This window comes from Puia sp. P3 (assembly GCF_050632245.1).
Taxonomy (GTDB): Bacteria; Bacteroidota; Bacteroidia; order Chitinophagales; family Chitinophagaceae; genus Puia.
On sequence record NZ_CP192583.1, the window covers coordinates 6,511,320 to 6,568,203 of the forward strand.

General features: G+C 53.6%; 58 protein-coding genes and 5 pseudogenes (2 of these 63 only partly in view). 11 read left to right on the forward strand and 52 right to left on the reverse strand.

What is annotated here, in order from left to right:
• Positions 1-2,305: pseudogene (locus tag ACQ86N_RS41090) on the reverse strand (leucine--tRNA ligase) (it extends 265 nt beyond the left edge of the window).
• A gap of 172 nt (positions 2,306-2,477) precedes the next feature.
• On the opposite strand from ACQ86N_RS41090, the gene ACQ86N_RS41095 reads away from it, so the two are divergent.
• The 5 genes and pseudogenes from ACQ86N_RS41095 (at position 2,478) to ACQ86N_RS41115 (ending at position 6,830) form a co-directional block, all read left to right on the forward strand.
• The gene (locus ACQ86N_RS41095; RefSeq protein WP_431212092.1) at positions 2,478-3,350 is read left to right on the forward strand and encodes a cell division protein FtsX; all 873 of its coding nucleotides are present in this window, start codon (positions 2,478-2,480) and stop codon (positions 3,348-3,350) included.
• A 43-nt stretch (positions 3,351-3,393) separates the two neighbouring features.
• Positions 3,394-3,675, forward strand: a complete 282-nt coding sequence (locus ACQ86N_RS41100) for a DUF3098 domain-containing protein (RefSeq protein ID WP_431212093.1) — start codon at positions 3,394-3,396, stop codon at positions 3,673-3,675.
• 8 nt (positions 3,676-3,683) lie between these two features.
• Positions 3,684-4,477 (forward strand): annotated as a pseudogene (locus ACQ86N_RS41105) (undecaprenyl-diphosphate phosphatase).
• Positions 4,474-5,934: an MFS transporter gene (locus ACQ86N_RS41110; protein WP_431212094.1), complete on the forward strand. Its 1,461-nt coding sequence runs from the start codon at positions 4,474-4,476 to the stop codon at positions 5,932-5,934. The pseudogene ACQ86N_RS41105 and the gene ACQ86N_RS41110 overlap by 4 nt, the downstream one beginning before the upstream one ends.
• Positions 5,931-6,830 (forward strand): MBL fold metallo-hydrolase, encoded by a 900-nt coding sequence (locus tag ACQ86N_RS41115; protein WP_431212095.1) that lies wholly within the window; start codon positions 5,931-5,933, stop codon positions 6,828-6,830. Before ACQ86N_RS41110 ends, ACQ86N_RS41115 begins: the two co-directional genes overlap by 4 nt.
• Positions 6,831-8,191: 1,361 nt before the next feature.
• Here the strand turns inward: ACQ86N_RS41115 and ACQ86N_RS41120 are convergent.
• The 35 genes from ACQ86N_RS41120 to ACQ86N_RS41290 all read right to left on the reverse strand — a co-directional run bounded on the left by ACQ86N_RS41120 (position 8,192) and on the right by ACQ86N_RS41290 (position 41,860).
• Positions 8,192-8,461, reverse strand: a complete 270-nt coding sequence (locus ACQ86N_RS41120; protein ID WP_431212096.1) for a hypothetical protein — start codon at positions 8,459-8,461, stop codon at positions 8,192-8,194.
• On the reverse strand, positions 8,458-9,075 hold the full coding sequence (locus ACQ86N_RS41125) for a hypothetical protein (protein ID WP_431212097.1): 618 nt from the start codon (positions 9,073-9,075) through the stop codon (positions 8,458-8,460). Before ACQ86N_RS41125 ends, ACQ86N_RS41120 begins: the two co-directional genes overlap by 4 nt.
• Before the next feature lie 8 nt (positions 9,076-9,083).
• On the reverse strand, positions 9,084-9,941 hold the full coding sequence (locus ACQ86N_RS41130) for a hypothetical protein (protein ID WP_431212098.1): 858 nt from the start codon (positions 9,939-9,941) through the stop codon (positions 9,084-9,086).
• Positions 9,938-10,642, reverse strand: coding sequence for a glycosyltransferase family 2 protein (locus ACQ86N_RS41135; RefSeq protein WP_431212099.1), 705 nt, complete (start codon positions 10,640-10,642; stop codon positions 9,938-9,940). The genes ACQ86N_RS41130 and ACQ86N_RS41135 overlap by 4 nt, the downstream gene beginning before the upstream one ends.
• A complete protein-coding gene (gene glf, locus ACQ86N_RS41140) occupies positions 10,632-11,786 on the reverse strand; it encodes a UDP-galactopyranose mutase (protein WP_431212100.1) in 1,155 nt (384 codons plus the stop codon). The genes ACQ86N_RS41135 and glf overlap by 11 nt, the downstream gene beginning before the upstream one ends.
• A gap of 96 nt (positions 11,787-11,882) precedes the next feature.
• On the reverse strand, positions 11,883-12,536 hold the full coding sequence (locus tag ACQ86N_RS41145) for a hypothetical protein (protein WP_431212101.1): 654 nt from the start codon (positions 12,534-12,536) through the stop codon (positions 11,883-11,885).
• A complete protein-coding gene (locus ACQ86N_RS41150; RefSeq protein WP_431212102.1) occupies positions 12,490-13,194 on the reverse strand; it encodes a hypothetical protein in 705 nt (234 codons plus the stop codon). Before ACQ86N_RS41150 ends, ACQ86N_RS41145 begins: the two co-directional genes overlap by 47 nt.
• A gap of 354 nt (positions 13,195-13,548) precedes the next feature.
• Positions 13,549-14,280 carry a hypothetical protein gene (locus ACQ86N_RS41155; RefSeq protein WP_431212103.1) on the reverse strand — a complete coding sequence of 244 codons (732 nt, stop codon included), beginning with the start codon at positions 14,278-14,280 and terminating at the stop codon, positions 13,549-13,551.
• A 77-nt stretch (positions 14,281-14,357) separates the two neighbouring features.
• Positions 14,358-17,144, reverse strand: a complete 2,787-nt coding sequence (locus ACQ86N_RS41160; protein WP_431212104.1) for an RHS repeat domain-containing protein — start codon at positions 17,142-17,144, stop codon at positions 14,358-14,360.
• A gap of 14 nt (positions 17,145-17,158) precedes the next feature.
• Positions 17,159-17,353, reverse strand: a complete 195-nt coding sequence (locus tag ACQ86N_RS41165) for a hypothetical protein (protein ID WP_431212105.1) — start codon at positions 17,351-17,353, stop codon at positions 17,159-17,161.
• 53 nt (positions 17,354-17,406) lie between these two features.
• Positions 17,407-18,033 (reverse strand): hypothetical protein, encoded by a 627-nt coding sequence (locus ACQ86N_RS41170; protein WP_431212106.1) that lies wholly within the window; start codon positions 18,031-18,033, stop codon positions 17,407-17,409.
• Positions 18,034-18,472: 439 nt separating this feature from the next.
• Positions 18,473-23,053 carry a hypothetical protein gene (locus ACQ86N_RS41175; protein ID WP_431212107.1) on the reverse strand — a complete coding sequence of 1,527 codons (4,581 nt, stop codon included), beginning with the start codon at positions 23,051-23,053 and terminating at the stop codon, positions 18,473-18,475.
• 45 nt (positions 23,054-23,098) lie between these two features.
• Complete coding sequence (locus tag ACQ86N_RS41180; protein WP_431212108.1) at positions 23,099-23,455, reverse strand: hypothetical protein; 357 nt, start codon at positions 23,453-23,455, stop codon at positions 23,099-23,101.
• A complete protein-coding gene (locus tag ACQ86N_RS41185) occupies positions 23,422-23,769 on the reverse strand; it encodes a hypothetical protein (RefSeq protein ID WP_431212109.1) in 348 nt (115 codons plus the stop codon). The genes ACQ86N_RS41180 and ACQ86N_RS41185 overlap by 34 nt, the downstream gene beginning before the upstream one ends.
• A 105-nt stretch (positions 23,770-23,874) precedes the next feature.
• Positions 23,875-24,099, reverse strand: a complete 225-nt coding sequence (locus tag ACQ86N_RS41190) for a hypothetical protein (RefSeq protein WP_431212110.1) — start codon at positions 24,097-24,099, stop codon at positions 23,875-23,877.
• A complete protein-coding gene (locus ACQ86N_RS41195) occupies positions 24,086-24,382 on the reverse strand; it encodes a hypothetical protein (protein ID WP_431212111.1) in 297 nt (98 codons plus the stop codon). The genes ACQ86N_RS41190 and ACQ86N_RS41195 overlap by 14 nt, the downstream gene beginning before the upstream one ends.
• Before the next feature lie 50 nt (positions 24,383-24,432).
• On the reverse strand, positions 24,433-24,681 hold the full coding sequence (locus ACQ86N_RS41200; RefSeq protein ID WP_431212112.1) for a hypothetical protein: 249 nt from the start codon (positions 24,679-24,681) through the stop codon (positions 24,433-24,435).
• Positions 24,678-27,215: a hypothetical protein gene (locus ACQ86N_RS41205; RefSeq protein ID WP_431212113.1), complete on the reverse strand. Its 2,538-nt coding sequence runs from the start codon at positions 27,213-27,215 to the stop codon at positions 24,678-24,680. Before ACQ86N_RS41205 ends, ACQ86N_RS41200 begins: the two co-directional genes overlap by 4 nt.
• Positions 27,216-27,253: 38 nt before the next feature.
• Positions 27,254-28,438, reverse strand: a complete 1,185-nt coding sequence (locus tag ACQ86N_RS41210) for a hypothetical protein (protein WP_431212114.1) — start codon at positions 28,436-28,438, stop codon at positions 27,254-27,256.
• 94 nt (positions 28,439-28,532) lie between these two features.
• On the reverse strand, positions 28,533-29,219 hold the full coding sequence (locus tag ACQ86N_RS41215; RefSeq protein WP_431212115.1) for a hypothetical protein: 687 nt from the start codon (positions 29,217-29,219) through the stop codon (positions 28,533-28,535).
• Positions 29,216-29,995 (reverse strand): PA14 domain-containing protein, encoded by a 780-nt coding sequence (locus ACQ86N_RS41220; protein ID WP_431212116.1) that lies wholly within the window; start codon positions 29,993-29,995, stop codon positions 29,216-29,218. Before ACQ86N_RS41220 ends, ACQ86N_RS41215 begins: the two co-directional genes overlap by 4 nt.
• 176 nt (positions 29,996-30,171) lie before the next feature.
• The gene (locus ACQ86N_RS41225) at positions 30,172-30,975 is read right to left on the reverse strand and encodes a hypothetical protein (protein ID WP_431212117.1); all 804 of its coding nucleotides are present in this window, start codon (positions 30,973-30,975) and stop codon (positions 30,172-30,174) included.
• Positions 30,976-31,061: 86 nt separating this feature from the next.
• Positions 31,062-31,250, reverse strand: coding sequence for a hypothetical protein (locus tag ACQ86N_RS41230; RefSeq protein WP_431212118.1), 189 nt, complete (start codon positions 31,248-31,250; stop codon positions 31,062-31,064).
• Positions 31,214-31,756: a hypothetical protein gene (locus ACQ86N_RS41235; RefSeq protein WP_431212119.1), complete on the reverse strand. Its 543-nt coding sequence runs from the start codon at positions 31,754-31,756 to the stop codon at positions 31,214-31,216. The genes ACQ86N_RS41230 and ACQ86N_RS41235 overlap by 37 nt, the downstream gene beginning before the upstream one ends.
• A 40-nt stretch (positions 31,757-31,796) precedes the next feature.
• The gene (locus ACQ86N_RS41240; protein ID WP_431212120.1) at positions 31,797-32,894 is read right to left on the reverse strand and encodes a hypothetical protein; all 1,098 of its coding nucleotides are present in this window, start codon (positions 32,892-32,894) and stop codon (positions 31,797-31,799) included.
• 10 nt (positions 32,895-32,904) lie between these two features.
• Complete coding sequence (locus tag ACQ86N_RS41245) at positions 32,905-33,048, reverse strand: hypothetical protein (protein WP_431212121.1); 144 nt, start codon at positions 33,046-33,048, stop codon at positions 32,905-32,907.
• A 10-nt stretch (positions 33,049-33,058) separates the two neighbouring features.
• On the reverse strand, positions 33,059-33,343 hold the full coding sequence (locus tag ACQ86N_RS41250; RefSeq protein ID WP_431212122.1) for a hypothetical protein: 285 nt from the start codon (positions 33,341-33,343) through the stop codon (positions 33,059-33,061).
• Positions 33,340-36,660: a hypothetical protein gene (locus tag ACQ86N_RS41255; protein WP_431212123.1), complete on the reverse strand. Its 3,321-nt coding sequence runs from the start codon at positions 36,658-36,660 to the stop codon at positions 33,340-33,342. The genes ACQ86N_RS41250 and ACQ86N_RS41255 overlap by 4 nt, the downstream gene beginning before the upstream one ends.
• Positions 36,660-36,845: a hypothetical protein gene (locus ACQ86N_RS41260; protein WP_431212124.1), complete on the reverse strand. Its 186-nt coding sequence runs from the start codon at positions 36,843-36,845 to the stop codon at positions 36,660-36,662. The genes ACQ86N_RS41255 and ACQ86N_RS41260 overlap by 1 nt, the downstream gene beginning before the upstream one ends.
• Positions 36,846-36,901: 56 nt before the next feature.
• Positions 36,902-38,032 carry a hypothetical protein gene (locus tag ACQ86N_RS41265; RefSeq protein ID WP_431212125.1) on the reverse strand — a complete coding sequence of 377 codons (1,131 nt, stop codon included), beginning with the start codon at positions 38,030-38,032 and terminating at the stop codon, positions 36,902-36,904.
• 14 nt (positions 38,033-38,046) lie between these two features.
• On the reverse strand, positions 38,047-38,214 hold the full coding sequence (locus tag ACQ86N_RS41270; protein ID WP_431212126.1) for a hypothetical protein: 168 nt from the start codon (positions 38,212-38,214) through the stop codon (positions 38,047-38,049).
• Between the two features lie 55 nt (positions 38,215-38,269).
• Positions 38,270-38,680 (reverse strand): hypothetical protein, encoded by a 411-nt coding sequence (locus ACQ86N_RS41275; RefSeq protein ID WP_431212127.1) that lies wholly within the window; start codon positions 38,678-38,680, stop codon positions 38,270-38,272.
• A gap of 116 nt (positions 38,681-38,796) precedes the next feature.
• Positions 38,797-39,423, reverse strand: a complete 627-nt coding sequence (locus ACQ86N_RS41280) for a hypothetical protein (RefSeq protein ID WP_431212128.1) — start codon at positions 39,421-39,423, stop codon at positions 38,797-38,799.
• A 609-nt stretch (positions 39,424-40,032) separates the two neighbouring features.
• Positions 40,033-40,872 (reverse strand): DUF3108 domain-containing protein, encoded by an 840-nt coding sequence (locus tag ACQ86N_RS41285; protein WP_431212129.1) that lies wholly within the window; start codon positions 40,870-40,872, stop codon positions 40,033-40,035.
• A 133-nt stretch (positions 40,873-41,005) separates the two neighbouring features.
• On the reverse strand, positions 41,006-41,860 hold the full coding sequence (locus ACQ86N_RS41290) for a lysylphosphatidylglycerol synthase domain-containing protein (RefSeq protein WP_431212130.1): 855 nt from the start codon (positions 41,858-41,860) through the stop codon (positions 41,006-41,008).
• A gap of 56 nt (positions 41,861-41,916) precedes the next feature.
• On the opposite strand from ACQ86N_RS41290, the gene ruvC reads away from it, so the two are divergent.
• Complete coding sequence (gene ruvC, locus ACQ86N_RS41295; RefSeq protein ID WP_431212131.1) at positions 41,917-42,510, forward strand: crossover junction endodeoxyribonuclease RuvC; 594 nt, start codon at positions 41,917-41,919, stop codon at positions 42,508-42,510.
• A 112-nt stretch (positions 42,511-42,622) separates the two neighbouring features.
• Here ruvC and ACQ86N_RS41300 read toward each other — a convergent pair whose 3' ends face one another.
• From ACQ86N_RS41300 to ACQ86N_RS41325, 6 genes and pseudogenes are all read right to left on the reverse strand, one after another.
• Positions 42,623-42,838, reverse strand: coding sequence for an HIT family protein (locus tag ACQ86N_RS41300; protein WP_431212132.1), 216 nt, complete (start codon positions 42,836-42,838; stop codon positions 42,623-42,625).
• A 25-nt stretch (positions 42,839-42,863) separates the two neighbouring features.
• The gene (locus ACQ86N_RS41305) at positions 42,864-43,013 is read right to left on the reverse strand and encodes an HIT domain-containing protein (RefSeq protein ID WP_431212133.1); all 150 of its coding nucleotides are present in this window, start codon (positions 43,011-43,013) and stop codon (positions 42,864-42,866) included.
• Entirely contained in the window at positions 43,010-43,483 is a 474-nt protein-coding gene (gene greA, locus ACQ86N_RS41310; RefSeq protein WP_431212134.1) for a transcription elongation factor GreA, read from the reverse strand. Before greA ends, ACQ86N_RS41305 begins: the two co-directional genes overlap by 4 nt.
• Positions 43,484-43,600: 117 nt before the next feature.
• A pseudogene (locus ACQ86N_RS41315) lies at positions 43,601-44,522 on the reverse strand (NAD(P)-dependent oxidoreductase).
• A 37-nt stretch (positions 44,523-44,559) separates the two neighbouring features.
• A complete protein-coding gene (locus ACQ86N_RS41320) occupies positions 44,560-44,952 on the reverse strand; it encodes a ribosomal RNA small subunit methyltransferase A (protein ID WP_431212135.1) in 393 nt (130 codons plus the stop codon).
• A gap of 1 nt (position 44,953) precedes the next feature.
• Positions 44,954-45,430 carry a hypothetical protein gene (locus tag ACQ86N_RS41325; RefSeq protein ID WP_431212136.1) on the reverse strand — a complete coding sequence of 159 codons (477 nt, stop codon included), beginning with the start codon at positions 45,428-45,430 and terminating at the stop codon, positions 44,954-44,956.
• Between the two features lie 183 nt (positions 45,431-45,613).
• Here ACQ86N_RS41325 and pdxA point away from each other — a divergent pair.
• A pseudogene (pdxA, locus tag ACQ86N_RS41330) lies at positions 45,614-46,623 on the forward strand (4-hydroxythreonine-4-phosphate dehydrogenase PdxA).
• A 61-nt stretch (positions 46,624-46,684) separates the two neighbouring features.
• Here pdxA and ACQ86N_RS41335 read toward each other — a convergent pair.
• From ACQ86N_RS41335 to ACQ86N_RS41350, 4 genes and pseudogenes are all read right to left on the reverse strand, one after another.
• A pseudogene (locus ACQ86N_RS41335) lies at positions 46,685-47,643 on the reverse strand (DUF2278 family protein).
• Positions 47,644-47,882: 239 nt separating this feature from the next.
• Entirely contained in the window at positions 47,883-48,578 is a 696-nt protein-coding gene (locus ACQ86N_RS41340) for a LolA family protein (protein WP_431212137.1), read from the reverse strand.
• Complete coding sequence (locus ACQ86N_RS41345) at positions 48,575-49,456, reverse strand: ABC transporter permease (RefSeq protein ID WP_431212138.1); 882 nt, start codon at positions 49,454-49,456, stop codon at positions 48,575-48,577. Before ACQ86N_RS41345 ends, ACQ86N_RS41340 begins: the two co-directional genes overlap by 4 nt.
• Positions 49,434-50,372 carry an ABC transporter ATP-binding protein gene (locus tag ACQ86N_RS41350; protein WP_431212139.1) on the reverse strand — a complete coding sequence of 313 codons (939 nt, stop codon included), beginning with the start codon at positions 50,370-50,372 and terminating at the stop codon, positions 49,434-49,436. The genes ACQ86N_RS41345 and ACQ86N_RS41350 overlap by 23 nt, the downstream gene beginning before the upstream one ends.
• A 270-nt stretch (positions 50,373-50,642) precedes the next feature.
• Here ACQ86N_RS41350 and ACQ86N_RS41355 point away from each other — a divergent pair, with 270 nt between their 5' ends.
• Genes ACQ86N_RS41355 through ACQ86N_RS41365 form a run of 3 tightly spaced genes read left to right on the forward strand, consistent with a single transcriptional unit; the run spans position 50,643 to position 52,072 of the window.
• Entirely contained in the window at positions 50,643-50,858 is a 216-nt protein-coding gene (locus tag ACQ86N_RS41355; RefSeq protein WP_431212140.1) for a hypothetical protein, read from the forward strand.
• 13 nt (positions 50,859-50,871) lie between these two features.
• Entirely contained in the window at positions 50,872-51,456 is a 585-nt protein-coding gene (locus ACQ86N_RS41360; RefSeq protein ID WP_431212141.1) for an Ig-like domain-containing protein, read from the forward strand.
• Complete coding sequence (locus tag ACQ86N_RS41365) at positions 51,365-52,072, forward strand: hypothetical protein (protein WP_431212142.1); 708 nt, start codon at positions 51,365-51,367, stop codon at positions 52,070-52,072. The genes ACQ86N_RS41360 and ACQ86N_RS41365 overlap by 92 nt, the downstream gene beginning before the upstream one ends.
• An 81-nt stretch (positions 52,073-52,153) precedes the next feature.
• On the opposite strand, the gene ACQ86N_RS41370 is transcribed toward ACQ86N_RS41365, so the two are convergent.
• From ACQ86N_RS41370 to ACQ86N_RS41395, 6 genes are all read right to left on the reverse strand, one after another.
• Positions 52,154-52,981 carry a winged helix-turn-helix domain-containing protein gene (locus tag ACQ86N_RS41370; protein WP_431212143.1) on the reverse strand — a complete coding sequence of 276 codons (828 nt, stop codon included), beginning with the start codon at positions 52,979-52,981 and terminating at the stop codon, positions 52,154-52,156.
• Positions 52,982-52,999: 18 nt separating this feature from the next.
• Entirely contained in the window at positions 53,000-53,602 is a 603-nt protein-coding gene (locus ACQ86N_RS41375; protein WP_431212144.1) for a hypothetical protein, read from the reverse strand.
• Between the two features lie 101 nt (positions 53,603-53,703).
• On the reverse strand, positions 53,704-54,264 hold the full coding sequence (locus ACQ86N_RS41380) for a hypothetical protein (RefSeq protein ID WP_431212145.1): 561 nt from the start codon (positions 54,262-54,264) through the stop codon (positions 53,704-53,706).
• Between the two features lie 96 nt (positions 54,265-54,360).
• Positions 54,361-55,395 carry a TonB-dependent receptor plug domain-containing protein gene (locus ACQ86N_RS41385; RefSeq protein ID WP_431212146.1) on the reverse strand — a complete coding sequence of 345 codons (1,035 nt, stop codon included), beginning with the start codon at positions 55,393-55,395 and terminating at the stop codon, positions 54,361-54,363.
• Complete coding sequence (locus tag ACQ86N_RS41390; RefSeq protein ID WP_431212147.1) at positions 55,326-55,982, reverse strand: hypothetical protein; 657 nt, start codon at positions 55,980-55,982, stop codon at positions 55,326-55,328. The genes ACQ86N_RS41385 and ACQ86N_RS41390 overlap by 70 nt, the downstream gene beginning before the upstream one ends.
• Before the next feature lie 254 nt (positions 55,983-56,236).
• The gene (locus tag ACQ86N_RS41395; RefSeq protein ID WP_431212148.1) at positions 56,237-56,578 is read right to left on the reverse strand and encodes a carboxypeptidase-like regulatory domain-containing protein; all 342 of its coding nucleotides are present in this window, start codon (positions 56,576-56,578) and stop codon (positions 56,237-56,239) included.
• Positions 56,579-56,726: 148 nt separating this feature from the next.
• Here ACQ86N_RS41395 and ACQ86N_RS41400 point away from each other — a divergent pair, with 148 nt between their 5' ends.
• Positions 56,727-56,884: the beginning of a hypothetical protein gene (locus ACQ86N_RS41400; protein ID WP_431212149.1), read on the forward strand. The gene runs 202 nt beyond the window's last position; only the first 158 of its 360 coding nucleotides appear in the window; the start codon lies at positions 56,727-56,729; its stop codon lies beyond the right edge, outside the window.

The window sequence follows — 56,884 nt, forward strand, 5'->3', positions numbered from 1 at the left end:
TCCCAGGGCTTGCTCTGTTCGACCGGGCCTAAGAACATTTCGTACATGCGGAAAGCGTCTGCTCCGTATTTGGACACCAGGTCATTCGGGTTGACGGTGTTATAAAGACGCTTGCTCATCTTCTCGACCTCGGTACCGCAGAGGTATTTGCCTTCCTCCAGAATGAATTCGGCGCCGGCGTACTCGGTTCGCCATTTCCTGAAGGCGGTCATGTCCAGCTCGACCCCTTCCACGATATTGACGTCGACGTGTATCGCGGAAAGAGCGATGGAGCTCAGTTCAATATCATTGTTCCCATAGATATCGCGAACGGCCAAAGACACGAGTTCGTGAAACTCCGGCGTCCCTTCGATAGCCCGCAGGCCGAAGGAAATGAATAAGGGCTTCTCCCTCGACAGTTCTTCTATACTATGCGAGCCTTTGAGTTCGGCCCGGTAGACAAAGCGGCTGCTGCCCTGGATCATGCCCTGGTTGATCAGCCGCTTGTAGGGCTCGTCGTGGCCAATATGTCCGCGGTCGAAAAGGAATTTGGTCCACATGCGGCTGTAGAGCAGATGACCCACGGCGTGTTCGGAGCCGCCGACATAAAGGTCGACCTGCCCCCAATAGTCTGACGCCTTCCGGCTGCAGAATTCTTCGGTGTTGTGCGGGTCCATATAGCGGAGGAAATACCAGCTGCTACCCGCATAGCCAGGCATGGTGTTGGTCTCCAGATGGCGGCTTGTCCATTCGGGCACGTTGGCCAGCGGGCCCTCGCCTTCGGGACCCGGTCCGTATTTTTCGATATGGGGGAGTTCCAGCGGAAGTGCACTCTCGGGAAGAGGGGTGACAATACCGTTGTCCCATTTCATCGGGAAAGGTTCGCCCCAGTAGCGCTGACGGCTGAAGGCCGCGTCCCGCATCCTGAAATTGACCTTGCGTACGCCGATGCCTTTTTCCTCCAGGTGACGGATGGCGATGACGATCGCATCCTTCATGACCAGGCCGTCGAGGAAATCGCTGTTCTGCAATATGGCGTCCTTGGTAGGGTTGGCCTCTTCGCCGTTGAAGGCGTCGCCTATGATATTGGTCACCGGCAGGTCGAAATGCCGGGCAAATTTGAAGTCCCGCTCGTCGCCGCAGGGCACGGCCATAATGGCGCCGGTGCCGTAGCCCGCCAGCACGTATTCCGAAGTCCATATCGGGATCCGCAGCCCGCTGAAGGGGTGGATCGCATAGGCGCCGGTAAAGCAGCCGGTGATCTTTTTTCCGCCATCCGTTCGCGCTCACTGCGACTCTTTACATAGGTAATATACTCGTCTACCGCGGCGCGCTGGTCGGTAGGGACAATGGCCGGGATCAGTGCGTGCTCAGGGGCAATAACCATAAAATCCACTCCGAACAGGGTGTCGGGACGGGTGGTGTAGACGCGCAGTTTCTCCTGGGAGTTCGCGATTTCGAAGTCGACTTCCGCACCAAAGCTTTTTCCGATCCAGTTGGTTTGCATCTCTTTCATCGCCTCGCTGAACTCGACTCTCTCGAGTCCTTCCAGGAGCCGGTCCGCATAGTCCGTAATACGCAGGTACCACTGACGCAGCTTTTTCTTAACGACGGGATGTCCACCGCGCTCGCTGACGCCGTTGATGACTTCGTCGTTGGCCAGGACGGTACCCAGCGCCTCGCACCAGTTGACCTCGCCGTAGCCGCAATAGCCCAGGCGATAGTTCATCAGGACCTCCTCGCGGCGCCGGCGGTCAAAGCCCTTCCATTCTTCCGCGGTAAAACGGATGCTGCCGTCGCCCGGACAGGGATGCCCCGCATTACCCTGTTTGTCGAACAGGGCAACCAGGTCCGCTATGGGCTTGGCTTTATTATTCTTTTTGTCATACCAGGAGCCGTACAGCTGAAGAAAGATCCATTGCGTCCATTTATAGTAGCCGGGATCCGAGGTCCGGACTTCCCTGTTCCAGTCGAAACAAAATCCGATATTATCCATCTGACGACGGAAATTGTCGATATTATTCCCCGTCGACACGGCCGGGTGGATGCCGTGGTCGATGGCGTACTGCTCGGCGGGCAGGCCGAAAGCGTCATACCCCATCGGATGGAGTACGTTAAATCCTTTTAGTCTTTTATAGCGGGAATAGATGTCGGTGGCTATATAACCCAGCGGATGCCCCACGTGAAGACCTGCCCCGCTGGGATAGGGGAACATGTCCAGGACATAGAATTTGGGCTTCGTGCTTTCGTTGCTGACCTTGTAGCTGCCTTTCTCTGTCCAGAAATTCTGCCATTTTTGCTCTATTTCACTGAAATTATACTCCATACTGCCAAAACGTTGGGAAAAAGTTAAAAGGTTTTTTCTATCGAAATAATGAGGCAATCAAATCGTTAGAAGGTATCAAAAATACAAAATTGGGCCCGATTTTGCCCCTAAAAAGGCCTCGAACCGTTAATTTTGTGGTAGGACACTAACCCAATAAATTAAATAATACTCAATGGCGCAGTTCGGAAAAGGCTACGCGAAGCGTAGCACCCCTTCCTATTTCATGTCCATCGTAGGCGTTTCCCTCGTGTTGTTCCTGCTGGGAATGCTGGGCTGGATAGTGATCAACGCCAACAAGCTGGGCGAAAACTTCCGGGAGAATGTGGAAGTGCAGGTATATGTCCGGGAAAACGTTTCCGAAAAGGACAGTGCGGCCCTCGTACAGTATATCGCAGCACAGCACTATACCAAGACCTATACTTACCTGACCAAGGAGCTCGCCAAACAGCGGTTCATGTCCGACGGCAATTCCGACTGGGGGGCCGTTCTGGATAAAAACCCCCTCCCTGCCAGTGTCAACTTCACGATCCGCAGCGAATATGCCAATCCGGACTCCCTGAACAAGATCAAGGCCGACCTCAGCCAGAATATCGCGGTCAGCGAAGTCCAGTATAACCAAAAGCTGGTTTCCAACCTGAACGATATGATCCGCCGCATCAGCTTTATTCTGCTGGGGGTGGCCGTCATAATATCCATACTCGTCATTATCCTGATCGACAATACGATACGTCTTGCCATGTTCAGCAACCGCTTCCTGATCAAGACCATGCAGATGGTGGGGGCGACGCGCTGGTTTATCGCCAAGCCGATGGACGTCCGGGCCCTTATCAACGGCGCCGTCAGCGGCATCATCGCCATTGCGGGCATCCTCGGGGTCATTTTCGGCGCCGAGCGGTGGCTGCCGGAGATCAGGGCGCTTCGCGACTATACACTGCTGGCGTCTCTCTTTACCATCATCGTCCTGCTGGGTATCAGCATCTCCTTCATCAGTACCCACCGTTCTGTAGTTAAGTACTTGAAAATGAAGCTGGACGATTTGTATTGAGACTTTCCTTATATTGCAGGCCCAATCATTAATCTATTCATTCATGGCAACGACCAAAAAAGCAGCATCTACCGCCAGGGCTACACCGGCCCATTCCAATCTACCTCTGTTTGGAAAAGAAAACTACAAGTGGATGCTGATAGGGATCGTCCTGATCGCCCTGGGCCTCTTCCTGATGGGCGGAGGAAAGAGCAAAGACCCGAACGTTTTCAACCCCAAAGAAGTATATTCATTTACCCGGATAACGCTCGCCCCCATCCTCATCCTCGGCGGGTTTGTGATAGAGATATTTGCCATTTTCCGTAAAGACAAGAGCAGTCAATAATCCCTGTCATGAATATTATTCAGGCTATTATCCTCTCGATCGTCGAAGGACTGACGGAGTTTCTTCCTATTTCGTCCACGGCGCACATGAAATTTACCAACCCCATCATCGGCGTGGCGTCGACACCATTCTCGGATATGTTCGAGATCGTGATCCAGCTGGCGGCCATTCTCGCCGTTGTTGTGGTTTACTACAAGAAGTTTTTTGATTTCTCGAGGATCAATTTCTACGTGAAGCTGGTCATAGCGGTTATTCCCGCATTAGTGTTCGGTGCGCTCCTGAAAAAATATATCGACAGGGTCCTGAGTGATATTTACGTGATTGCCGTCGTGATGATCGCCGGTGGGGTCCTTTTCCTCTTTATCGATCGCGCTTTTAAGAATCAGACGATCGACGATGAAAAGCAGGTTTCCAACGGAGCTGCCTTCCGGATCGGTTGTTTTCAGGTCCTGTCCATCCTGCTGCCCGGCCTTAGCCGCAGCGCCGCAACGATCATTGGCGGAATGACGCAAAAGCTGACGCGCAAGGCGGCGGCCGAGTTTTCCTTTTTCTCGCCGTGCCCACCATGCTGGCCGCTTCGGTCAAAAGTTTTTGGGACGTACATAAGGAGCATCCCGATGTGCTGACGTCTAATAATTTCTCGATACTGGGTATCAGCAGCATTATTACGTTCTTTGTCGCCATCATCGTCATTCGGTTCTTTATCGGATTCCTGCAGAAGCACGGTTTCAGGGTTTGGGGTTATTACCGGATCATCGTAGGATCGGTTATGTTATTCTTAATCTGGAGGCATATCGTATGATCCGTACAGCGCCCAAAAAAGTCATCAATGGCTGGGCGATGTACGACTGGGCAAACTCAGTTTATAATCTGGTCATCACGACTACTTTCTTTCCGATCTATTTTACTGCGGCCACCAAGCATTTTTTCAAAAGCGAAACGATCCCTTTTCTCGGGCATAATTTCGTCAACTCTTCCCTGTACAGCTATTCGCTGGCCGCGGCCTACCTGATCATTTCGATTTGCTACCCTGTCCTTACGTCCATCGCCGACACGAGGGGGAACAAGAAGAACTTCATGCGTTTCTTTTGTTATATGGGGGCGCTTGGCTGCAGCTCGTTGTTCTTCTTCGACGGCTCGAACCTGTGGCTTGGGGTCGGCGGCTGTATTTTGGCCTCGATGGGCTGGGCGGGCAGCCTCGTCTTTTACAACGCTTACCTGCCGGAGATAGCCGCGCCGGAAGACCGAGGACCGGGTCAGTGCAAAAGGATTCACCTATGGCTATATCGGCAGTGTGATCCTGCAGATCATCGGCTTTGTCCTTGTGCTGACGCTTACAAAAGATCCTTTTCTTGGCCCGAGGCTCACGTTTTTGCTGGTGGGGATCTGGTGGGCGGGATTCGCGCAAATGACTTTTGCGGTGTTGCCGGGGGTAGTTCTTCGGATACCCGGAGGACCAATGTTTTTGTCGCCGGTTTTGCCGAGGTCCGGAAAGTATTTAAAGAAATAAGAAAGCTCGCCGTGCTCAAGCGGTATCTGCGCGCCTTTTTCTTCTACAGCATGGGGGTGCAGACGGTGATGATGGCGGCTACCCTATTTGGCAGCAAGCTGCTGGGGCTTGACGACACGAAGCTGATCGTCACCGTCGTCCTGATCCAGCTGGTCGCTATCGTGGGGGCCATGTGGATGAGCAAGCTCTCGGCGCGCTATGGCAATATCCGGGTGCTGATGGGCGTCGTCCTGATCTGGATCCTCATCTGCGTGTCGGCCTGGTTTACCGCGGGGCAGGCGGAGCACCTGAAATTTTTTCACGATAAGATCACCGAACTTCGCCAGCAGCGGGACGATCTGGTCGCCAAAAAAGCGACGATGGATGCCGCGGCCTACGACCTCGCGGATGCCCGCGTCGAGGGCGAGCTGTCGCGCTGGGAAAACGATCTGGCGCCCCATCAGGAGCCCATCGAATATTCATTCTACGCTCTCGCGCTCGGCGTGGGGCTGGTTATGGGCGGCATACAGTCGCTGAGCCGGTCTACCTATTCGAAGCTGATGCCCGAGACAAAGGATACGGCTTCTTATTTCAGCTATTATGACCTGACGGAAAAAATTGCGATCGTGATCGGCATGTTTAGTTTTGGCTTCATCGACGATATGACGGGCAGCATGAAGAATGCCGTGCTGTTCCTCATCTGCTTCTTTGTGGTCGGGCTGATCTGGCTGTATTCGGCGCTGGTTCGACAAAAGAAATTGGCCATATGAGAGTACATACCGTAAACACGGGTTTCTTCAAGCTCGACGGAGGCGCCATGTTTGGCGTCGTCCCGAAGTCCATCTGGAACAAGAGCAATCCCGCCGACTCCGACAATCTTTGCACCTGGGCGATGCGCTGTCTGCTGATCGAGGGCGGTGGCAGGCTGATCCTCGTCGACAACGGGATCGGTAACAAACAGGATGCGAAGTTCTTTGGGCATTATCACCTGCATGGTTCCGACTCGCTGGAAGGGTCGCTGGCGGCCCTGGGATTTCACCGGGACGATATTACCGATGTTTTGTTGACGCATTTGCATTTTGACCATTGCGGTGGCAGTATTGTTAGAGAGGGAGACCGGCTGGTGCCGGCGTTTAAGAATGCGGTTTATTGGAGTAATGGGAGGCATTGGAAATGGGCGACGGAGCCGAACGACCGGGAGAAGGCGTCTTTTTTGAAGGAGAATATATTGCCGATACAGGAGAGTGGGCAACTTAGATTTGTTGAGGGGGATGTTGCGGGGGCCATGGCGGGGGTCGCGCCGGTCGGTGGGTTTACGGCCGGGTTGGCGACGGTTCACGACGCGATCATTCCGGGGCTTTCGCTGCGCCTAGTCAACGGCCATACCGATGCGATGATGCTCCCCCAGTTGAATTATAAAGGAAGAACGCTGATATTCATGGCCGACCTGCTGCCGTCGATAGGCCATATCCCCCTGCCTTATGTCATGGCCTATGATATGTTTCCGCTGACGACGCTACAGGAGAAGAAGTCCTTCTTTGAAGAGGCAATTGCGGGGGATTATGTGTTGTTTTTTGAGCATGATCCTGTCAATGAATGCTGTGTGCTGGAGAGGACGGAGAAGGGTGTTCGTGGTGGGAGGACTTTTCGGTTGGAGGATTTGTAGGTGGCTGGTTGCCGCGGCGGCGGGTTTTAGCTGCCACAAGAAACTATGGCCCGGCGCCCGGCCGGGCAGGGGCACCTGCTCATAATTAGTATACATAAAATTCCGGAGCCACTCCCTGTTGAAGGGCCTCAGGATCTGATGAAATGTTGCGGTGTCGAGGATCACATAGGTCGTGTGATGCCGTAGAAGGTCGCTGGTAATCGACCGCATTTGCTCTCCTGTCGTGTCCCAGTTGGCGTACCACATCCAGAAATGCTGATAGATCCAGCGCGAAGGGGCGAGGATCCTGAACTCGTCATAAGCCGCGATATAGTCCTCGGTATCGATAACAAACAGTTGGTAGTCCCCGGGCCGGTGGGCTCTCAGGTAGTTCATTTCGGGCGAGGCGATGACGCGGTCCTGGTCGCGGCGGCCGAGATGGGTAGCGTGCTGAATTGCGGTATAGCTCAGGCTGCAGCACAACAGAATGGCAAGCGGCAGCCAGACTGCCCGTCTTCGTGGGGTTATATCCTCCGAAAAAGCCGCGACGGTAAACAGCAGTACCACTACGCTGGCCGAAAGCGGCAGAAAATAATAGAGATAGTCGATTGCCGTTGCTTCGCCGTTGAACCGGCCGCCCATGAATTCGGGGCTGAGGGTGAGCAGGAGCCCGGTAAATGCGGCCGCGATCAGTCCTTTCTTCCGGCTTTTTCCCGCCAGTGACAATCCGCCCAGACATAGAGCGATCATAAAAGGTATTTCGTAGTTCCCCTGGTCCAGGACCCGCTTGATCGTGCGGAAATGGTCTCCGATGGATTTCTTTTCCGTGGTGTAGGTATGGAGGTTGAATAAGAAGGCCTGGTCCCAGAATGCGGTTAGTGAGTGGTGGAGGCCGAAGTAGAGTAGGATTGGTAGGGTAACCGTTAGGGCGCCCGATGCCATGAAGATTAGTTTTTTCGGCCATTTTGCCTTGTCTTCGGAGAGAAAAAGGTAAATGATAAATGGAAGGAGCGGGAGGATCTGGTCCTGCTGGGTGAAGAAGATGAGGGCGGAGAAAAGACCGAGGAGGAAATCGCGGGTGCGGCGTGGTTCACGGCGGGTTGAGCGCGGTTCGCCGCCGCCGGGCGAGCCGGACAGGAGCGTACAAAAGAACAGAACATAAAATAATGCCGTGTACTCCCTCGTCATATTGTTGCCCTCGTTGAGGATAAAGTCCCGGAGCATTAAATTGAACAGTATCGGCAGCAGCCAGGGGAAGGGGAGTTTGTATCTCCGCGCGCAGAGGTAGAGCCAGCCAGTTGTGAATAAGGCGAGCATCGTATTGAGTATCCAGAGTCCCCAGGTCCCTCCGAGGCTGAGCCCCGCGGCATAGATAAAAAAGATCAACGGCGGCTTGTGGTCAAAAAATCCCTGTAGGGAACTAGTCCGCGGGTGATGGCCCAGCCGCAGTACTTGAAGATCTCTTTATCGGATATGCCCAGGTCGTAGATGGGGCAGAATAGCCAGCTGAGGAATATGCTGACCGCCAGAACGAGCAATAATCCGGGGAGTATGGTTCCGGTAGACGGCCCGAGGGACACAAGCCAGGTCGACGAGCCCCGGGGCGTTGGCTCATTCGACGGTCGGGAATCGTATGGTAGACGACGGTTCACGGCGTGTTTTTCAGTTGCCAGAGTGTGGTGTAGGTTTTTCCGGGCACGGGTACCGGTTCATAGTGTTCGTGGACAAAGGACAGCCACCAGGCGGCGCTTGTGCGGTTGCGCATGAGTCCGAGGTCGGCGGGATTCATCAGCAGGTATTTGGTCCGGTGCCGCTGGAGGTCCTGTGCGATACCCTGTAGTTTCCGCTGGTCGGGATCCCAGTTGTCGTACCATACCCAGAATTGCTGGTAGAGCCAGGGCGTCGGAGAAAGAACCTTTAGTTCGTTGTAGTAATATCCATAGGCGTCGTCGAGCATGATGAACAACTGATAGTCGCCGACATGCTGGTTGCGCAGGTATGCGAGCTCGGCGTAGCGGACTTCCTGCAGGTCGTTGCGTCTCGGCAGGTGGGTGCCGTGTTGCAGGTTGGTATAAACAAGGCTTGTGCAAAGCAGGAGGGTGTAGGAAAGCTGCGCCTTTTTGTCGGTGATCAGCCGGTCTTCGGTGAAGGCAAACACCACGAACAGGACCATGCAGACGGCGGCAGTAACCGGCAGGAAATATCCGGTAAGGTCCTGGGGGATCTCGCCGCCTTTTCGCCTGCCGCCCATTAGTTCGGAGCTCATCGAGAGGACTATGGAAAGCAGGGTGAGGGCGACGAGGGTCTTTTTTTGTTTTGGACGAAGAGGGAGGTGATCCCGAGTGATATGGCGACCATGACGGGTAGTTCGTAGTTACCCTTGTCGAGGACTCTTTTGATGGTGCGGAAATGGTCGCCGATGGATTTTTTTTCGTGGATGTAGACGGTGAAGTTGAAGGCGAAGGAGTCGTTCCAGAACCAGGAGAGGGAGTGGTTGATCGCGAAATAGAGGATCAGCAGGGCTGTGACGGACAGAAAGCCTGCGGCGGTTTGGAGGCAGCGAGTGAAGAAAGTCAGCTCATCGTTGCTGATGACCGCGTACAAGAGAAAGGGTATCAGTAACAGGATCTGGTCCTGCTGTGTAAAGAACGTCAGGGCGGCAAACAGGCCGATCAAAAAATACCGGTATTTGCTCTTGCCCATCAGGGCGATAAAAAAGAGCATGACGAAGAAAGTCGAGTACTCTCTTGTATAGTGCATCCCTTCGCTGACGAGGTTGTCCCGGATCATCAGGTTGAACAGCAGGGGCAGCACCCAGGGAAAGGTTAGCCGGTACTGCCGGCAAAGGCGGTAAAAAAGCCAGGTGATGACCAGGGCGAACAGGGTGCTGATCAGCCAGAGTCCCCACCAGCCGCCGAGGGCCTGCCCCGCCGCGTTGATGAAATAGATCATCGGCGGTTTGTGATCGAAGAAATCGCGGTAGGGAACCTGTCCTTTCAGGATGGCCATGCCCGTGTACCGGAAGAACTCTATATCGTCTATAATGAAAGTAAAAGGGGGAGCGTATGGCAGGCTCATCAGAATGGATGCACCCAGCAGGAACCAAAGGCCATAGTCTTTTTTATTCATCATTTTAGGCGGAATAAGATGGTCTGGAGGCTGGACCGCAGTACGCCCCGGAGGAAATAGGCGCTCATTTTGCTGGTGCGCTGTCCTTCTCCCCTATTCTCTACGACGGTGGTAAAGATCCGGTATTTTTTTCGCACGAACCAGGACGTGATCAGCACATTGGGGGCAAAACTATCGGTCGGTATCTTCTCCAGCGCTGTTTTTAAGGCCGCCGCGCGCATCAGGCGGTAGGGGCTGTTGACGTCGCGGACGCTGCCGCCAACCAGTATGCGCACCATGAGGGTGGACAGGCGGCTTACGATCTGGCGGGTTGCCGACGCGTTCTTTTCCCGTCGCTGGCCGATGAGCAGGTCGTATGCTCCTCTGTTGTTCCAGAGGTTCGTAAAGGCTTCCGTCGCCAGCTGGTGGTCGGAGTCGATCTGAAAAACCCATTGCGCCTGGAGGCCGAGGCGGTATCCATTTAGAATGGCCGGGCCGTGGCCGGCATTGGACTGGGAGTGGACGTCGAGCCGGGGGTCCTGGGCCTGCATGTCTTTTAGAAGCCTTTGGCTGCCGTCTTTGGAGCCGTCGTCGATGAGGATGATCGTGTAGTCGGCGCCGATGCTTTTGAGGGTTGTCTGCCAGTCTCTGAGGAGAGCCGGAAGGTTTTTCTCCTCGTTATAGACCGGAATGACGACGGCCAGCTCCGGTGCCTTATACTGCATGGTTAGCCGTGATTAGGGGCAAAACGCCGGTTTCAAAAATCTCGAGTGAGCGGGCGATGGTATGGTGCATGTCGTAGTACTTATAGTCTCCCAGGCGGCCGGTGATAAACACATTGGACAGCCGGATGGCCTCGTGCTGATAGAGTGCCAGCAGCCGCTGGTTCTCGGCGGAGGCGATGGGATAGTAGGGGTTGTCTCCCTGGTCGTGGAGGGAATACTCGCGGAATATGATGGTCTTTTCTTTGGTAAATTCCCGTTCGGGGTGCAAATGCCGGGGTTCGTGTATGCGGGTGAAGGGCGTGTCCGGTCCGGGATAGTTGACTACGGAGTTACCCTGGTAGTCTTCCATGGCGAGGGTCTCCTGCTCGAACCGGAGGGTCCTCCAGCTGAGCTTACCATATTTATAGTCGAAGTAGCGGTCGATCGGTCCGCTGTAGATGAGACAGGCGTCCTTTCTGATCCGGTCTCTGAGAGAGAAAAAGTCGGTGTTCAGGAGGACTTTGATCTTTTTGTCCGCCAGCAGATGCTCAAATAGTCGGGTATATCCTTTTTCGGGTATCCCCTGCCATTTGTCGAAAAAGTAGTTGTCGACGTAGTTGTTGCGGAATGGGAGGCGGTTGAAAATGGAGGCGGGCAGGGTCTTTGGGTCGACCTGCCACTGTTTGATGGTGTAGTGTTTGAAGAATGCCTCGTAGAGGTCGCGTCCGATCAGGGATAGTGCCTTCTCCTCGAAGTTGGCCGGGTCGGTGATCGACGGGTCGCGTACTCCGGCCATAAAACCTTCGACCTCAAAGGGCTTGAGGTTGACTCCGTAAAAATGGTTGATGGTTTCGAGGTTGATCGGAAACTGGTAGATCTTGCCCTGGTGGGAGCTCAGGACCCGGTGCTGGTAGTTGTTGAAAGACGTGAACCGGCGGACATAGTCCCAGACCTTTTCATCCGAGGTGTGGAAGATATGGGTTCCGTAGGCGTGGTATTCGATGCCGGTTTCGCGGTCGTTGGTGGAATAGCAGTTGCCGCCGATATGGCTCCGCTTTTCGATGACGAGGACCGGCTGGCCTGTTTGACTGGCAATACGCTCCGCGATGACGGCTCCGGCTAGCCCGCTGCCGACGACCACGTAGGAATATTCCGATATCTCCATGCCGCAAGATAAGGTTTATAGGCATATTTTGCGGCCTCCGGAGGCCTTGACCCTCAATCGTTACAATCCAACCGATAAACGGCAATATATGGTCGCCTAGTGAGAGCAGGTTGATGGAATCCGGGCCTTCAGTTCGTCTATCTGTTGCTGCTGATCCTTCAGCGTCTTATTTTGTTGAATAATGTACAGGGTTAGCTCTTCTATTCTCTTCAGCAGGGCGGCCTGCGTTTCGCCGACGTCGATGCCTTTCTTTTCCACCTCTTCGGCTGAGCGCATGTCCGGAAGATGGTTATTCTCGTCGATGTATTTTTCCAGGTCGTCAAGGGACCGAAGGGGGTACTTCCGGGCGAAGACATAGTCGGGCCAGCCGGATGAAGGCGCCAGCCTTATATTCTTTGCCGTGATCTGGCCATCAAACGCGGAATTTACTGCCCAGGTATTCAGCACCCGGTAAAAGAGATTGCCATTGGCGTCGCTGACCAGTACCCGGGTCTGGGTATTGTCGTTTGTCAGCCCGGCAAACCGGACGCTGCCCGTCGTATGCAGCTGGGCGGCAGGACTAGCGGTCCCTATTCCTACCGTGCCATCCTGCATCAGTGACATTATGGGAATTGCCCCGAAGTTGTTTGCATAAAATTTCATCCCTGTATGGGCAGGATGCGAGACCCCATTATTGGAAAGAAGGCGGAAGTTAAAGTCGTCGTTATTGCCGCCGAGCAGCTTGGCCGTTGGCGAAAACGTCGTTGTCAAATGTCCAGGTGCCACCGGTAAGCGCGGCCTCCGAGCAATTGTACTGGAAAATTTTCACTATCCGGTTGGTCCCGCCGCCAGCGTTATACGCGGCTATTTTAAGACCAAAGCTATGAGAGACGCCGTCCGAATCGGCAAAATTAAAGTCAGCGCCTCTGTCCCACATATTTGCGCCGTTCGCCCTGACCGTAAAAGACTGGTTAAAATTCGGCAGTCCAACATAGCCCGAACCGATAGCCTGAAACCTTGCGCCATTGTCCGCCGCGGTTCCCAGCAATAAATTGCCTGAGTTAGTCAGGCGACCGCGAAAGGCTCCGTTCGAATACAAATCAAGGTGGTTATTGTCCAGCGTCCCCAATACGCCTGTGGCCCCAAATCTGTTTCCGCCCTGCACCCATGCCCTCGGCATCCTGAGGCTGTCCGCTCCGATCAGGTATAATGAATCGTTGACCTTTGCCAGTCCTCTTTTGAAAATCGTCCGGCCCTGTCCGGTGTTAAATAAAAAACCGGGTACGGCCTGAGTGTGGTTTTCGATGATTAGTTCATTACTGTCGCAGCCAGTCAGTTTGGTGCTGTCGGCTTTGATGGCGTAGGTGTACTGGGCCGAGGTAGCGTTGGAAATCGCAAGGGCTGAAAATAGGATAAGAAAATATCGCATATGGGTCTCGGTATTTGAAAGTCTTCAATCACCACAGTCTAAGCAAAAAGCTGTCATGCTCTCTCCCTTTTCATGAGTCATATCCTCTTAACGGCACTTACTATATCAGAGTCTCGGTTCTTGTACCCATGGTCCTTCAAACTTTTTTGAAGCTCCGGTTTGCAAGAAAAACCCTCATCGGATTCCTGCAATTGTCCACTTTCATGTATGGCGAGCACTTCAAAGGCCGGCAGGTTGATGTCATAAAAATGGTTGATGGTCCCTAAATTTTATCAGGACCAGAACGATCCTTCAATTGTACGACCTCAGCACCGTATGCTGATAATTATTGAATGTTGTAGGCCGCCTTATATATTATAAAGTGGGGCTTACCCCCTCAACATAACAAAGCAAAATGCCACGCATATTTAGCTCCTGTCGAATTTGCATTAAACTGTCATAAGGAACCTCCCAAAGTTCAAATCTTTCAGACAGTGGATATAATTTACCATGCCCTTCATTCTCAACTATCCATTGCCGAAGCGTTAGAGAGTTTATGAATTTATTCAAATACCCGGAACTCAATAAATTATATGGGTAGACATCTCTAAGTATGCCTTCTTTAAAGCTTTTGCGATTGTAACTGTCATGAAGCCATTTAGTGATCGCGTCTTTTTCAGCTTTACTTAACGGATTGTCGATGGATTCCTTTATGCCGCCCCGAGAATATATTTCCGGCCCGTTCGCATATTCTCGACGGTAACTTATTCCATAATCAAAGTCTCCAAATAATGACAACTCAATTATCAAGTTTTTGAAGCCTTCCGAATTAAATTGAATTACGTTATCATCAACGCAAAAAATCAGCTCACGGCCAAATTCATTGACAAGGTAGTGTACATAAACAAACCAGTCGTAAGCCGGCTCATTCGAATCCACGGGACTGGCAACTAAGGAAATTCCATCAACCCCTGCATAATCTTTCTTGCTTAATAAGTTCTCTCCTTTTTCATAGGGAACAATCTTTCTAGGATATCCCTTTCCATTAATTGCTATGAAATTAAAATTTACGTTTAGGATTCGTCCAATATCCAACAACTTGGACACCCAATCACTAAAATTCGCGTCCTGGGTATTAAGACTGTATGATGCTATGCAATTTGCAATATTTGTTCGCATTTCGGTTACTTCTTTGTAGCTTTTGTTGGCAGAATTATTTTAATATTTCCTTGTTTATCAGGAGGCAATTGGCTTTGTGCCTGCTGATTTCTCGAAAGTAAAAAGTTAGGATCATCTGATGCTGATTGTACTTCTGTAACATTAATTGGGCCTGTAATTAAAACAATTGATACATCTGGCCGTCTATTTGGAGAAATAGTTCTAGGGGCAAGTTCTGCAACTCTGTTATAGCCCAAATCAAGGTACACCTTAGCAACATCGGGCCTTTTCGCGGCAGTTATAGCTTCTCTATAGCTTGCAAACTGGTGACCTGGGCCTGTTTTTTGTGCTGTGCCTACAATTTTCGCTTTCCAGTTAGGGTCGCTAGTCTCCGCAGCGGTATTGGATTGTGGCGCTTCTTCTTCTCCAGTATGTGCAGCAGTAACCTGGCTGTTCACTCTGAAGTTGGCGTTCAAAGTATAGGCGCCTCCATGATCGTGAAAATCTCTGCAAATGTTTCCTATAAAATTAAGAGCAAGTGTTCCTTCGCTATAAAAACCGCCAAAATCTATACCATCAAACGCCAGTTTGGCGTCTTTCTCATTCGCAAATAGTTTATCTGCATTGGCCGTCTTAAACGATTCGAATTCAGAAATCTTATTAACACGTTCGCCCATTCCTCCATTTCTGACTAAATGACCCTGAGGAGTAAAAGTGAATGTCGTTACGTCACCGTCTGATTTTTTAAATCTTACAATGATTTCTTCGCTGGGCTTGTATTTAATACCCAAGCAAGATTTCTGGTCAACAACTCGATCTAATTTAAATTCAAGTTTTCCCGTATTTTTATTCCACCGCGCGGTATATTCAGACTCTTCAAGTCCATCCAAATCTACAGCCCAGATCGGCTTATTTCCAGCGAACTGGTAAGGAGTATAAAAGGCATATTTTTTCTGCAGAGGGTCCACACTCAGGAACCTGCCCACCCGCGAATCGTACGCCCGCATTCCATAATCCACCTGATCGCCGTCTCCCTTCACATCATCATCATTCTCCTTCCCGTTAAACCCATACCTGTATCTCCCTGCGCCAGATCCCTTATAAGACCTATTCGTCTCCAGCGACCCAAACGGATAGTAATCATTCGCATTCACCACCTCCGGATTAAAATATGCCACGGTGCTATCCCCACCTTTCACGCCAAACCGCTTATCACTGATAGTAACCAGCACATTCCCCAGATGATTCGTCAATTCAAAGAGCTTATTTCCCCGGCTAAAGATAACACTATCGCCCGATAACGGATAGGGATTCACCGGATTGTTGGAGAGGGAATGAACATCCACCATTCTTCTCCACATGCCGAGACGCGAGCTACCATAAACATGCAGCTCAGTCTGGGCCAAGTTGCCGCCGTTCGTCAGTGCGTCCCCACTAGTGTAAACACTTATCAAGTTTCCTTGCGCATCGCGAACATACCAGGTAGTCTCACTGTTCCCGGCATGCTTTAGCGTCTTACTAATCCGGTTTCCGCCAGCATCATAGGTATACTTAATAACCGTATCTCCCGACTTCGTAATGCTATCTATCTTGCCATAGACGGTCCAGGCTATATTGGTGATATTCGAAGCTGCATCGGAAACGAGTTCGCCAATGGAATCGTATTTGTAGTTCTCCGCTGCCTGGTTATCAATGTCACCCGAATATCGGGCGGCTGCCACACTATCAGCGATATAGTCAAGTTTATTTGTTCCGGTTGAGTAGACATAATGCAGACTATCCATCACAACTCCCTTCGCACTGCTGTCAGCATTACGCAGATACGTCATGATGTTCCCATTGGGATCATAGCTGATGTTCTCCCTATAGCTCACAGTCGGACTCAGCGCGCTCCAGGTGCTGGCCGTGTTCCGCCATGCATCCATATGGACCAGACGGTTCAGCTGGTCATACTGATAATTGTATAACAAGGCATCATTCAGCTTACCAATGCGAACACCCATGCTGCTGATGTTGCCATTGTAAAGGGGCCTGTAACTGCCAGTGGTCCCGCCGAGTGCGGCGCTCACGCCATTGTCCGGCCCGGCGGTGGCGCTCGCCGGCTTATAATCCCCGTCGAAATAATTCAACAACAGACTATACGCATTATTGGCCACCACATTTCCAGCACTATCCGGCCTCAGGGTAAATCCTCCTCCGGTATACGGCGTCGGATTGAACGCTTTTAACCATCCTTGCAGCGTATAAGCATAATTAACCCCCTGAACCTGCTGCTGACCCAACACAATTCTTGCCAAAGGCCCATGCGCGTAATAACTATAGAATGCATCATTGTCCCAGTTGACACTATCTGTGCTGCTCTGCACATTTGTGATCCTATTCTCCGCATCATACAGATAGGAATGATAGAACGCGTCAGCGCGACCCGTTTGATAGGCTACTTTGTTTACCTTCCCGTTGACCAGATCAAAATCATAGACGATTTTCTTAAACCGGTTATTAGTGGTGTTCATAGAATTGGCGACAGCAGAAGCATTGCCAAAATCTTGAACCAACGTGTCGGCATTCCCCATAATATCGTAGCTGAAATAGGAAGCTGCGGCGACATTCAATCCACCCGCTGCCAGATCCGCAGCTTTATTGTACAGACCCGTCCACGAAATCCGGTTACGCACGTTCCGCTGGCCGATATAAGGCTGGATCGTGAACCATGGAAGATCGTAGTTGGTTGCCGTGATCTGCTCCGCCGTGGACGCCGCATTGTTCTCCCACCGGAGCAGCGAAGCCTCTACCCGGCTGGTATCATCCACCATACTGGCCGTGCTGGTCAACTGACCCACTTGTGTAATCCTGCCGATTGTGTCATATTGGGTATAACTATACTGATTCCCTGGTTTTGTCGGGCATTCTGCGATACCGCCAGCCTGCCCAGCCGATCATACCAGAAATTCGAAGCACCCCCATCCGGCGTCTCCTGCGCCGCGACCTGATTCAGGGTATTATACCGGTAGTTCGTGACCATCTTATGGCTCGGCACCTTCGACGTATGGAAAGCACGGGCCGCCCGGACCTGGCTCAGCCAGGTGCTGTCGGTGTTTTGCTGGACGCCGGCGGGGGGACGGTTTTGAGGAGGTTGCCGGCCTGGTCGTAGTAGTAGAGGGTATAGTGATATTCGCTCTCTTTGTGCGTAACCGTAAACGTCTCGTGCTTATACGCCTGCATACATTTATCCAGATACCGTTGCTCAAAATCCCCCGTCAGCGAGTCGCTGTAATTAGTAAACAACGACGTCCCCGAACTAACCGCAAAAACAAGACTGTCTGAACAACTGGTCGTACTATCCAGCACCGGAGCCAGCAGCGGCACGGCTTTGCCGCAGAGCATGTGGGTATTATCCGTTACATAACAATTGCCGGCGCCGGGACAGGTGATCAGTGTAGTATCAATATTGATGTTTACTTCCGTGAGGGTGGCACCGAAATTGGTGAAGACTATTGAGGAGTTTGGCTGCGCAAGTGTGTCGACTGTGAGAGAGGGAAACGATACGGTCACATTGGCTGCGCTGTCCTTACAACCAACCGATCCGGCTGTGTCAAGGTTCAGCAACATGGCCGATCCATTGTCGGTCCCCAGTGCGGTAAAGCTGCTGTCGGGGTTTTGGATAATCGCGCCGATAGTTTGGGTTCCGGGCAGGTAGGTCATCCTTGACGAAACCTTATTGCCGGACGCGTTCAGTCTTACCCAATAGATATTTGGACCCGCAGGGGCCGTCTCCCCTATCAGCCAGCCGCCGTCGAAAGTGGACCTGGCAGCAATCGTGCTTACCGCACCATTTGATGCATTCCCCGGGGGAGGTTAAATCGTGTAGCGCTGGTGATAACACCCGATGTCGACATTGTCAGAACTCCAATTCTTCCATTGTTTTTTCCTCGCCCGTTATCACTTACATAGCTATAGAATTTAAATCCATTGCCCGTCGATTCCACAGTGATCAATTGCAACCCTTCGCTCGGGTCCTTCACAATCCTCGAGTTGAAAAAGTCGCCGGTAGACTGCCTGAGTTTCATAAATACGCCCTGAACGCCATTGCTGGTGGCATTTTGACGCCCAACTATGTATAGGGTGTCGCCAACTGCGCTCTCTAGTATCCCATATCCGTCATTCCCATCGGTAGTCCCGGTACCGCCATACCTTTTGCCCAGCTCAGGTTCCCCGATGCATCCAGCTTTAAGGCAAGAATCGTTGCGGGGCCAACATGGTCCTGGTCGATATCGTGATCTCCAACAATAGCATATCCCCCATCGCGAGTCTGAATAATGTCGACTGCCAATTCACCTCTTACACTTCCAAAACCGAATGACTTTTGCCATAGTGTATTGCCCGCTGCGTCAACCCGCACGACAAACACTTTACCTGTGGAATCATGGTTAATACCGGTTCCGTCATAATAAGCAACACCCACGGCCACATAGCCATTATCCGATGTCCGGCGGACCTTATAAAAGTTTGACTCCTGACTTCCCACGTATGACTTCTTCCACTGAACAGAACCTGCCGCATTGTAGCGGATCAGGTATGCGCTCGAATACCAGTCTGAGGACGTTCGCCTCATGCCGGCAAGCACGTACCCACCGTCAGGCGTACTCACAATACTAAACATGGTATCCTGTGCGCCGGAATTGAACAGCTCGGCGACCGTCTTTCCAAGACAGTTCTTCGCCACCGCGGTATCCTCCGGATGCGCCTTGCAGGTATCCATGAACTGCATATACTGCCAGGCCTGAAGGCTATAGCCCAGCCGGTTGTTCATGAAGTTCTGGAACAGCACATTCTTCGTTGCCTGGGCCGTATCCGAATCCGACGAATCGGACGGCACGATGCCCGGATACTGTACCTGGAACGCCGAATACAGGGAGTCGATCGTGTGACAAGAGGAACAGGTCTGGCCCGTGTGACACTGCATCGCCGGCGGCAAATAGATCGGCTTCGACAAATTCCGACAGCTCAGCGTATTCGTCGTATTGCTGCACATCGTCCGCAGCGTGTCCAGCTGGCCCTGGGTCAGCGTGATCTGCTGCGTCCGGGACAGGTAAGCGGCGAAATTGGCGTCGCCGTGGCCGGCCAGCAGATACCTGTTGTAAAGATCATTGATCATACTGCACTCGCAGTCCGAAGGCCTGCCATAAACGGGCTTCAGGCTATACACCGGCTGATTATCATAAGGCAGCGGCGAAGTGATCAGCTCCGCGTTACAATGCACCGCATCAGTGATGCCCTTCGAGAGGTTATAGTTGGTGATGATCTGCTGGAAATTGTTGACATTGTGGCCGTTGACGGGAATCGTCGTTGTACCTGGCAGGGAGCTCGCGCCATAGGGATGGTCGGCGTCGCAGGCCTGACGGCACAGCGTTTTAAGACCGCCGATCAGGGTATTCTTTAAATCCACGGTATCCGTATACAGCGTACAAGCGGTCAACTGCCTATACCACTGTATGGCATACGAAGAGACGTTCTGGTCGAAGTATTGCGCCAGCGAATCCCGCAGCCTCGCCTGCTGATTGAAGGCCGCAGTCGGGCTCTGCCCCGCATCGACGTAGTCCTGCAGAGAGGTCTGCCCCTTGATGGTCGAGCTCACGTCGGAAAACTCGGACTGGTGCTGGTGAGACTGCAGGTAGCTGACCTGGGGTAAAGCGGGATTGGCCCAGGTATTCAGCGGGTGACAGCCCGAAGGATTTGCCAGCAAAAGATCGGAGAAGAGCTGCTGTTTCCGCGCCTGGTAGAGTTCCCGGAAATGTCTCCAGGCCATGTCCAGGTCACCGGGGCACATCGCCGCGGCGAGACTCGGATCCAGCGGATTCTTAAATTTCTCGAAGCTCGCCTTGTCCCCCGAATCGCTCTTTACTATCGCCAGCGCAAGGCCCCACATGCTCATCTGAGCACCCTGTACGGTCGTATAGACGTTCAGCGCATCGGTGATCTTCGATCTATATGTGGAATTGGACGTCGCCAGCGGGTCGGGGTTCGAACTGGTCAGCGGGTTCATAAACCCGGCAGCAGACGCGTCGGCATAGGTGTCGATCGACTCCGCCTTCCTGTCCCATTGCAGGCTCAGGTTGTTGTTCTGCAGCACCAGCAGACGGCAGTATTCCGGATGGTAGAGCAGCAGCGAATCGGCCCAGGAAGCGCGGAAATTCGCCACGAACTGCGCACGCGACAAAGTATTCGGCGTGACCATCAGACCCGACTCGAGATTGTAGACGCTGTCGGGCTTTCCATTGACGTCGGTATATCGGATCGACGGCCGCTGGAACGGCGAGGCAAAAGATGTGTCGTCCCTCTTGAAATAAAAGATCGAATACTGGTCGGCGTCGATAGCCTTCAGCGTATCCGCGTACTGCCCGTAGGGCGGCGTCATATCCTGCAGCATCGCGCTGCGGATATCATTATAGGCCGTCGTCGTCTGACACAGGGCCGCACAGGCCGACATGGCGTTCTGCCAGGCGGAGTTGGCCTCCTGCTGATAGGTGGTGTCACCAGCGGACAGCCCGATCGACTTGTTGTAATTTGCCAGGAAGGTCGGCCAGTCACCGACGCTGGCCTGACAGGACGCACAGTCCGGAGAACACTGACCCGTCTTGCTTGCAATAACGGACTTCTGCTGCTGGATGAACTGGGTCAACGAGGTACAGGTGTTATTCGGGAGATAGATGCTGTCCCGGTAAAAATTATAGGCGTCTTTATTGACGGTCAGCTTTTTCGTGATCAGATAGCTGCCTTCCGGCAACGGCACCTGAAAACTAAAGTCAATGGCCGTGTCCTGGCAGGAATTCGCCAGCGTAGCCAGCGAGAAATTATGCCTGGACTGTGTATAGGCCTGGCCTCCCCAGGTGCTGTTGTTGCAGTTGTCCGTGATCGTGATGTCCAGATCGTAGCGGCAGGTATAGCAAATGGCCTGCTGATTGCAATTCAGTTCCTTCAGACTATCCGGAAGAAGGCTATAGTGAAAACTAAAGGTATCCGCCTTCGAAACCAGCAGACTCTTCTGGCTGACCATGCTCTGGTCCTGGATGGATGCCGTCGAAGGATCGGCCAGCGTCTCGGTAACAGACTTCGTATTGTTCGAAGCCAGGGGCGACATGCCCGCCGGCGCCGCGCCGGCCAGCGCCGTAGCGATCGTTCTGCCGTGCATATCGACATAGCTGACGCTGTACTGGCCGTTGGCGTCGCGGACCATGTTCTTGAAGTAGTGCGACTTGTCCCCCACCTCGGTCCCGAAAAGCGCGTCCAGCTCGTTCTGGTCGGGGGTGCCGTAATAATATTTTGTCTCGTGCCCCGTACCCAGCTGGTGATTCTTGCCTACACCTCCCTGACGGCTGATCCGTCCCGTATTGTCGGGCATATACTCGGTCTGTGTAAAGGGATAGTCCTCCGCGTCGGGGATGAACTGGTTCAGACCGATATTGGCCTGGGGGTTTTGGGGCGAATAGTACATGCTGGCGCCCGCGGTGTTGACCATCGAATCGGCGCGCGCGTCGCAGATAGTCTGCGTCGACGTCACCGTATCAAAATTGGCCTGGTTGTATTCCGCAGAATTATAGCCCTGGTTAAAGCCTGCCGTATATTTAATGATCGTGTTCAGCGTCGGCGCCGGCATCACCTGAAGAGCCGGTCTGCCCTGATAGTCGTAGTAGGTCTCGGCAACGACGGTCGTGTTGGTTGAATTGTCTTTGGTGACGGTCTGACGGCTGCGCAGGCTTCCGTCAAAATACTGCAGGACGACCTTTCTCTTCCCTTCTTCCGCATAGCTGATATTCGACTGCCAGTTCAGCGGCCGCTCGTGCCCGGTATAGGTATAGCGTCCTACGACCGGCGTGCCCGCCTCCGAGCTCCAGATAGCCGCAGTCACGGACCCGGCAGCACCCAGCTGTGTCGGCCGGACGCGCACAAAAACTGTCCCCGAATCGTCATAGATCAGCGGGATCCTATAAGAAGTACCGGTGGTAGTAACGCGCGTCGCGTTATTTTTAAAGATCAAACCCAAATCCAGGGGCTGGGTAGTATTGCGGTTAATATTATATCTCCCGTCCCGAAGCGCCGAGCTGTCGATATAGGTCCACTCCAGATCATACTGGTCTGCCCCGACAATGGCATTCCAGCTGACGGGCAGCTCGTCGGCTGTGGTATCTCCCGATGGACTGATCGTTATATTGCCGATCGTGGCCTTGCAATTGAACGCAAATACCGGCCAGGCGGTCAGCTGGTTCTCAACCAGCAACACCGAGGTCGGGTCCCATCCTGTAGCGTCCGTCGAATCCGAGATCACTTTTACCGTCACCTGGTGCGCTCCCTGAAATACAAAGCTGCTGCGGCTGTTATACGTGGCTGAAGAATCATAGTTGACCGTGAAACTCCGGTTGACCGTATCGGTATGGCCTGCCGAGTCCCAGGATATGTGCAGTTTGACTGTCACGCTGAACTTCGAAGGCATATATCGGGTCGAGGCCTCGTTGATCATCACCGTCACCTGGTTCTGCACGGTATATGAGCTGCTGAGCAGTCCGGCGTAGGCGGGATTATAAAAGGCCGAATCCTGCACCGTAATGGTGGAATCCTTCTGGATCTGGTGACGGGAGCCATCCAGTACGGCCAGCGCCTTTACCTGTCCTCCTCCGCCCCCGGCAAATGTCGCCTGGAAGCCAGCTACGATACCCGCAAGCACCATAAGAAGCCGTAAACTATATTTCCGCAAAACTTGCATAACTCAGGATTATAGGTTTGAAGAAGCTAATAAAATATGATAGTCCTTATAGCGGCCGCTGGGCTCAAAACGGCCGGCAGCCAGCTTGTTAAAGAATTTGTCCTCTTTGAAAACGCCCTCGTCGAAATGCCCGTTCTGATACCCGCTGAATACGATCTCCATCTTCCCCTGGGCCTGATAGGGCGACGAATTGCCCGGCCGGTCGACCATTTCTTTCCCTGCCGCCAGGGCCGTGTTGACCCAATAGTCGATCCTCTTGAAATAGCCCGTCCGGCTATCCGCCCGGATCTCCATCCGCGAGTACGGCTTGCCGGGAGGGAACTGAAGACTCATCAGGTCCTGCTCGCCTTCCTTTCTGACGAGCACCCGGATACCGCCCAAATGTGCGAAGACGCTGTCGAGCATCGCCAGGGATTGCCGGTATTGGCCCGGTGCGCCGCGGCCAGATAGATGGTCTTCTCGTCTTCGTTGACCTGAATGGAATACTTGTCGTTGACGACGGTCTCCGTGCCCTGCATCATGAGTCGGCTCCTCCCCTTGTCCATCTGGACCTGACCGGATAGCGAATCCAGAATGGAATTGGGTTTGTCGGCATTGGAGTAGTAGTAGCCGATATTGAATCCCAGATACCGTGCCTGCTCGTAGGCATGCTGGATCTTTTGGACAAAGGCGCCGACCACTGGCCGCGCTGTCCTGCGCCCGCAATGTCCCTCCGGCAAAAAGTAAACAGACAGCCAATACAAGTATTTCCCTTTTCATAAGCCAAAATTTCATTGTGGTCTCTTTTATTCGTCTTTCAATAGTGCGCTACGTGTTTCCTTGATGGTCATGATCCCTCTTTCCGTCTCTTTCTTCACGCGGATCAGCGTTCCGTCGTCGTCGTATTCGTAGTACGTGGCGTAGTTGTTCTCATCCAGTTCGGCCATCAGCCGCAGGTTCACCGGATTGTATACATAGGATTTCATCTCCGCATTGAAAGGATGCAGGCGGATGTCGTCAAAATAGGTCACAGACGAAGCCGATGCCTGAAGGGTAAGACTGACGGAGACGGCATTTGCCGGAACGGTCACCACTCCCTCGTAGCGCTGCCACCCTTCGATCATATTTCCGGAAGCCTGCAGCGAGACGGATGAGCCTGCCGCCGCCCGACAGGCTAAATCCGACCAGGATATGGTTGTTGGCATAGGTCTGGCAGGTGCAGCTGTCTTCTTCCTTCACCCATGCGCCTACCAGCATTTTCTTTCCGGCGAAGGGTTTGAAGGGAGGAACGACACTCGTTGCAGAGGCTTTCATCCCGGCAAAACGGGGGCCGCTGCCGCAAACGCCTGCTCCAAGCGTGTCTGTCAGGACGGGATTTTCCGGGTCGGGGGCCGCCGCCACCAGCGCAGGCCTACCATACTGATCGAACTGCCGGAAGCCACACGCAGGCTGTACAGCCCCGAGTGGGCCATCGAGTCGGATATATTTGTCAGGTAGGAAGAGAAGTCGAACGGTCTCGCCTCTGCGCAGGTGCTGTCACAGCTGTTGGGAACGAAGCCGTAGTCTTCAAAACCTTCGAAAGCGGACTCCTGATAGCGGCTGTTCTGGATCACCGCCGTAGGCAGGGTAAGCCCATATCCATAGATACCGGAGTTGTAGCGGCCCAGGGGTCCTTATTCTCCAGCTCGAAGCCCTTTCTGTTGAAGAGGGTGGTCTGGCTGTTCCAGACCCAGCGGGTCGTGTCATAAGACGGAGACCAGACTCCGGAGCTAAGCGTCCAGAACGGAGCAAAGCTGTTGATGACGCCGGCCGTCCGGATATCGACAGTCGCATTTGGATCTGTCTCCTTTCTGCGGCCGTAGTATACATAGGACCGCTGTGGCCGGTAGTTACCGGTGATCCCGTATTTGAACGGATTGACCAGCGTATCCGTAATGGCACTGTAGCAGGAGCGGCCGTATACGGTAGTACAGTTGACGGTCGAATTGAACGCCAGCAGAGCTCCGCTGGTGTCGCCTCCGTGATAGCGCAGATATTTAACCTGCAGCACGGGGCGTTTTGTCGAATCCGTGTAGCGCGGGGAATAATAGGTCGCGTAGTAGTTGCCAACGCCGCCGGCCAGATAGGGCGGCACTGCCTGAGCGGCGATCATCGCCGAGTCGAATCCGAAGGTAGAATGCATCCCTCCGGCGCCCTGAGCCAGTACAAAAGCGGTAGACGCATAGCTCCCGTGGATATATCCGTTGACGTAGTTGGTCAGGTCGAGGGACAAGTCCTGGAATGCCGTTGTATTGGCCGCGCCGCTAAAAAACGGAGTGTAATAGGCCTGGTAAAGCATTGTATCCAGTGGCTGGTGAGGGAACCAACCGGCGGGCTGCGACAGGGAAATCCCGATGGAATCCTGCGGGTTGGTCGAATTGGCGTTGGAATATTGCGGCGGCAGGTGCCCGCGCTGGTCGGCGTGCAGGATCAGCTTTGCAGACAGAACGCTGTCGCCGGGCAAGATCCGGTCGAGACGGCCGAAATTCAGGACCGGGGACGCATTGCGGGAGATGCCTCCGACGTTGAGGCTGTTCTCCACGAGCAGTTGGTCCGACAAAGAGTCCGTCTGCAGCAGCGAGTCGACGTAGGAGGGACAGCTGGTGCCAATGGAAGAGATCAGGTTCACATAAGAATCGGGACTGATGTTCAGCGTTACCGTGTCCGGTCCGGGGATAATGGCGCCGGGCGTTCTGAAGCGGACGTTGCCCTGGCCATCGCAATAGCTGGTCATGCTGTAGAGGTTCAGCGGCATGCCCGAGACGTTCTGTATGGAAACGATGTCCTTGCCGATCGCGGCCATATATACGGTACCGTTAGGGTTTGGCGTCATAACGTGGAAGGTCATGGAAGCATTATTCTTCAGGATGGTGCAGCTGTTGACGTCGATACCTGCCTCGGCCGCGAGACTACCGACCGTCTCGTGCGGGAAGAGATAGCTGGAATATAGTTTGTGGCTCGAGATGAGATAGGCAAAGAACGGCTGCAGACAGGTGCAACCTTCGGTCGCTGCGAGCGCGCTATCTTGCGGCGTATAGACGCAGGCGGACAGGACGTTGGACCTCCTTTTGTCGGAAACGCGCCATTGCTGCTGCATTTCGGCGGCCGAGGCCGTGATCACCCTCCTCGACGAATCGAGGACCAGATGATATCCGCCCACGCCACCCGGGACCATCGGATTGTCCAGCGAGGTGATGGCACCAACGCTTCCACCGATGTTGCGGTAACCCGACCTTACCACCTTCAGTGAAACGTCGTTACCCGAGAACGGTGTACCGAACTGGTCCACGATATACGGTACAGGGGTGCCTCCGTTCGAAGGAATGGAATCTACGACCCAGAGCTGGTAGCTGTCGGGGAAGGACTCCGGAACGATCTTCGTGGTATCGCAATTGGGGATGACCGTCACCCGGCTGTTGACGAGCAGCTCGTCACCCGGTGTAAAGAAGGATGAAGCCGGTCCACCCAGGCTACTTGTGATCCTGCCCTTATCGATCCGCAGGTGGTCGAAGCGGACGCCGATATTCTGATAGGCCGGTCCGGCTCCCTTATACGCCCAGTGCGAAGGATAGGTGAACTGGAAGAGCGAATCGTCAAATTCGTTCTGGGTCCGGACGAGGATCGGATCACCAGTCTCCCCGTCATAAAGGAGGTTCTTGCTCGAGATCTTGCTGCCTTTGTCAATATGCACCACGCTATCCAGAATGCCGTAGCGCTGGATGATCTTGGTCAGGGCAACCGAGCGGAACTGCGTCGTCTCGTGCTGGTAAAGATTGAGGAGGTCGGGCAGGGCCAGCGGCCAGATGCCCGCCATAAACACGTCGACGTTGACATTGATATTAGCGCCTGTACCATTGGACACGTGCTCGCGCATATCGGTCATTAGCTCGGCATCTTTTCCGATGGAAGCATTGCCGTCGATATTGCCCTGTGGGTCTATCGCCGCCACGGTATTGTTCAAGTGCTTGAACTCGACATTTTGGTTGTCTACCTTATAGTAGTTGGCGGTATAGCTGAGCGGATGTACGGAATCGGTCTCCGAATAGGTCGCCTCGGTCTTAAGCTTGCCATTCATGTCGTTCAGTTCCACTTTGAAGCCCTGCGACACAGAAACGAAGTTCTTAAAGTTGATGCGCAGGAAATTACTCAGGATCGGTTTGTATCTTTTTTGGTGTCCGGGTCGATCCTGGTATAGTCCCACTGCGTCGGGAAGTCATAGCTCGTATAGAACGTCGACTCTGAATAGCCGTTGGCGGACTTAACATTGGCTGCGTGTATCGTGCGGACGCGCACTTTGCTGTACCCGACGGTCGGTCCGGGGAAGAAGGATTCGCCGAGCGGCTCCTCCGAGTATTTCATCGCTGCAGGGGCAAGCATGGAGACCTTGTCCAGGTATTCGATGGGCAGGTGGAAAGGATTCTCTTCTCCGCCCAATGAAGGTTCCCAGGCGGCCACCCCGCTGCTGATCTTCGTCATTATGCCGTTGACCGAACGGGTTGTCGTATAGTCGTAGTTCTGACCGTATACGGCTTCCCGCTGTTTCTGTTTGGTCATGTTCTTCCAATTGTCATAGATCAGGACCGATCTTACCCGAAGACCGCCGCCGAGTTTTTTGAGGAAGGGATCGTCCAGCCGGACGAAGGACCTGGCCGACGTATCGACGACGCTGCACCAGCCGTTGCCCCTTGCGGTATTGTTGTACCCATTGAACAGGCTGACGATATTAGTCAGCATGCTGAGCAGGATCTTCAACCCGTCGGTAACGGTCAGGTCGTCGTTCAACTCAGATCCCGGATAGGCTTTCGACGGGAGATTAAGCCGGAGGTAATTGATGGCAGTCTGGGCCAGCGGGCTGAGGCTTCCGTCCTGGTCGCCCGCTGCGTTTACGCCTTTTACCTTGATCCAGATGGTATGGCTGTTGACAATTCCATACCAGTTGCCCGCGGCAACGTCCGGATCGGCGTAGCAGGGTACGTAATCGGAGCCGCTGCCAAAATCGTCCTTCGGCATACCGATATAGAGTCTGAAGAATAATTTTCCGATGCCGTCGAGATAGCGGGCATAGAGGTCCGCCTTTGATGTAGGCGCGTAGGGCACGTTGACATAGACATAGAGTCCGTCGCCCTTAAAGAAGTTATAGAGCCGGTTCGAAAAGTGGACTGAATCCGATCCGATACCCGCAATGCGGCACATCAGCGCAGACCGCCTGTTCTGGACGAAGGCATAGTCGTCGCTCTCGTATTTCACTTTGATCCGGCCGCCGGAAGGCAGCTGTATCGAATCGAGCATCCAGGCCCCGGCATTGGCGGCGGCGGTTGCGCTGTCCTGCAAAGCATAGGGATACTCCGAATTGGGGATGGGGTTGCCGGTGGTAGACCCGGGATTCTGTGCAGGGTCCTTATAGCTGCCCCATTTATCGGTCTGGCTAAAGCCATAGGCGCGGGTTCGTGCTGTTGTAGTTGAACACGTAAGGATTACGCGTGACCTTGTTATTCCCGTTGTAGGTAAACCAGATCTTTTTCAGGGTCAGCTTCCCGGAGTCGTTGACGTGCGAGTTGATCCCACGGCAAAGCTCGTAGGAATATTCAAAATGCACCGTCTTTATCGGGATGGCAAAGGTATCATGGGCCATGAAGTCGGCCTTGGAATAGAGGTTGATCTCTTTCAGGCACATCGCCTTCCCTGAATTGCTCTTGGTCCCGACCTCGCTGATCTCCATCAGGTCGGCCCTGGGCTGGAGCTTGAAGGTAGCGACCATCGTTTTGGATTCGATCGTATGGAGATACCAGAGTTCTTTCGAGCCCGAGATATAGTGTCCCTTGTCGTCGCGGTCGTAGCTGCGGAACCCTTCATTATATGTCGCGGAAGAGTCATAGGGGGCGCGCCAGCCATAGGGGTTGGCGATGCCCGCGGTCTTCGAATAGTTGAATTTGACGGCGTCTCCGAGGTCGTCATCGCTGATCCCGTCTCCTGTCACGTCGACGTAGTCGGGGCTAAGGATCCCCGTCAGCAGGAAGGAGTGGGCATAAGCGGGCAGTTCCTGTCTGCTGTAGTAGCCGTCCTTTCCGCTATTGTTCCTGACCGAGTTCTGGTCTGAGCTGTAGGTAGTCATTCCTGTGAGTATGTTCCCCGGCCCTTCTCCACGTTGAAGCTCGATTCCTTCTGGACCAGATTGTAGACGGGAATGCCATAGACGTATTTTCTTCCGTCGGGGTTGAGGACGTCGATCTCGGAAATATGATTGGCTTTACGGAAGCTGTTGACCCTGTCTTCCTGTGTAAGAAACTGATTGACGGGGACCGTATCGGAAAACACCGGCGGAAACAGGTATTTCTTCGTGACGAAGTCGGGACTGTCGTGGTCGAAAGCGTCGGTACCGGTGTAGTCGGGTCTTCTCCACATCCATCTGATGAAAGCCTTTTGCGCCCCGTCAAGAAATTCCGCGCGGACATTATACATTTTTCCGGCAACCAGCGTCACTTGTTTTGTGTCCCAAATGTCGCGGTGCATATGCCAGTCGTCGACCAGGAGCGTGTCGTCCAGCCAAAAACGGAATCCGTCGTCCATTCTGAAGCCGAACGTATAGGTCCCGGAAACAGGCGCCTTCAGTCGTCCCAGCCAGCGAATGGTAAAGTCTTTGGGAAAGCTGGGATCGGTTCTGTTGCGGAAGCCATGAAAGTCGTAATTGAAAGGGCTCTGGTCGTTCCAGTCGAAGTTGATCGCTGAGTCCTGGACGATATTCGGCGTGCCTTTCAACTCGATGTTCCGGAAGTAATAGCCATAGAGGCCGGTGCCTACGCCTGTGTCGGCTGGCGGCGCGTCATTCATGCAGGAATGTCCGAACTCGTTGACGGTATAGCGGTTGATATACTTGTCCAGTCCCGACACCGACGCCTCCTGGGCGGTCAGGTAGGATATGACCTGGCTTCTTTTGTCCCCTGGTCTTCCTGATTGCGCTGTCGGATTTCAGCGTATCGACGCCGAGTTTTTGTGCGCCTTTATAGAGGCCGAGAAGATTGGAGTGGTAATGGAAGGGCCGCCTCCGGGCTGTGCCAGCTGAACGGCTACGGTATTGTCGCCGCCGATCTGGTTGTAAAAAGCGGTCGTATTGATGGTCTTCTCTCCCGGGTTGCGGAAATAGACCGATTCGAAGTTGCCGTTGCTTTTGCGAAAATCGACGGTGTTGCGCAGGGGTTCTCCGCGAGCCAGGGGCCGGCCTGAGAGACGGAATAGTTGGCGTTGAGGTCGGTTCCTCCGTGTACAAGATTGCCGGCGCCAAAGTCGATGCTCAGTTTGCCGGTGGTCGTTTTGCTGGAGGTCAGATGGTCCGCGATGAAACCAATATCGCCTCTGTATGCGCGGAACATCCCGCCGTTGCCTTCACCCGAGATGCTGAAGATATCGTAGGTATAGGAGGGGACGGCGATGTTCGGGATGGCCGGGGTTTCGCGGTACTCCATTTCTTTTTCCCGATTGAAGTCCGTCAGCGCGGACCATGCGCTGCCTCTGTTCTGAAAATTGAGATAGCCATAGGCCGGTACCAGCATGGCGGTGTCGTCTGCGGCTATATATTCCCTTCCATAGGAGCCGGCGAGATAGAAGTCCGGGTGGCTAACGGCGTATTCAAAACCGGGTTTGGCGGTAAACGTAAAATTGTAGTTGGTCATCGGAATCGAAATGCCCGGAGTGTAGGTGGACCAGGCAAAGGAAATGCCGGCCATGGGAAGGCCGTAGCCGACGTCCCTGATCTTACTCTGATCGTGTACTTTTTGGAGCACGCTCGAGTTGAGGCCGAGCTGTAGTTCCCTGATGCCTGACCTCGGAATTATAAGGCGCGTTGAGCTGTAGTCCAAGAGAGGCATTCCCATCGCTGCCAAAGTCCTTGGACAGTAGAGTAAAGCCCAGACTCGGATTGACCGTTATCCCTTCCTGCGAATTGTCGGTGATACTCAGCTTACCTGTCAGATGGCCGAACGATTTGCTGCCTCATGCTAAGAGAAGGATTCACGTTGGCCTCGAGGCCCCATCCCTTGTAGGTCGAATGAAAGATCCCGCCGCCCCATGCGGCCAGCGGCACACCCATGGTCTCTATATCGCTGCTCATGCTCACACCCCAGTTGATATTGGGTTTGATGGAGGCCACTTTTTGAGCGTGTCGTCACCGCCGTTGAAATCATCGGGCAGGCCGCGCATGTCGCGGGTAATGCTGCCCGGATTGATATTCCATCCCAGGCCCACCCAGCTGGCGTCTTCGTCCATCGAACGGCCGCTGTGGTAGGAGATATTGACGGGGTAGCCGCCGACGTCGAGCAGGGGGATATTGTAGGAGAAATCGCCCGAGAACAGGTCGACCATATTGTTGGCGTTCACGGGGGAGAAGGACTGCATTTCCGGCTGGCTGGGGCCGCCGATGAATGGGGCTGCCGCGGTGGTGATGTAGGATTCGGTGCCGACGGTTTGGGATTCGGCTGCGGCCGGCTGCTCCATGCGCCTTCCGGACAACGGCAGGTCGAGGATGATCGTCCCGCGGGTCACGCTGTTGTAGTAGCGCAGGTGCCCAGCTGCGCCCATCAGCAGATCAGAATAGAACACGATGTACAGGAATAAGGCAATATGTTTTCTAAATCGCTGAGCTAGAACTACTATCATGGTAAATAGTCTTTAAGTCGTTAATTCGTGATGAACAGGGCTATCTGCCGGATGTCCAGGTAAATTTCAGGGTCCGGGTTTCGTTGCGGCTATTGACAAATTGAAACAGGTATATTTTACCGGTGCTGTATCTGGCGGCCAGCGGCACTTCCAGCAGGTTTCGTCCCCTGTCCAGCGTGAGCCGTCCCTTCTGTACGACCGGATTGCCCGGCTCCTGTATGCTGCTGATGGTAAATTGGACGACGCTGTCGGCCGGAACATTTTCGTAGGTGAATTTTAGCGAGCTTCCGGCGGATGCAACGGCCGGATCAAGGCCGCGTCTGAGTTCGACGTATGCGGAATGGTCCGTGCGCAGTGTAGGCTTCGGCGGCGTCGTCACCCGGAAGGTCCATATATCGCTCATAGCGGCCGGCTGGCCGGCATTCATCGCCACTATGCGCCAGGCATAGAGTCTTCCTGTATCGAGGCTCCGGTAAGAAGGAGGATAGTTCAGATAAAGATTCCTGATAAAGCCGCCGCTGTAGACGGGGATATTTTGCTCTACGGCATCCGCCTTTCCCTGACCCGGCAGGACCTCGACCAGTACCATTGCGTAGCTGAGGTCGCTGAAAATACCGGGCGGCGTAGGAGGCAGCCATGTGAACTGCGGCCAGGCGGAATAGGTGCTGCCTTCGTCGACGGGTGTATTCAACAGGGGTGGACTCAGCGGGTCGACGGAAAGCTGGATGCAATTCTCCACCACCGGCCTGTCCTTGATACCGGTATAGACGGTATAGCAAGCCTGATAGTTCCCGATCGGAAGCATCCCATTCGCATCCCTGTCTCCCGGAATGGCGGGACCGTTATAGGTGTATTCGATCGGCCCCAGGTCTTTGGCCTGTATCTGCCGGGCGCCCCTGTCCAGCACAAAGGGAAGGGTCGTGCCCGTCAGTACCGGCTGGTTGGTCTTCAGGTCCAGCAGCACCATCGTGACGCCCACCGTCAAGCTGCGGTTTCCCGTATTGACCAATAGCATGTTCCAGAGTTGGTTCTTTACCAGCACACCGACAGGCGGCACCTGGAGGGTCATGTTGATCTGCGCCCGGGAGAACATGGACAGCAGAACCAGCAGACAGAGAAGTAATCTTTTCTTATACATAAACATCGGTTCAAAATGTTTTTAAATAGGTGAGGCGACCTGTATTGTCCGGCACGAGCTGTTTGTTCATGCCGGGGATGAATCCCTTGTCGGCAGACAGCTGTATCTGTCCGAGCCGGTTTAGCTGGACGCCGGCCTCCGCGGAATAGCCCAACTGATCGATATTATATACCGTTTGTCTGTTGTATTTGATACCCGCGCCGACGGTGGAGGTTCTTTCCGATCGAGTGCTGGACCTTGCCTTCGAGCATATACAACTCGTAGTCCTGGTTGGACGCCCCCGAAGCATTCAGCTGGAAGGTGAACTTGTCGAGGAAGAGGGACTGGCTCAGCATCAGGTTGCGGGTATTGAAATAGGTAAATCCGGAATCGCTGGCGCGGTTGTAGAACTGTGTATATACCAGAGAGCTGTTCATCATGAGCCCATGCCATACATAGGAATGCGTCATGTTCCCGACGAGCGTATAGAACAGGTTCTCGAGGTACTGGCCGTTGCCCAGCTTAGTGATCTGGCTGCTCGGGAAATAACCCATCGAGATGATCGGCCAGTTCGTTCTCCGGAACGTTGCCGCTGCAGGCTCTTAAAGACGGTCGTGCTCTTGTACTCCTGTCCGATCAGCGGATTGCTGAAATCGTTCGTATTGGCGCCGGCCGTGACGTCCAGCTGCTTCTTAAAGAACAGCTGATTGACGCGGGCGCTCCATGCGCTCTGGGCCGAGCCGTCGGTGAAGATGCTAAATGACTGATAGTTGACGGCAAGGTGTTTGTAGGCGGCCTTTATCCTCGTCTGCGTCGCCGGGAAAAAGGCGTTGACTTTTGCCGACCAGGCCTCGTTGCTGTGGTCGTTCATTCTGAACAGCTGCGCGCCGGGGCTGTTCCCTTTCGCGGTATCCGAATAAGAGGGAGACGAAGATTTGGCGATCTCGCCCGTAAAAAGAATATTTTTTGTGAGGTGGTAATTGCCTTCCAGCGTGAGTCCCATCAGGAAGGAAGAAGGCACCTGGGCCGTCGACGTGTCGCCGGTGGCCGCATTGTACAGCTGACGGCGTCCCATGAAATATGTCAGGATCACGCTGTTGCCGTCTTTCAGTCCTTGTCCGATGCGATAGATGTTCAGGTATTGGTGGGGCTGGTTGGGCTGCTGTACGATAAAGTCGCGGAAACGGTAGTCGACGCTTCCCGCCGCGAAGGCGTAGTAGCTGGACGGGTTGTACTCCGCCTGGACGCCATTCACGGAGATATTTTTGGCAGACAGCTCAGAATAGTTGACGACGGTACGGCCGATATTAAAGGACTTGATCGCCATCAGGGTCTTATAGCCTTTCGGCAGGGAAGAATCGCTGAGTCCCAGTGCGGGCATCTTCTTGCGCAGCTCTGCGGGGTTGTTCATTTGCTGGATCTCGGCCAGCGCGCCGGTGGTCCCGGTCTGCGTACGCTGGTGGGCTACCTGCAGAAGACCCTGCAGCGCGGCGATCTCCTTTCGGATCGAGTCGGCATCTTTTGCCTTGCTGGCATAGATGGAATCCAGGCCGTCCATCGGTGGATGTGTATTTGCTGAAGTATCCGAGCCCTGTAGTCTCTTTCGCACTTCTCTTTCTCTCGCTTCGACCATTTGCTGCTTCGGATCGACGTTGGGCCTCCACTGGTCCAGGCCCTTTAGTCGATGCCAGTCGGCGTTCAGCGCCCGCTGGAGGCTGTCCAGCTGTCGTTGGCCGGGCATGCCGCGCAGCAGCTGCTGGCGTAAGAGGTCTTTTATGTGCTGGAGAAATCCGTTGTTGTTGTAGGAGAAATTATAGTCGGAATAGTTGCGGAACAAAGATGAATTGCTAAAATGGTTGGTCAGATAGATGCGGAACGGGTATTCGCCTTTCACCAGAATGTCGAGCCAGGTCTGCACCGTATGCTGGTAGATATTCTGTTCGTTGTATGGCGTATCGATGCGCGAGTAGTAGTTGAGATTGTAGAGGACATTGCCGTGGATCTGAAGGAACGGAACTCGCGGCGCGGGTGCTGCCGGCGGGGGTGCGGGGGCTGGAGTATGGGGGGCCTGATAGTCCGCGGAATCCCTGGGGAGGGGAACGAAGAATGTGATCTTGCAGGAACCGTGGTCGAGGGATGGGACAAAGCGCTCCGGGTCGGGCGCGGCGGAGCTGTCGACAGGGGCCGGGCGCGGCATGGCTTTTTTTGTCGCCGGGAGGGTGTCTTTGGCTTTTATCGGGTGCCCGGCGTGGAGGTAGCGTTCCGCTGCGTGCAGGGCGGAGTCCTTTCGGGCGGTGGTCTGGCGCTGATACCCGGACAGCGTGCCGGCCGGCGATACCGACTGGCCGAGCGCCGCGGTCGTGAAGATTAAAAGCAATATGGTTATCCCAAATTTCAATTTCGCTATTTCGATTTTATGAGGGCTTTCAGTTCTTTGATTTCTTCTTTCATCGCTTCCATTTCCTTCTGCTGGGAAATAGTGTAAAGCGTCAGTTCTTCTATCTTTTTCAGCAGTGCGGCCTGAGTGTTCCCGACGTCGACGCCGTCTTTTTGAATGCTGGCTGCCGAAGGAATTCCGGGCAGGTGTTTGTTCTGCCGGATATAGTCCTCCAGCTTCGTTGAGGGGCATGCGGAGGTAGGCGCTGTCGAACACATAGTCCGGCCAGTCTTTGGTCGTGAGGGTGAGTTGCTTCGCTCTGATCGGTCCGTTCACCGCCAGGGAGGAGTGAAGGATTTGGTTTTCTGCCAGCGATGAGGCGCTGCGGTAAAATAGATTGCCGCTGGCGTCTGATACCAGTACCCGGGTTTGTGTGGTATCGCTGATGAGACCGGTGAAGCGAACCGTGCCTGTGGTGTGGAGCTGGGCCTGTGGGGTTGTGGTGCCTACACCTACATTTCCGTTCTTCAATACCCGAAAGACGACGGTATCGAATTCCTTTACTGAGAGGAGAGGGTCCAGCCTATTGGTATCGCGGGTGTTCCGTTGGATCACTACGCCGTCCATACCGTTGTAGCCTCCCGAGCTGAGGTACACCGGCGTTGCGTCCGTGAATACATTTTGCAGGCCGTAGAAATCGATATAGTTGCTTGGGGAGTAAAGAGAGATATTGCTTGCTCCTGGTGAGCCGGCAATGTAGAATGCCTTGATGCCCCCATGGCCGGCGAGAGCCGTATCCAGTATCGTCGTATCTCCGCCGAAGCGAAACTGGAAACCCGTATTGCGGGTTGCTGTCTGGAAGATCATATTGTGTCCGTTAAAGCCCAGACTACCGTCATAACTCGTACCCGTCTGAAAATTAAGATGAACGCGGTTGCCGTCTGGCAGTCGTGGATAAGTGTTGATACATTCAGTGCCGTTCACCTGAAGTTTGTAGGAATTATCGATAGTAGTAGTGCCGACGATCAGATTGCCTTTCTTCGACAGTCTTGTTTGAGGGGTATTGCTGGTATACAGGTCGAGGTGATTGCTGTCGGTGGTTCCAAGCACGCCCGTGGCACCAAAGGCATTTCCGCCCTGTACCCAGGCGTTATTCTTCCATTTCACGGTGTCGCCGCCGACGAGATAGGAGGTATCGGTTAGTTTTAGGGCTCCTCTCTTAAAGATCGTTCGCCCGTTGCCCGTATTAAACAGGAACCCTGGTATACCCTGTGTATGATTTTCGAGGATGAGCTCGGCGGAATCGCAATTGGTGATCTTTACGCTGTCTGCCTTGATGTTATAAACGTACTGGGCGTTGATTGCCAGGCTGATTATCAGGAGACCGGAAAGGATTATAAAGTGTTTCATTATTTGCCCGCTTGATTGGTAAGAAGCCGTTCGAGTCGTTCCAGCCGGTCTTTCAAAAGGCCGATCTCAGCCTTCTGCTCGCTGACCTTTTTGTCCTGCCCGATCGTATACAGCGTGAGTTCTTCTATTTTTTTCAGGAGGGCGGCCTGTGTCTGGCCGACGTCGACGCCATTCTTTTCCGCCACTTGTTGCGGGTATTAGTCCGGGAAGGTGGTGGTGGTTGCGGATATAGTCCTGTACTTTAGTCAGTGGTAATAGCTGATAGGTGCTGTCGAATACGTAGTCGGGCCAGTCTTGTGTCGTGAGGATAAGTTGTTTTTGCTTTGATCGGTCCGTTGACGGCCAGGGAGGAGCGGATCAGCTGGTTGTCGGCCAGGGAGGAGGCACTGCGGTAAAACAGATTGCCGCTGGCGTCCGATACCAGTACGCGGGTTTGTGTGGTATCGCTGGTGAGGCCGGCAAAGCGCACCGAGCCTGTGGTGTGCAGCTGGGCCTGCGGGGATGTGGTGCCCATACCTATATTCCCACTTTTACACACCCTAAAGACGACGGTATCGAATTCCTTTACTGAAAGTAGAGGGTCGACCCTCGCAGTGTCGCGGGTATCTCTCGTAATGACTACTCCGTCCTGACCGCTTTGCCCTCCGGATGTCAGGGTAATTGGTGAGGAAGTAGTGATGATATTCTCGAGATCCACGATATCGATATAATTGCTAGGAGACGAAATAGTAATATTATCCCCATTCCTCGCATCCAGATTAATCGCCTTTACCCCGCCCGTGCCCAGTAGACTCGTGTCACCCCCAAATCTGAATTGGAAAAATGACGAGGTACAGCAGGATTGCATGACTACGCCATGTGTAATAAACCCTATTTGTGCGCCGAAGCTGCCTGCTCCGCCTAAAACAAGGGGAATCAGTACCCCGCTTTCGCGAATGGGGGCGTTTATAAAGGCGCTGCCATTCACCTGAAACCGGTACGAATTATCGGTGGTACTGCCGATCAGGAAGTTGCCAGTCTTTGTGATTCTTGCCTGTGGCCTATTGCTTGTATACAGATCAAGGTGATTGCTGTCTGTGGTCCCGAGCACGCCTGTAGCGCCGAATGCGTTTCCTCCCTGCACCCAGGCGTTGTTCCTCCATTTTACGGTGTCGCCGCCTACGAGATACGAGGTATCGGTCAGCTTCTGCGCTCCTCTTTTAAACACGGTTCTACCGTTGCCAGTGTTGAACAGGAAGCCGGATACACCCTGTGTATGATTCTCGAGGATCAGTTCGGCGGAATCACAGTTGGTGATCTTCACGCTATCTGCCTTAATGGTATAAACATACTGAGCGCGAAGCCCGAGACTTGTCGCGACTAAGGCGATCAAAATCGATAGTTGTTTCATTTTTTTCCTTGTTTATCGAGGAGAATCTTTTCCAGCCGTTCCAGTCTATCCTTCAAAAGCCCGATCTCCGAGTTTTGTTCAATTGTATAGAGAGTCAACTCTTCTATCTTTTTCAGGAGGGCGGTCTGTGTCTGGCCGACGTCGACGCCATTCTTTTCCGCCACTGTTGCGGGTATTACTCCGGGGAGGTGGTGGTGGTCGCGGATATAATCGTGTACTTTAGTCAGTGGTAACAGCTGATAGGTGCTGTCGAATACGTAGTCGGGCCAGTTTTTGGTTGTGAGAGTCAGGCGCTCCGCGGTGATCGGTCCGTTGACCGCGAGTGATGAGCGGATCGAGCTGGTTGTCGGCCAGGGAGGATGCGCTGCGATAAAAGAGATTGCCGCTGGCGTCTGAGACCAGTACGCGGGTTTGTGTGGTATCGCTGGTGAGCCCGGCAAAGCGCACGGTGCCTGTGGTGTGCAGCTGGGCTTGCGGGGACGTAGTGCCTACGCCTACGTTGCCATTTTTACATACCCTAAAGACGACGGTATCGAATTCCTTTACTGAAAGTAGAGGGTCGACCCTCGCAGTGTCGCGGATATCTCTCGTGATGACTACTCCGTCCTGACCGGGCTGACCTCCGGACATCAGATAAATTGGGGAGTTGGTTGTAACGACATTTTGAAGATTCCAGATATCGATATAATTACTTGGAGAGGAAATAAGAAGATTATCCCCGTTCCTCGCATCCAGATTAAGCGCTCTTACGCTGGGTGTGCCCAACAAGCTGGTATCTCCGCCAAACCGAAATTGAAAAAAGAGCTGGTGCTGCAGCAGGTTTGCATTATCAAACCATGCGAAAGATATCCGATCTGTCCGGCCATACCACCGCCTGCCCCTAATACAAGAGGGATCGCGACTCCGCTGGGGCGCACGTCTGCATTTAGATAAGTGGTGCCGGTGTTTACCTGAAACTTATAGAGGTTATCGACCGAACTGCCGATCAGAAAATTGCCGGACTTTGTGATCCGCGCCTGACGGGTATTGTTCGTATACAGATCGAGGTGATTATTGTCAGTCGTCCCCAGGATACCCGTAGCGCCAAATGCGTTTCCTCCCTGCACCCAGGCGTTGTTCCTCCATTTCACCGTGTCGCCGCCGACCAGGTAAGAAGTATCGGTCAGCTTGATCGCGCCCTTTTTAAATATCGTCCTTCCGTTGCCGGTATTGAACAGGAAGCCTGCCACATTCTGTGTATGATTCTCGAGGATCAGTTCGGCGGAATCACAATTGGTGATCTTGACGCTGTCCGCCTTAATGGTATAGACATACTGTGCGGAAAGTTCATGACATAGACAGGTCAGTACGCAAAGGAGTAGCAATCCACGCATATCAAATCGTAGTTTAGTATAATTGAAAGATCAGGACAATAGTCAGCCAATCACACGGAGAGACCGTGTGTCAAAAGCAGCAGCAGACTGTCAACAGTCGCCTACCGGCGCTGGTAACAAAAGATAGCTGGCAATAAATAAAACGGCTGGATAAATGATCGCCCGGAATGGGGCAGTGATCGTCGCGAACCCGGCAGGCGCAATAGTAAGGCACCCCCGAAGAATGGTAAAGAGGATAGCATGGCTAATAGTTACGTTTAGTGGTAGTGTTTAGATAAGTGCGGGAACGGATCGGAATGGTGAGACCAAACTAGGAAAATATTATAACACCACCTAGAGGTGCGCATTAAGATTTTTTTAACAGAAGTTGCTAAAAGAATAACGACCCGTGTCGATTTTGGCAATAACTGTGTAACAGTTGAGGCTAACCGCGTGCGATTCCCGGCTATTAGCGTGTAGAAAATTTTAGTAGTCTCACCTGGGAAAAACCCTTAGAGAGAATTTTTAAAATCGAGTACTTTTACTCGACAGATTGTGGTTTTATGAAGGAGTTTTACCAAACATCCCACGCCCTTTATCAGGCGGATCCGGGAATCCATTTGAAAAAATTTAGAGATCGACGAGGGAGCTCAGGGGATATCGCAGGTTTCGGTAGTAGGACATATCGACCGAGACCTTGCCGACTGTGATCGGGCTCTCGATGCGGACGGCGATATGATTCGGGTCGTCGGTTACCCACACTGTCATCTTTTCTCCGCCTTCGAACATTGTTCCTTTGACAAGCAGGGGTCGGAATTTGATGGTGCGGAATTTTGCGTAGGAGGTGCGGATGGTCTCTTTTCCGAGATAGCGCACGTAGAGATGGTGGACGGTGCGATCGAGGAACATATCGAACGGGACCGTATCGTTGGGGCGCAGACGGGAGAAGTCGATATTACGCGCATAGAAGATGGCGCTGACCACGTCCTGGATGCACTCGGGGACTTTGAAGACTCCCGCCTTCATGATCGCCGTATTGGTGCTCTTGATGAAGCTGACGTTCTCGTAGGTCTTGTACCCGCCTTCGTCGACGTCGCGGATGAACTTATAGGGCTGGAGCGTCGCGGTATCGACATAGGACTCGTACTTGTCGCGGACGCGGAAGAATTTGTCATAGAAGGGATAGGTGTGTCCTTCGCCGATGATATGGTATACGTCCTTGCCGTTGAAGTGCTCGAATGCAGTATTGAAAGAAGCTTCGCCGGCGGTAGCGAATTTTACGCCGGCCACCGAATAGGATACTTTGTAGGTCAGGCTCTCGCCGGGCAGGAACGCCTTGTTCCGCATACCGCCGCAAAAGGAAGGGGGTTCACCGGCGACAGGAGATAAGGAGGGTGTCTGTCTAACAGCCAGCAAGGGGAAAGATACCGCCGTCAATAAAATGATACTTACCGTAATAATTACTTTCATCGACTTTTGAATAATTTGATTCTTAGAATTAACAGACTTCCTATCAGAGCCGGTATGATTAAATTTACTAGCCAGATCGCAAAGCTGGCGGCAAAAATGCCTACCAGGTTGGAACTGAACAACTCCAGTACTTTTATGCTCGCCCCCATCTCAGTCCCAGTTCGGTCAGGAAGGTGAAGGTCGGAATGATCGCCATGGCCAGAAAGACCACACTCATCCCCCCGAAGACCTCCGCGAACCCCATATTTACTCCAAAAACGGGAAAAATCAGGCTATATTGGATTATAAATACAATATATCTGCCAAAAGATAAGAACAATATTTTCAGTAAGATCGTTGCCTCAAAATTTTGTAAAACTTTTATATAAGCCGCATATTTCCGGGCGAAGGGGATCTTCGCCACGAGGTCGGCGATCCAGGATATTCTGAAATAAATAAATGTTAAACATATCAGCAGGGCGAGGACGATGAGGAACAGGGCCTGAAACCCCAGATTAAGGCCGGCCGGCTGCCCAAACCGCAGCCTGGCGATGGGCCACAGCCAGAGGATGCCGCCAAGCCCCGCGGCCAGTGTGATCAGCAGCTGGGCGATACTGCACGTGATGGTAAGAGAGATCGCGGAGATCCGGTGCCCTTCTTTAATATACAATATACGCCCCAGGTATTCCCCCATTCTGTTGGGAGTAAAGGAAGCCAGGGTGACCCCGGTGAATATGGCGCTTACTGCGTTCTTCAGTGACACTCTTTCGACAGACCGAAGGGCCAGTTGCCATTTGCGGGCTTCTATTCCCCAGTTGAGAGGCATCAGGACCACAGCCAGCCACAGCCGCCACTGCAGGGGGCCGGTAATAGCGCGTCCAACCTCTGTCAGGGAGGCCCTCCAGTTGACCTGGTGCGTGATCTGTCTGCCGATGAAATAGGAGAGCAACAGGAATACCGCCGGCCCGAGAAGATACTGCAGACGACGACGCCCTTTGGGGTTGGCCATTATTTTAATACTTTTGTTCAATACCGCCCGATCGGCGGTAAAAATAAATCTTCCCGTTGCAAAAGCAATCCAAAATAATTCTGGGCATCGACCCTGGCATGGTGGTTATGGGGTATGGACTCGTCCGGTGCACGGGCAATCAGCTGCAGCTGCTCGAAATGGGGGTCCTTCGGCTGCCCACCCGGGAAGACAACTATATCCGGCTGCAGTTGATCCAGCAGAAGGTGCAGGCGCTGATCGTCCAGTACGGTCCCCATGACTTCGCGATCGAGGCGCCGTTCTTCGGAAAGAATGTGCAGAGTATGCTCAAGCTGGGCCGGGCCCAGGGCGTCGCCATCGCGACGGCCATGCACGCGGGGCTTACGGTCACGGAATATTCGCCGAAAAAGGTCAAGCAGTCTATTACCGGCAATGGTAGTTCGGAGAAAGAACAGGTATGGAAGATGCTGCAGCGGATACTTTCGCTGGAGGAGGAAATTCCGGCTTATGATGCGAGTGATGCCCTGGCGGTGGCTATCTGCCATCATTTTCAGACCCAGACGGAGAAGAAGTTGGGTAGTAGTGGGGTTGAGACGAAAAAGAAGGTGAGTAAGAAGAAGGCGGGGAGTTGGGAGGATTTTATAAAGAAGAATCCGGAAAAAGTTAGATAGACCCGGGGCCGGATGGTTCACGCGGATGGCCCGACGGTTCACGCCCAGGTTCCCACGGTTCACGGGTCCTGGCCTGATCCAGAACGGTTCACGCCCGCGGCGGGCCCTTTCCTTAAAGCAGATCGAGAATTTTTCCCTGTGAGGCCTTTAGCTGCTCGGGCGAGAGCTTGAGTTTGGGCCGTGTAAAATTGAGGTCGTCCGAGTTGTCGATCGGGACGAGGTGAAGGTGAGCGTGGGGGACTTCCAGCCCTACGACGGAAAGACCGCAGCGATTGCAGTCGAACGCCTGCTCGATCGCGTGTGCGATCGGCTTTGCGAAGAGGAGCATTTCCGCCAGGTATGCGTCGGGGACGTCAAAGAATTTGTCGACCTCCAGCTTTCGGGATCACAAGCGTATGTCCCTCACGGAGAGGGAAGATATCAAGAAAAGCGAAGAACTTGTCGTTCTCCGCTATCTTGTAAGATGGTATTTCTCCCGCTATTATTCTGGAAAAGATGGTCACACCGTAATGTTTTCAATTTTGAATTGCAGCTTGCCGGCGGGTACCTGGACATCGGCGGTCTCTCCTACCGTTTTTCCCAGCAGTCCCTTTCCGATGGGGGAAGTGACGGAGATCTTACCCAGTTTGAGGTCGGCCTCTTTCTCGGAGACCAGATGATAGGTCATTTGTTTTTTATTGGTGAGGTTCGTCACCGTGACCTTTGTCAGGATCGACACCTTGCTGGTATCGATGGTTCCTTCGTCGATGATACGTGCATTCACAAGGTCGCTTTCCAGCTTTTGGATCTTGGCCTCGAGCAAGCCCTGGGCTTCCTTGGCCGCATCGTATTCAGCATTCTCCCTCAGGTCGCCTTTCTCCCGTGCTTCGGCGATTGCCTTCGAGGCCGCCTGCCTATCCACAGTTTTCATCTTTTGTAATTCGGCCCTCAGGTGATCCAGCGCATCTTTTGTAAAATAAGTGAACCCACTCATAATTACCTCCTTAAATTTTAAGTGGACGAAGTATTACTCGTCCACAACAGAAAAAATACAACGCCCCGGAGAATATCCAAGGCATTGCACTATTACTGCAAAAATACGGAAATTGGCCTAAATACCCAGTTTTTCCAGGGTGACCCGGGCCATTTTCAAAAAGGCCTCGTGGGTATAGCCTGCAATATGGGGGGTAATGAGGACGTCCGGACGAGCCAGCAGCCAGTCCAGCTGCTGCCGCTGTGGTTCGGTATAGGTTTCGAGCTTCTCGTTTTCCAGCACGTCAAGAGCGGCGCCGGCGATCTTACCTTTTTCCAGCGCCTGGATGAGCGCCGCGGTATCATGGACCTTCCCCTCGACGCATTGATGAACCAGGGTTTCCGCTCCAGGGAATTAAAGAATTGGTCCCCAGCCATATGAAAGGTCTCATCGGTCAGCGGAACGTGAAAGCTGATGACGTCGGCGTAGCGCGCCAGCTGCTCGAGTGAAGCCTCCCGGACATAGTCCCGGGCAAAGCCGAATTTATATTTGTCGTAGGCGAGGACCGTGACGTCAAACGCCGCCAGAAGTCTGGCAAAAGCCCCCCTGCGTTACCGAATCCGACAATCCCGATCGTCTTACCCGAGAGCTCTGTACCCCGGTTGGCGTCCCTGATCCACTTACCCTCTTTGACCTCAAGGCTGCTGGTCACTATCTTATTCATCAGCGCCAGCAGCATGCCCAGCGCGTGTTCTCCCACCGCATTGCGGTTGCCCTCGGGGCTGCTGACGCAGCGGATACCCCTGGCTTCTGCATAGACTGTATCGATCAACTCCATTCCGCTGCCCAGACGTCCGATCCATTTCAGGCCCGCCGCCCGGTCGATCATGGCCTGGTCGATCTTCAGCCGCGTCGTTACGATCAGGCCCTCCACTCCTTCGACCACCGCCAGCAATTCATCATAGCTGATCTGGGGTGCGTATTCTACAGTGTACCCCTTTTCCGTTAGCGTCTGAGTCAAATATTCGTGGACTTTTGCTGTTACAATGACTTTTCTCATCCTTCTTATTATTGGTTAATTGGTCTCATCTTCCATGTCAGCCGGACAAAATCGTCGATCGACAGCTGCTCGGCGCGCTTATTAAAAAGGGGTCCTGCAGGGCTTCCGCTTCGAAAAGAGGTTTTACGGCGTTGCGGAGTGTCTTTCTGCGCTGGTTAAACGCTCTTTTGACAAGCAGGAAAAAACTTTTCTCGTCCCGGAAGTCGGGCGCTTTCTTGGGCACGAGCCGGATGACCGCGCTTTTGACCTTTGGCGGAGGGTTGAAACACTGTTCGTGTACTTCAAAAAGGTATTCGACGTCGAAAAATGCCTGGATCAGGACGCTCAGGACCCCATAGACCTTATTCCCCGACGGGGCGGCCACGCGCTGCGCGACTTCCTTCTGGAACATGCCGATCATGGTCACGAGGTCGTCCTTCCAGTCCAGCATCTTAAAAAAGGATCTGGGTGGAGATATTATAGGGAAAATTGCCGATCACGGTGAATCTGCCCGTGAACGGTTTGTCCAGGTCGAGTATACTGGCGTGGATGAGTTTGCCTTTGAGGGCAGGATAGTTGGCTTCCGGTAGCGGACCTTCTCGTCGTCGAGCTCGACGGCCCTGAAATCGACACCTTGCAGCTCCAGCAGGTATTTTGTGAGGGCTCCCGCGCCGGGTCCGACTTCCGAGGAGTTGGTGGATGGACTCCCTATTGGGGATTGACGTCGGGAATGGTGAACCACCGGGTTTGTCTCCTGTGGATGTCGGAAGTGAACCGTCGGATTTACTCCCGGTAGATGAGGGCTGTGAACCACCGGGTTTGTCCATCCCCGGGGCCGACAGTGAGTGACGGAGGGCGTCCACGATCTTACGGGAGATATTCTCGTCCCGCAGAAAGTGCTGGCCCGGGGATTTTTTCAGCGTATACATGGGGTGCAAAATTACAAATAATCATAGACTTGGCTTTCCCGAATAATCGTACATTTACCCTTGAAAATTAAGCGCATGAGCAATCCTCAACATAAGCCAGTGATTGGTATTTCGGTCGGTGACCTGAATGGTATCGGTACGGAGCTGATCATAAAAACGTTCTCGGACCACCGCCTGCTGGAGATGTGTACCCCACTGATATTTGCCAGTAACAAGCTGATCAATTTCTACCGGAAATCGACCCCAGAGATAAATTTCAACTATCAAAGCACCAAGGACTTCGGTCGTATAGCCCCCAAACAGATCAATATTTTCAACTGCTGGGAGGAAGAACTCGCTATCGTTCCCGGCCAGCTGACCGATATCGGCGGTTCCTATGCCGTAAAGTCGCTGACCATGGCGGTCGAAGCTCTGCGGGATAAAAAGATACACGGGCTCGTAACGGCGCCCATCAACAAGAAAAATACGCAGTCTTCCTCCTTCGACTTCACCGGACATACCCCGTATCTGAAACACGCGTTCAATGTGAACGACGTGCTGATGCTGATGGTATCGGAAAATTTCAGGGTGGGACTCGTCACAGAACACGTGCCGGTAAAGGATATTGCCCGATATATCACCCGGGAAGCCATCCTGTCCAAGTTGAATATCATGCGCGACAGCCTGGTTAGGGATTTTGGTATCGACAAGCCCCGGATAGCCGTCCTCGGCCTGAACCCCCACGCCGGGGACGAAGGGCTGATCGGAAAAGAAGAGGAAGAGATCATCAAGCCGGCCATCAAGGACGCCAAACACCAAATGCTGGTATTCGGGCCCTACAGCGCCGACGCCTTTTTGCCCGTAACTACCAGTCACGGTTCGATGGCGTGCTGGCGATGTACCACGATCAGGGTCTCATCCCCTTCAAGTCGCTCGCCAGCGGAGAAGGCGTCAACTACACCGCCGGCCTGCCGATGGTGCGGACCTCGCCCGACCACGGAACGGCGTTCGATATCGCCGGAAAGAACAAGGCCGATCACAGTAGTTTTATTGCCTCCATCTATACCTGTCTCGATATCATCCGCAACAGACAGGAGTATGACGAGAACCGCCAAAATCCGTTGAAGAAAATGGGGGCTCTCGTACTCGCGAATGCCGTAGACGAGAAGATCGACGAATCGGGTCGGTCCACGCGAAGGGATCTTACATTTTAGTTATCGGTTTCCGGAGGGACCGGATTTAACGCCGCCTGCCGGGCGGACCGTTAAAATTGTATCACCACGCCCTGTTGGCTGGCCTGAGCCTTTGTATAGGAGACGCCACTGACTTTTGTTCCGTTGTTATCCAGCAGTGTAATGATGCCGCCGTCGTTGGACAGTTGGGCTCCCGAGCCGGTGAGCGTTTGGACGAGCGGTGCGCCTGCGGCGATGGTGCCGCTGAGTGTCTCTTTTTCCCGCGCTTGTCCACGATCGTCCAGCCTTCCAGATCGATATCGGAGTCTGTGATATTCAACAGGTATACCGCCTCGTGGCGGGTGTCGTCGCTTTTTGGATTGACGAGGGCCGCGAAAATGGTGACGCTACCGGTTGTTGTGGGGGTGCCGCCGGACATGGTGCCGCCGGTTGAGCCACCGGTACCGGTTGAACCACTGGTTGAGCCGCCGCCTGTGGGGGCGCCACTCACGACCTGTGACTGGAATTTGAGGAACATCGCGACCCAGCGTTTTTCGTCGGGGAAATAGATAAGCAGACCGCCATCGGTGTAAACGCCGTTCTCGTAGCTGAACTTACCCGAGTTGCCCTGGTTCATATGCATGTTATGAACGCCGTTGCCCGGTGTAAAGTCGAAAAATGCGTCGGCTTTGGTCTCGGGGCCCCATTTGCTGCCGAAGGCATAGATCAGCGCGCCTTTTGTTGCGATGGCCTTCGCCACATATACGTCGAAGATATCGTTGAGGTCGTTGTTCGACCCACTCTCCGTGGCAGGCAGCACCCTCAACTGGCTAAAATCAAAAGATTCCCACGGGCATAGTCAAGCGCCGCAGTAGTGGACACACTGCCCGGAGTGAGGTTCGTCGGGAAACTCGTAAAACCCTCCGGCAGTTTGCCGACCGCATCGAGGATGGGGTGTTTGTAGTCGTCGTCCAGATAGAACTGCAGGTCGGGCGGGTTGTCGTCGGACTTGACGTTAACCGCCAGCCGGTATTTCTCACCGTCCGCCTCTACAAGGATCATATAGTGTGGGTCGCCCCCGCCTTTTTTTGTGCGTCGGGGCTGTCCAGTTTGTCGATTGCTGTGCCGACCAGGGCACCATAGCCAGAGATTGCCATATATAGTTGGTTTAATGGTCCTGAAAGTTCCGCAAACCGAACAGACCCACCAACCCCGCAAAGTGGTATTTATAGAAAATTAATATGGGGGCGTCCCGCCGAAGAGACGGGAGCCGCGGGGTGAGGTTGCGCCGGCCGCAATGCTTATTGAAATACGGAGTCCGATACGCCCTTGTTGATGATGTACGATGAATAGCGAATTTCCACACTTCCTTTGGCTCCGCCCGCAGGTGGGGTTTTTGCGGAGCCGTCGTCGTAGTCGAAAGTGATGCCCTTGGGAAGTTTGTAGTTTTTTGTATTGAACGAAAAAACGACCCTGTCGGGAAGGGCGTTGGCGATATATTTCCCGTAGGTCATCTCTACCTCATACGTGCCGTTCTCGCGTGTCGTGGTCCTCGCCTTCAGGATCAGCAGGCGCGACTCGTCGATATAGAGGGTCGACAATACCAGATCGGCGTTGTCGTCCTTCGGAAGCAGCTTGACGACCTTTACGGTTTGTCCGCCTGCGGTGTCTTTTCCGGCGTCCAGTACGGTATAGTCACCGCGCAGCAGGTTGTTAAGGCTGATCGTGACCGCGCCGCGGGGGACGAGGGAGATGCCTTTGTCGTTGCGGATCTTTAGCCGGTCGGGGCGTTTGAAATAGACTGTCACCTGGGCTTCGGGTACTTTGAGGAAGGGCACGTTTGTTTTCATGGCGCCCGTGGCCGTGGTAGTCGTTGATCTGGTCGAGGCGGGCGCGGACCTTTTAAGGAGGGCATCCGGCGACTGTGCCTGCGCGGGGGACTGTGCCCGTGTCGGGGTCTGCGTGAGGATGAACAAACAGAGGAGAAGATATTTCATGAGAGTATGTCTTTTTTCTTGAAGCTGACGATCGCAGCCGTTACAAAACCCAAAATATACAGCAGCAGGATGCCCAGGCTCCGCAGGATGGCGGGCAGGTTCTCGACCGAGCCGGGAATAGCGGCGCCCTGTCCGTCGGACTGGGAATAGAAGAATCCTTTCCATGCCAGCATATGGGAAGTGAAGAGCCATGGTTTGACGGTATTATCGTAGAGGGGTATGCGCATTTCCGACAGGATGGTGAGTACGATGACGATGCTGATGGTGCTGACGATGGGCCCGATGGAGTTGTCGGCGAAGACAGAGAGCAGAAAGGCCAGCGCCGCGACCGTGCTGAGCGCGACGGTCGCATAGCCAAAGGCGGCAATATAGCGCCAGAGCACGTCGGAGCTCCGTATCTGTTCCATGACCGTGTTTCTGGCGATCATCATGTCGTTGGTACCGAAGAGCAGCATGCTAAGGAACAGCGAGAGTACGGCCATCCAGACGAGGAGGGCGACGGTATAGACGACCGAAGCAAAGAATTTTACCAGCAGAAGGCGCGTGCGGCTGACCGGGCGGATGGCCAGCAGCCGCAGCGTTCCCATATTGGCTTCTCCTGCGATGATGTCTCCGGCCACGAGCGCCACCAGCAGCGGCACCTGAATGAGCAGCGTGTTCAGGATCACAAATGCGACCAGATAGCCATTCATGATCATGTTATAGGGAATGAAAAAGGAGTCGGACAGGCTGCTCATCATCAGTTCGAGATAGGACCTGCCGTCGAACTTGAGACCCAGCTGGATGATCAGGATCATCGCTGCTATCGCCCCAAACGGTATATAGGTTCTAGGCCGGCGAAAGATCTTGAATAGCTCAATCCGTAAAAGCGTCCACATGCTGATTCGCCGTTGTAAGGGTTAAGAAATAGTCTTCAAGAGAATGCCGTGGCTGGATGGCCAGCACCCGGACGCCCATCTCTACCAGATCGCGGGTCAGGGCCGGTATTTCGGACCTGTCCATCTTCAGCAGGAATTTGGCGCCGCGGCGCTCGTTCAGGTGGGTCTTCCACCGCGAGCGGCTTAGTCGTTCGGCTGTATCTGCCGGGTCCGCTGTATCGAGCTCGACGAGGGTCTCTGCGGGATCGAAGAGTTCGTCGACCCGGCCTTCGATGATCTTTTTCCCTTTATCGATGATCAGCATGCGTCCGGCGATGAGCTCCATCTCGCTGAGGAGGTGGGAGGAGACGATGACGGTCTTTTTTCTATGGTGGCTGAGGTGGAGGATCAGGTTGCGGATATCGGCGATGCCCTGGGGGTCGAGGCCGTTGGTGGGCTCGTCGAGGATGACCAGGTCGGGGTCGTGGACGAGTGCGGTGGCGATGCCCAGGCGTTGTTTCATCCCCTGCGAAAGGTCCCTACCTTGCTGTGGGCCCGCTGCGCCAGGCCTCACGAGCTCCAGCTGGTCGAGCAGGAGGCGGCGGTCGGGTCTCAGGCCGCTCATCCGGGCAAAAAGGGAGAGGTTCTCCCAGGCTGTCAGATATTTATAGAGGTCCGGTCTTTCTATAACGGCTCCCACCCGGCGAAGTATCTCCCGGCGGTGGGTTCGAAGGTCCATCCCGAACATCCTGATCTCCCCGGCCGTTGGAGCGATGAGGGTCAGCAGCATCCGGAGAGTGGTTGACTTGCCGGCGCCGTTCTGGCCCAGAAAGCCATATATATCAGCGGGATAGACCGTAAAAGAAAGCCCGTTTACGGCCTCCTGGTCCTTGAAGGTTTTGGTCAGGCCGGTGACCTGGACGATGGGGGAGATCATAATAATTTGGTGTTGCAGCCTTGGGCCGGCGGCACTATTTTACAAGTAAAAAGACCGGATGGTTGGGCAAAAACGGGATTTTTTCGGCGGCGGGCTTGCAAAAACAGATTGTACGTTCTATCTTTGACCCATACCCACCCCGGGTTTTATTTTCAAGCCTACTAGAAGACCACCCCCAAGATCACAATAACCTTTTCGTTGTTTCCGAGTTCCTTCCTTTGAATCACCCCGTGTTTCCATTTAATTAATCACCTTACTGAAATCACAAAGATGAAAAGGAAATTATTCAGGGGCTTACTCACTTCTTCCCTTGCACTCTCTCTGCAGACGCTGCTGGCCGCAGGCCCCAGCGCCGATCTTACCGCCGACAATTTCAACTCCCGTCCCGGCGTAAAGCTTTCCGAAGTAAAAGGTTATCTCCAGTGGCAACTGCTGGTTCTTCTCCGATTTCGACGTCAACCGCAGCGGATGGTCTCCCAATCTTGAAGGGGATGGAGCAATGGTTTCCGGCACCGGCGCCAGCGCCACTGAACGTACCGGCATCTACTCTCCCCTGCTGGATATCGATGCGAGCACTAAGCTCTCCTTTATCTATAGTTTCAACCAGCCTGTTCAGGACCGCCGCTGGATCAAGATCTATGCAGCCGACGGCAACGACAACGCCGTCCTTCTTCTCGATAGTGTCGAGCTGACGGGGTCTTCCGCCGGCCACACTTACAACTACGACAAATCACTGTCAGTATCGACTTCCGGACAGTACAAGCTGTATATCAACTACCAGGGCATCGGCGGAAATACCAGGATCGCCATCGACCAGCTGAAAATCGGCGCCGCTCACCATTATGGGTCCACCTGCAATGTGGCGCCCGTAGCGCTGAAGGACAAATTCGCGGGTACCGCATCACATACCGCGACCGGCAATGTCCTGAGCAATGACTATGACCCCAATCACGAGACGACGGCCTATCTTTTGTCCGAGTCTCCCGACGGCCGTGTCGAGCTGCAGAAAGACGGGCAGTTCGCTTTTACTCCCAAAGAAGGATTTACCGGGAACAGCACCCAGTTCTCTTACAAAGGTCTGTGACAACGGCAGCCCTTCCCTTTGTTCCATCACGACGACTGCCACGATCCGTTTCCCCTCGAAGAGCACGCTGACCAGCTTCGAAGCGATGTATAGCAGAAAAGAAGTAGCGATCAGCTGGGACAAGGCATCTGACAACCACAGTGCGCTGTTCGAGGTCGAACGCAGCCTGGACGGCAGCTATTTCCAGAAAGTCGGCGAGGTCAAGGCCGAAGACGCGACAAAGGCCTACTCTTTTACGGACCGGATGCGCGAGGCTACGCGTAAGAGCGATCTCTATTACCGCCTCCGCCAGATAGACGGCTCCAACCGGGTGACCTATTCCAAGGTCCTGATCGTACGTTCGTACGGCAGCAAGAGCGTGGAAGCGGTAAGCGTAACACCCGACCCCAATGTCAACGATATTCAGGTGAATGTGCAGCTGAAAGAGAAGTCCTTCGTTCTGGTTCGTGTAACCGACGAGAAGGGCAGCGAGATCATCCGTCAGACGGCTATGGGTGAGAACGGTGCAAATAAGTATAATATTGAGGGGACCTCCGGCCTGCAGCCCGGAATGTATCAGCTGGAAGTGATCATCAACAGCAATGAGACGCTGACGATGAAGCTGGCGAAGAGTTGAGTATCGGAATGGTTTATGATATCAGGGGCTGCCCGATGGGGCGGCCCTATTTTTTTATATTCAGATAAGACTGCAGGTCCTTTACGTACTCTTCGAAGGCCTGCACGCCCTGGGTGTGATCTTACAAACTGTCTGCGGATAGTTGTCCTTGAACGTTTTTTCGACGTCGATATAGCCGGCTTCCTTGAGCTTGTTGATCTGCACGCTCAGATTGCCGGCGGTCGACTCCGTCTTTTCCCGCAGATAGGTGAACTCCGCCTCTTTCACCGATATCAGGATCGAGATGACAGCCAGCCTCAGCTGCGAATGTAATATCGGGTTAAGATCTTTGAACATTTTCTTTTGTGCTTTCGCTTTCAGATAACGTTTTCTAAGGATCAGGCCGGGAATGAACCAGGCCAGCTGCGCAGCGGCAGCCATATACAGCATGACGTACGGAAATGCGGCAAATATCGCGCATATAGCAAGCACCCAGCAGGCTATCCCGCCGATGACCATCGGCTTAAAACGGCGTCCGTACCCCACCGTAAAGGTCGGAATGCCATATACGACCATATAGATAGGGGGCTGAAACTGCACGTTGATATAGGCCATGACCCAGGACAGGATGAACATCGATATGCCAAAACTGATCCAGATGCCGCTCATCAGGTCTTCGTCGTGGGACTTGAACCCCCGTGCCTTTTTTCCCGGATGGAGATGACTATCTGGGGAACGACGGCGGCAATAGTCAGGAACCACACGTATTCCAGAGCCGGGCCACCGTAAATAATAGTTGGTGAACGTGACCAGGCTGCAAATCGTGATGATGCTGCCCCACAGGAGTGAGCTGACGCCCGTTTCATAATAGTCCTTGCGTGCGCCGCTGATCATTCTGGATATCAGCTCGAGGCTTTCCTGGCCGGTCATTTCTTTTCCCTGTTGCATCTAGTTGGATTGCTTTAATAATTGTCTTTTATGCGCCGATCTGAGCAGGTATCCCGGAATGATGTAGCTGATCAGTACGGCCGCTGCCATCAGCAGCATATTCGTGTCGGTGTTCACATAGGTAGTGAGTACGGCGAGCCCCCAGCAGGAGACGCCTCCCCAAACCAACGGCGCGAATTTAAGCATGCGACCGGTCAAAAAGCAGCCGATGGAGTATAAAAGAATAAAGATCGTATAACAGTGCTCCCAGTCGCCATTGCGTATGAATATAAAGACCACGAGGGTCTGGGCGATGCCGATACAGATCCAGATGTTCTGCAGGCCTTCATCCAGAAAGGTTCTGACGCGCTGATCTTTTTCCTTCACGCCGTGCAGGATAGATACGATGATCCCGATAAACATGATGTTCCAGGCGGCGGGATGGGCTTCGGTGCGAACGACGGTCTTCAGGAAGAACTGCAGGAGGGCGGCGATAAATACCAGCCATCCCCACAAGAGAAAATAAAAACTCTTGTCTGCGACGGAAGTTTTGGTCCGGTCGATCATCGTCTGGATGACTTTCAGGCTTTCTTCGGGCGAAAACTTTTCTTTATTATTTTCCATGGCTAAACACTGGTTACATTGGGGAAAGGTAACGATCCGGGGTCATAAACCCGGCCCCGGATCGTCAATTCTAATAACAGGTTATTGACACCCGTGGTCCGTTACTGACACTGAGCCAGCATCGCTTCGGCCTCTTTCTGACCCCATGTAGGGTAGAGGGGCTTGGGCTGGGATGCCTTGTAAAGCGCCAGAGACTTCTCGAACAGGGGCTTTGCCTTGTCTTTGCCACCGCCGTACTGGCTAGGCGTACCAAACAGGCTCATACCTTGTAAGTAGTACAGGCGGGGATTGTTGGGGTCAGCTGCGAGGCCTTTCTGCAGGGCGGTGGCGGCGTCTTTGCCATTGGTAGCCCACCGCTCCCGGGGATTTACCAGCATTTGCTGGGTTGCAGACATATTCTCGACCGCATACAGTTCGGAATTCTTCTCGATCGCCTCGGCCTTGGCCAGGTAGGAGTTGATCTTTTGGGAATTGGCATCCTTATCTTTTGTAGCAGGATTCCAGCCGATCCAGGTCTGGGCCAGTGCGGCATAGTAGTAGGGCAGCCACTGGGTCTTCTCTGCGTCGCCTATGCGCTCAAAGGTAGAGGCCAGGCTCTGCAGCTCGGTCGATGGACTTGGCGGAATCGAACAGGGCGATATTCTTTTGCATGGTCTGGACATATTTGTCCGACTGGGCGACTCCCGAAAGGGAGATGAGAAGGGCGAAGAAAAGCAACGTCTTTTGCATAGTTGTAGTTTTTAAGATTGGTTGTATGATTAAAGATTGTTATTGATGGCGTCCTGGCTGCGGTCGATACCCCAGCTGAGGAAGCAGCCGATGAAGTAGAACCGTTTTGCGGGAGGATTGATCTCCTGTTTGTACTGACCGCTGTAAGAGAAATTGTATCCGTATACCTGGTTAGTCCCCAGCACATTGCTCACGCTGGCAAACCACACCACGAAGGTTTTCGCCTTGGGGTTACCTACCGTCGGCACGTATTCGCAGCTAAAATTCAGGCTGTTGTAGTCTTTGGTCTTACCCGTTTCCATCAGGTCGTATTTTCCGCCGTCCTGCCGGATATAGTAGTAGGGGCGGCCCGTGGCATAGCTGTAGGTCAGGTTGAATCCAGACTTTATTTTAGTAAAGAACTTCTTCATGACGAGCGAGGCGGTATGGGTTGCGGCAAAATTGGGGGTCATCTTTTCGGTAAAATTGAGATAGTTCCTCTTCGTATCGAGGTAAGAATAACTGACCCAGTAGTCGAAGTCCTTGATGGTCTTCTTGTCCCTCCAGAACAGTTCGAGGCCTTTGGCGTAGCCGTTGCCGCTGTTGTTGTAGATCGAATAGTAGTAGTTGTTGTAGATGGGTACGGTCTTGATCAGGTCGTCGTATTTCTTATAATAGGCTTCCACTCTGAAGATGCGGTCCTTCGACATCTTCTGGTAGTTGATGATATAGTGGGTAGCCTTTGTGAATCCTATATTGCCGGCGTAGAACAGCTGGCTGTTCTCCGGCTTTTGATAAAAGACGCCGTAGGCAAGGGATACCTGGGCTTCCGGGCCGGTGCGGTAGGCCAGCGATACGCGGGGCGCCAGGTCCGATTTGCTGATCACCGAAGAATGCTCGTACCGAAGTCCCACTTTGGCGGCGAGGGCGTTGGTCAGGTAGATATCCGACTCGACAAAAAGGGAATTGAAGTGGTCGTGAAATTTGATCGTCGTGTCGATGCTGAAATGGGTAGTCATGTATCGCTGGTCGTTAACCGAATACCAGTACTCGGTGCCGAAGCGGATGGCGCTGAGGGCGCCCAATTTTTGTCGAACACCGCCCTTGTCTGGGCCAGTTGTTGTTTCTGGTCCACGTTAAAGGACTTGTTGTTCATCCAGAATACGGAATCGGCGAAGCTGACGGGCTGGTTCTTGAAATCCTGTACGCGCTGACCGATGTTGTCGAGGTTGGTGCTGTATCCGGCGCCGAGGTCCATCTTCCAGCCGTTGTTGAGGTATTCCCTCCAGCTGAGGTTGTTGTACCAGTTGTGGTTGGTCAGGGAGAATGCGTCTTTCATATTGAGGCTGTCCCAGTCCTGGCGGCGGAGGCCGAGGTCGCTGTAGGCAAAGGTGGTGTAGTATTTGATCATCCCGCCGTTCTTCGTGCGGATGCGGAAATTGGCGTCGCCGTTGTGAAACTGCGGCATGTGGAAATAGTCGGGTACCTGTTTGACGGCCTTGAAATAGAGGCCTACGTTGACATAGTTATAGCTGAAGCCATAGGAAGACTTTTTGTCTTTGGCCAGTTGCTGCGTGCCGAGTCCCCAGACGAGCGGCGAGATGGTGGCGTCGACCTCCGACTTTTCCGGCAGGTCGATCGACTCGAGCAATACCACGGAAGACAGGGCCACGGCCGTACAGTGCGGAGTACCCGCCGGTGCTGAAGACGGTCCCCTTGAACAGGAAGGGGAGAACCGGCCCCTTGAGGCGATATCGGGTACGCTGCTGTTGTAGGGGTTGTTGACGAGGGTGCCGTCGATATACTGTTTGGCTTCGTAGCCTGCGCCGCCGCGTACGAACAGTCCTTCCTGCTCGCCTATCTGCTGGGCGCCGGGCAGGGTTTTGAGGGCGGCGGTGATGTCGGCGTTGGAGCCGGCGGTGGTGGCTACGTCGAGTGAGCTGAGGACCGCTCCCTTTTGGCGTCGCCGGCGGTGAAAGAGCCGGCTGTGATGGTTACGGCCTTGAGTTCGCTGAGGGTCTCCTTCATGGTCAGGCGAAGTTCGACCGGTGTACCGGTGAGGGAGATCGGCTGTTCGAGGCTGTTGTATCCGATATTGGTGATGACAAGGGTCATATTGCCCTTCTCCGTGGTTTTGAACCTGAAGTTGCCGAGTGAGTCGGCGGTGCCGCCGTCGTAGGAGTCTTTAATGGTGACGCTGGCGCCCCGGAGGGGTGTCCTTTGCCGTCTTTGACGGACCCACTCACGACTGTCTGGGCCTGAAGCCATCCGGCGATGAGAAGAAAAGCAGTGAATAAGGCGGGTGTTTTCATGACTAGTTTAAAATTGTACAGCTAAGATAAACTGGTTTATTTTATAAATCAAACTAAATTGTAAATTAATTTAGAAAATCCGGCGGAGGCCGGGGTAGATGGCGGTGAACTGCGGGGTTTGGCCGGTGGGTGGCTGGGTGTTGGGTGGCTGGTCGGTGCGTGGCTGGGCGTTGGGTGCGGGTTTGGGGGGATGTTTGGGGAGGGCTGCGGCCGGGAGGGGACTGGGAGCCGGGACGGTGGATGGGGGGGATGGGGGTTGGGT

Excerpts from the sequence above, each read along its gene's own strand:
- ACQ86N_RS41110 (WP_431212094.1), top strand. The coding sequence starts at position 4,474 with ATGATCCGTACAGCGCCCAAAAAAGTCATCAATGGCTGGGCGATGTAC.
- ACQ86N_RS41355 (WP_431212140.1), top strand. The coding sequence starts at position 50,643 with ATGAAAAGGAAATTATTCAGGGGCTTACTCACTTCTTCCCTTGCACTC.
- ACQ86N_RS41100 (WP_431212093.1), top strand. The coding sequence starts at position 3,394 with ATGGCAACGACCAAAAAAGCAGCATCTACCGCCAGGGCTACACCGGCC.
- ACQ86N_RS41135 (WP_431212099.1), bottom strand. The coding sequence starts at position 10,642 with ATGCAGTATAAGGCACCGGAGCTGGCCGTCGTCATTCCGGTCTATAAC.
- greA (WP_431212134.1), bottom strand. The coding sequence starts at position 43,483 with ATGAGTGGGTTCACTTATTTTACAAAAGATGCGCTGGATCACCTGAGG.
- ACQ86N_RS41175 (WP_431212107.1), bottom strand. The coding sequence starts at position 23,053 with ATGGTGCTTGCGGGTATCGTAGCTGGCTTCCAGGCGACATTTGCCGGG.
- ACQ86N_RS41280 (WP_431212128.1), bottom strand. The coding sequence starts at position 39,423 with ATGCGTGGATTGCTACTCCTTTGCGTACTGACCTGTCTATGTCATGAA.
- ACQ86N_RS41380 (WP_431212145.1), bottom strand. The coding sequence starts at position 54,264 with ATGTCCAGACCATGCAAAAGAATATCGCCCTGTTCGATTCCGCCAAGT.
- ACQ86N_RS41370 (WP_431212143.1), bottom strand. The coding sequence starts at position 52,981 with ATGACCGGCCAGGAAAGCCTCGAGCTGATATCCAGAATGATCAGCGGC.
- ACQ86N_RS41215 (WP_431212115.1), bottom strand. The coding sequence starts at position 29,219 with ATGACTACCTACAGCTCAGACCAGAACTCGGTCAGGAACAATAGCGGA.
- ACQ86N_RS41375 (WP_431212144.1), bottom strand. The coding sequence starts at position 53,602 with ATGGAAAATAATAAAGAAAAGTTTTCGCCCGAAGAAAGCCTGAAAGTC.
- ACQ86N_RS41300 (WP_431212132.1), bottom strand. The coding sequence starts at position 42,838 with ATGCTCCTCTTCGCAAAGCCGATCGCACACGCGATCGAGCAGGCGTTC.
- ACQ86N_RS41345 (WP_431212138.1), bottom strand. The coding sequence starts at position 49,456 with ATGTGGACGCTTTTACGGATTGAGCTATTCAAGATCTTTCGCCGGCCT.
- ACQ86N_RS41165 (WP_431212105.1), bottom strand. The coding sequence starts at position 17,353 with ATGGTCACGAACTACCGGTATAATACCCTGAATCAGGTCGCGGCGCAG.
- ACQ86N_RS41255 (WP_431212123.1), bottom strand. The coding sequence starts at position 36,660 with ATGAAACACTTTATAATCCTTTCCGGTCTCCTGATAATCAGCCTGGCA.
- ACQ86N_RS41290 (WP_431212130.1), bottom strand. The coding sequence starts at position 41,860 with ATGGCCAACCCCAAAGGGCGTCGTCGTCTGCAGTATCTTCTCGGGCCG.
- ACQ86N_RS41360 (WP_431212141.1), top strand. The coding sequence starts at position 50,872 with ATGGTTTCCGGCACCGGCGCCAGCGCCACTGAACGTACCGGCATCTAC.
- ACQ86N_RS41195 (WP_431212111.1), bottom strand. The coding sequence starts at position 24,382 with ATGAAAGCCTCTGCAACGAGTGTCGTTCCTCCCTTCAAACCCTTCGCC.
- ACQ86N_RS41130 (WP_431212098.1), bottom strand. The coding sequence starts at position 9,941 with ATGATGAATAAAAAAGACTATGGCCTTTGGTTCCTGCTGGGTGCATCC.
- ACQ86N_RS41325 (WP_431212136.1), bottom strand. The coding sequence starts at position 45,430 with ATGTATACGCTGAAAAAATCCCCGGGCCAGCACTTTCTGCGGGACGAG.
- ACQ86N_RS41285 (WP_431212129.1), bottom strand. The coding sequence starts at position 40,872 with ATGAAAGTAATTATTACGGTAAGTATCATTTTATTGACGGCGGTATCT.
- ACQ86N_RS41340 (WP_431212137.1), bottom strand. The coding sequence starts at position 48,578 with ATGAAATATCTTCTCCTCTGTTTGTTCATCCTCACGCAGACCCCGACA.
- ACQ86N_RS41395 (WP_431212148.1), bottom strand. The coding sequence starts at position 56,578 with ATGGCTTCAGGCCCAGACAGTCGTGAGTGGGTCCGTCAAAGACGGCAA.
- ACQ86N_RS41150 (WP_431212102.1), bottom strand. The coding sequence starts at position 13,194 with ATGCGATATTTTCTTATCCTATTTTCAGCCCTTGCGATTTCCAACGCT.
- ACQ86N_RS41275 (WP_431212127.1), bottom strand. The coding sequence starts at position 38,680 with ATGTCCGGAGGTCAGCCCGGTCAGGACGGAGTAGTCATCACGAGAGAT.
- ACQ86N_RS41350 (WP_431212139.1), bottom strand. The coding sequence starts at position 50,372 with ATGATCTCCCCCATCGTCCAGGTCACCGGCCTGACCAAAACCTTCAAG.
- ACQ86N_RS41235 (WP_431212119.1), bottom strand. The coding sequence starts at position 31,756 with ATGATAGTAGTTCTAGCTCAGCGATTTAGAAAACATATTGCCTTATTC.
- ACQ86N_RS41320 (WP_431212135.1), bottom strand. The coding sequence starts at position 44,952 with ATGCTGGACTGGAAGGACGACCTCGTGACCATGATCGGCATGTTCCAG.
- glf (WP_431212100.1), bottom strand. The coding sequence starts at position 11,786 with ATGGAGATATCGGAATATTCCTACGTGGTCGTCGGCAGCGGGCTAGCC.
- ACQ86N_RS41125 (WP_431212097.1), bottom strand. The coding sequence starts at position 9,075 with ATGAGCTCCGAACTAATGGGCGGCAGGCGAAAAGGCGGCGAGATCCCC.
- ACQ86N_RS41170 (WP_431212106.1), bottom strand. The coding sequence starts at position 18,033 with ATGACCTACCTGCCCGGAACCCAAACTATCGGCGCGATTATCCAAAAC.
- ACQ86N_RS41250 (WP_431212122.1), bottom strand. The coding sequence starts at position 33,343 with ATGACGCATTCCTATGTATGGCATGGGCTCATGATGAACAGCTCTCTG.
- ACQ86N_RS41225 (WP_431212117.1), bottom strand. The coding sequence starts at position 30,975 with ATGGGAATGCCTCTCTTGGACTACAGCTCAACGCGCCTTATAATTCCG.
- ACQ86N_RS41115 (WP_431212095.1), top strand. The coding sequence starts at position 5,931 with ATGAGAGTACATACCGTAAACACGGGTTTCTTCAAGCTCGACGGAGGC.
- ACQ86N_RS41240 (WP_431212120.1), bottom strand. The coding sequence starts at position 32,894 with ATGTATAAGAAAAGATTACTTCTCTGTCTGCTGGTTCTGCTGTCCATG.
- ACQ86N_RS41160 (WP_431212104.1), bottom strand. The coding sequence starts at position 17,144 with ATGGTGGATGATACCAGCCGGGTAGAGGCTTCGCTGCTCCGGTGGGAG.
- ACQ86N_RS41095 (WP_431212092.1), top strand. The coding sequence starts at position 2,478 with ATGGCGCAGTTCGGAAAAGGCTACGCGAAGCGTAGCACCCCTTCCTAT.